The organism is Methylomonas sp. AM2-LC (assembly GCF_039904985.1).
Taxonomy (GTDB): domain Bacteria; phylum Pseudomonadota; class Gammaproteobacteria; order Methylococcales; family Methylomonadaceae; genus Methylomonas.
Genome location: NZ_CP157005.1, coordinates 4,902,987 through 4,960,657, shown reverse-complemented (window position 1 = coordinate 4,960,657; position 57,671 = coordinate 4,902,987). Strand labels below are relative to the sequence as shown.

The 57,671-nt window shown below is 42.7% G+C and carries 57 protein-coding genes and 1 tRNA gene (2 of these 58 cut by a window edge); 33 read left to right on the top strand and 25 right to left on the bottom strand.

Going from position 1 to position 57,671, the window contains the following annotated elements:
- The 14 genes from pepN to yfbR all read left to right on the top strand — a co-directional run.
- Positions 1 to 995: the 3' portion of an aminopeptidase N gene (gene pepN / locus ABH008_RS22320; RefSeq protein ID WP_347987812.1), read on the top strand. 1,648 nt of this gene lie to the left of the window's left edge; only the last 995 of its 2,643 coding nucleotides appear in the window; the start codon falls outside the window, past its left edge; it ends in the stop codon at positions 993 to 995.
- Positions 996 to 1,044: 49 nt separating this feature from the next.
- Complete coding sequence (gene hisB / locus ABH008_RS22315; RefSeq protein ID WP_347987811.1) at positions 1,045 to 1,638, top strand: imidazoleglycerol-phosphate dehydratase HisB; 594 nt, start codon at positions 1,045 to 1,047, stop codon at positions 1,636 to 1,638.
- 49 nt (positions 1,639 to 1,687) lie between these two features.
- On the top strand, positions 1,688 to 2,329 hold the full coding sequence (gene hisH, locus ABH008_RS22310) for an imidazole glycerol phosphate synthase subunit HisH (protein WP_347987810.1): 642 nt from the start codon (positions 1,688 to 1,690) through the stop codon (positions 2,327 to 2,329).
- Between the two features lie 162 nt (positions 2,330 to 2,491).
- Complete coding sequence (hisA, locus tag ABH008_RS22305; RefSeq protein WP_347987809.1) at positions 2,492 to 3,226, top strand: 1-(5-phosphoribosyl)-5-[(5-phosphoribosylamino)methylideneamino]imidazole-4-carboxamide isomerase; 735 nt, start codon at positions 2,492 to 2,494, stop codon at positions 3,224 to 3,226.
- Positions 3,227 to 3,229: 3 nt separating this feature from the next.
- Positions 3,230 to 4,003: an imidazole glycerol phosphate synthase subunit HisF gene (hisF, locus tag ABH008_RS22300; RefSeq protein WP_347987808.1), complete on the top strand. Its 774-nt coding sequence runs from the start codon at positions 3,230 to 3,232 to the stop codon at positions 4,001 to 4,003.
- Positions 4,000 to 4,386, top strand: a complete 387-nt coding sequence (gene hisI / locus ABH008_RS22295) for a phosphoribosyl-AMP cyclohydrolase (RefSeq protein WP_347987807.1) — start codon at positions 4,000 to 4,002, stop codon at positions 4,384 to 4,386. Before hisF ends, hisI begins: the two co-directional genes overlap by 4 nt.
- Positions 4,387 to 4,462, top strand: a tRNA-Thr gene (locus ABH008_RS22290).
- A gap of 135 nt (positions 4,463 to 4,597) precedes the next feature.
- The gene (locus ABH008_RS22285) at positions 4,598 to 4,849 is read left to right on the top strand and encodes a UPF0175 family protein (protein ID WP_347987806.1); all 252 of its coding nucleotides are present in this window, start codon (positions 4,598 to 4,600) and stop codon (positions 4,847 to 4,849) included.
- A complete protein-coding gene (locus ABH008_RS22280) occupies positions 4,846 to 5,319 on the top strand; it encodes a DUF3368 domain-containing protein (RefSeq protein ID WP_347987805.1) in 474 nt (157 codons plus the stop codon). The genes ABH008_RS22285 and ABH008_RS22280 overlap by 4 nt, the downstream gene beginning before the upstream one ends.
- Before the next feature lie 632 nt (positions 5,320 to 5,951).
- A complete protein-coding gene (locus tag ABH008_RS22275; protein WP_347987804.1) occupies positions 5,952 to 6,131 on the top strand; it encodes a hypothetical protein in 180 nt (59 codons plus the stop codon).
- Positions 6,124 to 6,354: a hypothetical protein gene (locus tag ABH008_RS22270; protein WP_347987803.1), complete on the top strand. Its 231-nt coding sequence runs from the start codon at positions 6,124 to 6,126 to the stop codon at positions 6,352 to 6,354. Before ABH008_RS22275 ends, ABH008_RS22270 begins: the two co-directional genes overlap by 8 nt.
- A gap of 137 nt (positions 6,355 to 6,491) precedes the next feature.
- The gene (locus tag ABH008_RS22265) at positions 6,492 to 6,728 is read left to right on the top strand and encodes a hypothetical protein (RefSeq protein WP_347987802.1); all 237 of its coding nucleotides are present in this window, start codon (positions 6,492 to 6,494) and stop codon (positions 6,726 to 6,728) included.
- A gap of 489 nt (positions 6,729 to 7,217) precedes the next feature.
- Complete coding sequence (locus tag ABH008_RS22260; protein WP_347987801.1) at positions 7,218 to 8,030, top strand: class III extradiol ring-cleavage dioxygenase; 813 nt, start codon at positions 7,218 to 7,220, stop codon at positions 8,028 to 8,030.
- Positions 8,031 to 8,170: 140 nt separating this feature from the next.
- Positions 8,171 to 8,776: a 5'-deoxynucleotidase gene (gene yfbR, locus ABH008_RS22255; RefSeq protein ID WP_347987800.1), complete on the top strand. Its 606-nt coding sequence runs from the start codon at positions 8,171 to 8,173 to the stop codon at positions 8,774 to 8,776.
- A 39-nt stretch (positions 8,777 to 8,815) separates the two neighbouring features.
- Here the strand turns inward: yfbR and ABH008_RS22250 are convergent, their stop codons facing one another.
- The 3 genes from ABH008_RS22250 to ABH008_RS22240 form a co-directional block, all read right to left on the bottom strand.
- Entirely contained in the window at positions 8,816 to 9,043 is a 228-nt protein-coding gene (locus ABH008_RS22250) for a sulfurtransferase TusA family protein (protein WP_347987799.1), read from the bottom strand.
- Entirely contained in the window at positions 9,040 to 10,083 is a 1,044-nt protein-coding gene (locus ABH008_RS22245; protein ID WP_347987798.1) for a tRNA (5-methylaminomethyl-2-thiouridylate)-methyltransferase, read from the bottom strand. Before ABH008_RS22245 ends, ABH008_RS22250 begins: the two co-directional genes overlap by 4 nt.
- Positions 10,084 to 10,236: 153 nt before the next feature.
- Positions 10,237 to 10,872 (bottom strand): LysE family translocator, encoded by a 636-nt coding sequence (locus ABH008_RS22240; protein ID WP_347987797.1) that lies wholly within the window; start codon positions 10,870 to 10,872, stop codon positions 10,237 to 10,239.
- Between the two features lie 243 nt (positions 10,873 to 11,115).
- Here ABH008_RS22240 and ubiD point away from each other — a divergent pair, with 243 nt between their 5' ends.
- Both ubiD and ABH008_RS22230 read left to right on the top strand, forming a co-directional pair.
- Positions 11,116 to 12,576 carry a 4-hydroxy-3-polyprenylbenzoate decarboxylase gene (ubiD, locus tag ABH008_RS22235; protein ID WP_347987796.1) on the top strand — a complete coding sequence of 487 codons (1,461 nt, stop codon included), beginning with the start codon at positions 11,116 to 11,118 and terminating at the stop codon, positions 12,574 to 12,576.
- A 38-nt stretch (positions 12,577 to 12,614) separates the two neighbouring features.
- Positions 12,615 to 13,592 (top strand): GGDEF domain-containing protein, encoded by a 978-nt coding sequence (locus ABH008_RS22230; protein ID WP_347987795.1) that lies wholly within the window; start codon positions 12,615 to 12,617, stop codon positions 13,590 to 13,592.
- A 13-nt stretch (positions 13,593 to 13,605) separates the two neighbouring features.
- Here the strand turns inward: ABH008_RS22230 and ABH008_RS22225 are convergent, their stop codons facing one another.
- From ABH008_RS22225 to ABH008_RS22175, 11 genes are all read right to left on the bottom strand, one after another.
- Positions 13,606 to 14,838, bottom strand: coding sequence for a heme biosynthesis HemY N-terminal domain-containing protein (locus ABH008_RS22225; protein ID WP_347987794.1), 1,233 nt, complete (start codon positions 14,836 to 14,838; stop codon positions 13,606 to 13,608).
- 12 nt (positions 14,839 to 14,850) lie between these two features.
- Positions 14,851 to 16,026, bottom strand: coding sequence for a uroporphyrinogen-III C-methyltransferase (locus ABH008_RS22220; protein WP_347987793.1), 1,176 nt, complete (start codon positions 16,024 to 16,026; stop codon positions 14,851 to 14,853).
- The gene (locus ABH008_RS22215) at positions 16,010 to 16,792 is read right to left on the bottom strand and encodes a uroporphyrinogen-III synthase (protein ID WP_347987792.1); all 783 of its coding nucleotides are present in this window, start codon (positions 16,790 to 16,792) and stop codon (positions 16,010 to 16,012) included. Before ABH008_RS22215 ends, ABH008_RS22220 begins: the two co-directional genes overlap by 17 nt.
- Positions 16,789 to 17,715, bottom strand: coding sequence for a hydroxymethylbilane synthase (gene hemC / locus ABH008_RS22210; protein ID WP_347990008.1), 927 nt, complete (start codon positions 17,713 to 17,715; stop codon positions 16,789 to 16,791). Before hemC ends, ABH008_RS22215 begins: the two co-directional genes overlap by 4 nt.
- A 140-nt stretch (positions 17,716 to 17,855) precedes the next feature.
- On the bottom strand, positions 17,856 to 18,128 hold the full coding sequence (locus ABH008_RS22205; protein WP_347987791.1) for an acylphosphatase: 273 nt from the start codon (positions 18,126 to 18,128) through the stop codon (positions 17,856 to 17,858).
- Positions 18,125 to 20,320 (bottom strand): bifunctional 23S rRNA (guanine(2069)-N(7))-methyltransferase RlmK/23S rRNA (guanine(2445)-N(2))-methyltransferase RlmL, encoded by a 2,196-nt coding sequence (rlmKL, locus tag ABH008_RS22200; RefSeq protein WP_347987790.1) that lies wholly within the window; start codon positions 20,318 to 20,320, stop codon positions 18,125 to 18,127. Before rlmKL ends, ABH008_RS22205 begins: the two co-directional genes overlap by 4 nt.
- Before the next feature lie 238 nt (positions 20,321 to 20,558).
- Complete coding sequence (locus ABH008_RS22195) at positions 20,559 to 21,050, bottom strand: hypothetical protein (protein ID WP_347987789.1); 492 nt, start codon at positions 21,048 to 21,050, stop codon at positions 20,559 to 20,561.
- A gap of 281 nt (positions 21,051 to 21,331) precedes the next feature.
- Complete coding sequence (locus ABH008_RS22190; RefSeq protein ID WP_347987788.1) at positions 21,332 to 23,704, bottom strand: hypothetical protein; 2,373 nt, start codon at positions 23,702 to 23,704, stop codon at positions 21,332 to 21,334.
- 50 nt (positions 23,705 to 23,754) lie between these two features.
- Positions 23,755 to 24,501, bottom strand: a complete 747-nt coding sequence (locus tag ABH008_RS22185; RefSeq protein WP_347987787.1) for an ABC transporter permease — start codon at positions 24,499 to 24,501, stop codon at positions 23,755 to 23,757.
- Positions 24,502 to 24,508: 7 nt separating this feature from the next.
- Positions 24,509 to 25,504 carry an ABC transporter substrate-binding protein gene (locus ABH008_RS22180; protein WP_347987786.1) on the bottom strand — a complete coding sequence of 332 codons (996 nt, stop codon included), beginning with the start codon at positions 25,502 to 25,504 and terminating at the stop codon, positions 24,509 to 24,511.
- A gap of 35 nt (positions 25,505 to 25,539) precedes the next feature.
- The gene (locus ABH008_RS22175) at positions 25,540 to 26,334 is read right to left on the bottom strand and encodes an ABC transporter ATP-binding protein (protein ID WP_347987785.1); all 795 of its coding nucleotides are present in this window, start codon (positions 26,332 to 26,334) and stop codon (positions 25,540 to 25,542) included.
- A 182-nt stretch (positions 26,335 to 26,516) separates the two neighbouring features.
- Here ABH008_RS22175 and ABH008_RS22170 point away from each other — a divergent pair, with 182 nt between their 5' ends.
- Positions 26,517 to 27,248 carry a GntR family transcriptional regulator gene (locus tag ABH008_RS22170; RefSeq protein WP_347987784.1) on the top strand — a complete coding sequence of 244 codons (732 nt, stop codon included), beginning with the start codon at positions 26,517 to 26,519 and terminating at the stop codon, positions 27,246 to 27,248.
- A 275-nt stretch (positions 27,249 to 27,523) separates the two neighbouring features.
- On the top strand, positions 27,524 to 30,025 hold the full coding sequence (locus ABH008_RS22165; protein ID WP_347987783.1) for a glycogen/starch/alpha-glucan phosphorylase: 2,502 nt from the start codon (positions 27,524 to 27,526) through the stop codon (positions 30,023 to 30,025).
- 86 nt (positions 30,026 to 30,111) lie between these two features.
- Here ABH008_RS22165 and ABH008_RS22160 read toward each other — a convergent pair whose 3' ends face one another.
- Entirely contained in the window at positions 30,112 to 30,819 is a 708-nt protein-coding gene (locus tag ABH008_RS22160) for a hypothetical protein (RefSeq protein WP_347987782.1), read from the bottom strand.
- Positions 30,820 to 31,413: 594 nt separating this feature from the next.
- On the opposite strand from ABH008_RS22160, the gene ABH008_RS22155 reads away from it, so the two are divergent.
- The 9 genes from ABH008_RS22155 (at position 31,414) to ABH008_RS22115 (ending at position 42,518) form a co-directional block, all read left to right on the top strand.
- Entirely contained in the window at positions 31,414 to 32,028 is a 615-nt protein-coding gene (locus tag ABH008_RS22155) for a hypothetical protein (protein WP_347987781.1), read from the top strand.
- A 22-nt stretch (positions 32,029 to 32,050) separates the two neighbouring features.
- Positions 32,051 to 34,204 carry a hypothetical protein gene (locus ABH008_RS22150; RefSeq protein ID WP_347987780.1) on the top strand — a complete coding sequence of 718 codons (2,154 nt, stop codon included), beginning with the start codon at positions 32,051 to 32,053 and terminating at the stop codon, positions 34,202 to 34,204.
- Positions 34,205 to 34,426: 222 nt separating this feature from the next.
- Positions 34,427 to 35,824 carry a leucine-rich repeat-containing protein kinase family protein gene (locus ABH008_RS22145; RefSeq protein WP_347987779.1) on the top strand — a complete coding sequence of 466 codons (1,398 nt, stop codon included), beginning with the start codon at positions 34,427 to 34,429 and terminating at the stop codon, positions 35,822 to 35,824.
- 355 nt (positions 35,825 to 36,179) lie between these two features.
- Positions 36,180 to 36,752 carry a hypothetical protein gene (locus ABH008_RS22140; protein ID WP_347987778.1) on the top strand — a complete coding sequence of 191 codons (573 nt, stop codon included), beginning with the start codon at positions 36,180 to 36,182 and terminating at the stop codon, positions 36,750 to 36,752.
- 59 nt (positions 36,753 to 36,811) lie between these two features.
- Positions 36,812 to 38,707 (top strand): arylsulfatase, encoded by a 1,896-nt coding sequence (locus ABH008_RS22135; RefSeq protein ID WP_347987777.1) that lies wholly within the window; start codon positions 36,812 to 36,814, stop codon positions 38,705 to 38,707.
- 10 nt (positions 38,708 to 38,717) lie between these two features.
- A complete protein-coding gene (locus tag ABH008_RS22130; protein WP_347987776.1) occupies positions 38,718 to 39,761 on the top strand; it encodes a formylglycine-generating enzyme family protein in 1,044 nt (347 codons plus the stop codon).
- Positions 39,762 to 39,864: 103 nt separating this feature from the next.
- Positions 39,865 to 40,773: a hypothetical protein gene (locus ABH008_RS22125; RefSeq protein ID WP_347987775.1), complete on the top strand. Its 909-nt coding sequence runs from the start codon at positions 39,865 to 39,867 to the stop codon at positions 40,771 to 40,773.
- A gap of 274 nt (positions 40,774 to 41,047) precedes the next feature.
- A complete protein-coding gene (locus ABH008_RS22120) occupies positions 41,048 to 41,980 on the top strand; it encodes a kelch repeat-containing protein (RefSeq protein ID WP_347987774.1) in 933 nt (310 codons plus the stop codon).
- Between the two features lie 91 nt (positions 41,981 to 42,071).
- Positions 42,072 to 42,518 carry a hypothetical protein gene (locus tag ABH008_RS22115; protein ID WP_347987773.1) on the top strand — a complete coding sequence of 149 codons (447 nt, stop codon included), beginning with the start codon at positions 42,072 to 42,074 and terminating at the stop codon, positions 42,516 to 42,518.
- Between the two features lie 353 nt (positions 42,519 to 42,871).
- Here the strand turns inward: ABH008_RS22115 and ABH008_RS22110 are convergent, their stop codons facing one another.
- Entirely contained in the window at positions 42,872 to 44,467 is a 1,596-nt protein-coding gene (locus ABH008_RS22110; protein ID WP_347987772.1) for a SagB/ThcOx family dehydrogenase, read from the bottom strand.
- A gap of 68 nt (positions 44,468 to 44,535) precedes the next feature.
- Positions 44,536 to 44,799 (bottom strand): nitrogen fixation protein NifZ, encoded by a 264-nt coding sequence (locus tag ABH008_RS22105; RefSeq protein ID WP_347987771.1) that lies wholly within the window; start codon positions 44,797 to 44,799, stop codon positions 44,536 to 44,538.
- A gap of 195 nt (positions 44,800 to 44,994) precedes the next feature.
- Between ABH008_RS22105 and ABH008_RS22100 the strand changes: the two genes are divergently transcribed.
- The 5 genes from ABH008_RS22100 to ABH008_RS22080 all read left to right on the top strand — a co-directional run bounded on the left by ABH008_RS22100 (position 44,995) and on the right by ABH008_RS22080 (position 50,662).
- Positions 44,995 to 45,351, top strand: a complete 357-nt coding sequence (locus ABH008_RS22100; RefSeq protein ID WP_347987770.1) for an iron-sulfur cluster assembly accessory protein — start codon at positions 44,995 to 44,997, stop codon at positions 45,349 to 45,351.
- Positions 45,352 to 45,371: 20 nt separating this feature from the next.
- Positions 45,372 to 46,280 carry a Fe-S cluster assembly protein NifU gene (gene nifU, locus ABH008_RS22095; protein WP_347987769.1) on the top strand — a complete coding sequence of 303 codons (909 nt, stop codon included), beginning with the start codon at positions 45,372 to 45,374 and terminating at the stop codon, positions 46,278 to 46,280.
- Positions 46,273 to 47,481 carry a cysteine desulfurase NifS gene (gene nifS, locus ABH008_RS22090; RefSeq protein WP_347987768.1) on the top strand — a complete coding sequence of 403 codons (1,209 nt, stop codon included), beginning with the start codon at positions 46,273 to 46,275 and terminating at the stop codon, positions 47,479 to 47,481. The genes nifU and nifS overlap by 8 nt, the downstream gene beginning before the upstream one ends.
- 515 nt (positions 47,482 to 47,996) lie before the next feature.
- Positions 47,997 to 49,688 (top strand): transglycosylase SLT domain-containing protein, encoded by a 1,692-nt coding sequence (locus tag ABH008_RS22085; RefSeq protein WP_347987767.1) that lies wholly within the window; start codon positions 47,997 to 47,999, stop codon positions 49,686 to 49,688.
- A 545-nt stretch (positions 49,689 to 50,233) separates the two neighbouring features.
- On the top strand, positions 50,234 to 50,662 hold the full coding sequence (locus ABH008_RS22080) for a TOBE domain-containing protein (RefSeq protein WP_347987766.1): 429 nt from the start codon (positions 50,234 to 50,236) through the stop codon (positions 50,660 to 50,662).
- A 227-nt stretch (positions 50,663 to 50,889) separates the two neighbouring features.
- Here ABH008_RS22080 and ABH008_RS22075 read toward each other — a convergent pair whose 3' ends face one another.
- Positions 50,890 to 51,678 carry a hypothetical protein gene (locus tag ABH008_RS22075; RefSeq protein WP_347987765.1) on the bottom strand — a complete coding sequence of 263 codons (789 nt, stop codon included), beginning with the start codon at positions 51,676 to 51,678 and terminating at the stop codon, positions 50,890 to 50,892.
- A 64-nt stretch (positions 51,679 to 51,742) separates the two neighbouring features.
- Positions 51,743 to 52,396, bottom strand: coding sequence for a hypothetical protein (locus ABH008_RS22070; RefSeq protein ID WP_347987764.1), 654 nt, complete (start codon positions 52,394 to 52,396; stop codon positions 51,743 to 51,745).
- A gap of 1,163 nt (positions 52,397 to 53,559) precedes the next feature.
- On the opposite strand from ABH008_RS22070, the gene ABH008_RS22065 reads away from it, so the two are divergent.
- Positions 53,560 to 53,889 (top strand): hypothetical protein, encoded by a 330-nt coding sequence (locus ABH008_RS22065; RefSeq protein WP_347987763.1) that lies wholly within the window; start codon positions 53,560 to 53,562, stop codon positions 53,887 to 53,889.
- Positions 53,890 to 54,017: 128 nt separating this feature from the next.
- Here ABH008_RS22065 and ABH008_RS22060 read toward each other — a convergent pair whose 3' ends face one another.
- The 6 genes in view from ABH008_RS22060 to cbiE are tightly spaced (each overlapping or abutting the next) and all read right to left on the bottom strand, a layout consistent with a single transcriptional unit that may run on beyond the window.
- Positions 54,018 to 54,401: a (2Fe-2S) ferredoxin domain-containing protein gene (locus ABH008_RS22060; protein WP_347987762.1), complete on the bottom strand. Its 384-nt coding sequence runs from the start codon at positions 54,399 to 54,401 to the stop codon at positions 54,018 to 54,020.
- Positions 54,394 to 55,755, bottom strand: a complete 1,362-nt coding sequence (cobJ, locus tag ABH008_RS22055; protein ID WP_347987761.1) for a precorrin-3B C(17)-methyltransferase — start codon at positions 55,753 to 55,755, stop codon at positions 54,394 to 54,396. The genes ABH008_RS22060 and cobJ overlap by 8 nt, the downstream gene beginning before the upstream one ends.
- The gene (locus tag ABH008_RS22050) at positions 55,752 to 56,144 is read right to left on the bottom strand and encodes a cobalamin biosynthesis protein (RefSeq protein ID WP_347987760.1); all 393 of its coding nucleotides are present in this window, start codon (positions 56,142 to 56,144) and stop codon (positions 55,752 to 55,754) included. Before ABH008_RS22050 ends, cobJ begins: the two co-directional genes overlap by 4 nt.
- Entirely contained in the window at positions 56,141 to 56,878 is a 738-nt protein-coding gene (locus tag ABH008_RS22045) for a cobalamin biosynthesis central domain-containing protein (RefSeq protein WP_347987759.1), read from the bottom strand. Before ABH008_RS22045 ends, ABH008_RS22050 begins: the two co-directional genes overlap by 4 nt.
- A complete protein-coding gene (cobI, locus tag ABH008_RS22040; protein ID WP_347987758.1) occupies positions 56,871 to 57,650 on the bottom strand; it encodes a precorrin-2 C(20)-methyltransferase in 780 nt (259 codons plus the stop codon). The genes ABH008_RS22045 and cobI overlap by 8 nt, the downstream gene beginning before the upstream one ends.
- Positions 57,637 to 57,671, bottom strand: the 3' portion of a protein-coding gene (gene cbiE, locus ABH008_RS22035) for a precorrin-6y C5,15-methyltransferase (decarboxylating) subunit CbiE (RefSeq protein ID WP_347987757.1). The gene runs 1,294 nt beyond the window's last position; only the last 35 of its 1,329 coding nucleotides appear in the window; its start codon lies beyond the right edge, outside the window — the gene reads right to left on this strand; its stop codon occupies positions 57,637 to 57,639. Before cbiE ends, cobI begins: the two co-directional genes overlap by 14 nt.

Sequence of the window (57,671 nt, the reverse complement as noted above, 5' to 3'; positions counted from 1 at the left end):
CATTAAAAATGCAACGCAGTTGCGAGGAACTGGCATTTTTGCTTAAGCATGACAGCGATAGTTTTAATCGTTGGGAAGCCGGTCAACAACTAGCAGTACAACTAATTTTTGGTTTGATAGACGACGTACAAAATAAACGTCCTCTGCAGATGAATGCGGTTATTCTAAAAGCTTGGCAGAATATTTTGACCAATGCCATGGACGATTTATCCTATCAGGCGGTATTACTAACCTTACCCGAAGAAAGTTATCTGGCGGGTCAAATGCAGGTAATTGATGTTGATGCAATTCATCAGGCACGTGAATTTGTCAGAAAATCGTTAGCAGATCAGTTAAATAGCGAGTTCCAGCGGTTGTATGTACTGCACCATCGTGATGATGCCGGTCATTTTGATGCTAAAGCGGTGGGAAGACGCCGTCTGAAAAATACCTGTCTTAACTACCTGATTACTCAAGAGTCTGATCCTGTTTATCAGTTGGCCGAGCAGCAATTCTATAGCTCTGGCACTATGACTGATCAAATTGCTGCCTTAGCAGCCATTGTGAATAGTAAGCATCCTGGTAAAGCGCGCAGTTTGGACAGTTTTTATCATCAATGGCGCAAAGAAGCGTTAGTGATAGATAAATGGTTTAGCCTGCAAGCCACTAGTTGCATGCCCAATGCTTTTGAAACTGTACAGAATTTGTTGCGTCATCCAGCCTTTGATATGAAAACACCTAATCGGGTACGCTCATTGGTGGGTGCTTTCAGTCAAGCTAATCCGGTACATTTTCACGCTAAAAATGGGGAAGGCTATGCGTTCCTAACCGATCAGGTTTTAACGCTGAATGCACTCAATCCGCAAATTGCATCGCGCATGGTAACCGGGTTTGCGCAATGGCGACGCTTTGATGAAGAGCGGCAATTCTTGATTAAACAGCAATTACAGCGTATTGTTAACACTGAGCATCTTTCCAAGGATGTCTACGAAATTGCCAGCAAGAGTTTGGCGTAGAGTTAACAATCACGTAAACTAGCCGGTAACTAACACACACTGACCAGGTATGAATCCACGCATTGCTCAGGTAGAGCGTAATACGCTCGAAACCCGTATAAAAATTGAAATTAATCTGGATGGAAACGGTGCCGCATCGTTTGCCACTGGCTTACCGTTTCTTGATCACATGTTGGATCAGGTTGCTCGACATGGTTTGATCGATATAAATATCGTTTCTGTGGGTGATTTGCATATTGATGCCCATCATAGTGTTGAGGATATAGGCATTACCTTGGGGCAGGCTTTTAGTCTGGCCTTAGGGAATAAAAAAGGCATTTATCGGTATGGGCATGCTTATGTGCCATTAGATGAATCGTTATCCAGAGTGGTGGTAGACTTTTCAGGGCGTCCCAGCCTGTTTTATCAGGTGGAGTATCCGCGTGCCTTGATAGGCAATTTTGATGTTGATCTGCTGCGTGAGTTTTTTCAGGGTTTTGTTAATCATGCTGGGGTCACTTTGCATATCGATAACCTAAAAGCGGGTAATGCTCATCATATTGCCGAAACAGTTTTTAAAGCCTTTGGCCGTGCAATACGTATGGCGATAAGCCATGATCAGCGTATGGCCGAAATTATACCGTCTACTAAAGGCAGTCTATAATACACTGCCTTTCAGTTTAGTAACCTTGATCCCTATCCTCTAAAGTTTTATGTCATCAGTTGTCGTTATCGATTACGGAATGGGTAATTTACATTCCATTGCCAAAGCCCTGCAGCATGCAGATGCTAATGTCACTGTGCAAGTGAGTGCCGAAGCAAAAACTATATTAGCTGCTGATCGCGTGGTATTTCCCGGTGTGGGGGCCATACGTGATTGTATGCAGGCCCTGCATGATACCGGGCTGGCAGAAATTATTGTTCAGGTGGCTAAAACCAAACCTATGTTAGGTATTTGTCTAGGCATGCAAGCCTTATTGACAGACAGTGAAGAAGGCGGAAAAACTCAGGGATTAAATTTATTTTCTGGTCATGTACGTCGCTTTGCAAACAAGTTAACTGATGCTGAAGGCAATCGATTAAAAATTCCACATATGGGGTGGAATCAGGTTAACCAGCATGCACATCCATTGTGGGAGAATATTCCGCAAAGTAGCCGCTTTTATTTTGTACATAGTTATTATGCTGTACCAGATAATAGTGAAGACACCATTGCCACTAGCGACTATCCACAAGCTTTTACTTGTGCGTTGGCCAAAGAAAATTTGTTTGCCGTGCAATTCCATCCTGAAAAAAGTCAAACGGTTGGCATGCAATTGTTAAATAACTTTTTACATTGGAATGGAACAGTGTAATCAGGCGTAAAGCCTTATATACACATAAATTAATACAGCCCCAATTAGAAAAAATATTTGTATGGCAAATGCCGCAAATAAGGTTCGATTTTTGGTGTATCTTTAGCCAGTAATCGCGTGATTATTTTTTTAGATGTAGTGATTAACCATTGAGATTTAGATATGTTGCTGATACCTGCAATTGATTTGAAAGAAGGGAAATGTGTACGCTTGCGTCAAGGCCGTATGGAGGATGATACGGTGTTTTCTGATGATCCGGTAGCTGTTGCCGGGCGTTGGGTAGATGCAGGTGCCAAGCGCTTACACTTAGTGGATTTGGATGGTGCTTTTGCGGGTAAACCTAAAAATGCTGATGTCATTAATGCCATTGTTAAAGCGTATCCGCATATTCCAGTGCAAATTGGTGGCGGTATCCGTGATGAAGAGACCATAGAGGCCTATTTGGAAGCGGGTGTAGAATATGTCATTATTGGTACCAAAGCCGTCAGCGAACCGCATTTTGTAAGGGATGTGGCTATCGAATTCCCTGGCCATATTATTATTGGTCTGGATGCACGAGATGGCAAAGTTGCTATAGATGGCTGGTCAAAATTATCCCGGCACGATGTTATAGATTTGGCTAAAAAATTTGAAGCCAATGGCGTATCCGCTATCATCTATACGGATATATCCCGTGATGGCATGATGCAAGGCGTTAACGTGGAAGCCACTGCAAAATTAGCGCAGGCCGTTAAAATCCCCATTATTGCTTCTGGCGGTATTACTAATATGGACGATATCCGTGCTTTAGGTGCCGTTGCGCAAGAAGGTATTATGGGAGCCATTACCGGTAGAGCCATATACGAAGGTACTCTGGATTTTGCCGAAGCAGAAAAGCTGGCAGAATCGTTTGGATAAGCTATGAGTCTGGCTAAACGTATTATACCTTGTCTGGATGTCGATAACGGTCGTGTCGTTAAAGGTGTTAAATTTGTCGATATTCGCGATGCTGGCGATCCGGTCGAAATTGCCCGCCGCTATGATCGGGAAGGTGCCGACGAAATTACCTTTCTGGATATAACCGCCACCCACGATAACCGCGAAACCATTGTGCATGTGGTTGAGCAAGTAGCCAGCGAAGTGTTTATTCCGTTGACTGTTGGCGGGGGTATTCGTAATTTGGACGATATTAGGCGCATGCTGAATGCCGGTGCCGATAAGGTAGGTATTAATAGCGCCGCAGTTTTTAATCCAGAGTTTGTTAAACAAGCCGCTGAAAAATTTGGTTCGCAATGTATTGTCGTAGCAATTGATGCTAAAAAAGTGAGTGGGGCGGATGAAGAAAACCGTTGGGAAATCTTTACCCATGGCGGACGCAAAGCCACGGGCATTGATGCGGTAGCCTGGGCTGAAAAAATGCAAGCCTATGGTGCGGGCGAAATATTGTTAACCAGCATGGATAGAGACGGTACCAAATCCGGTTTTGATTTGGCGTTAACCCGTGCAATTAGCGATGCACTGAGTATTCCGGTTATTGCCTCTGGTGGTGTCGGCACTTTAGACCATTTGGCCGATGGCATCATTACAGGTAAAGCCGATGCGGTACTGGCCGCCAGTATTTTTCACTTTGCAGAATACAGTATAGAGCAAGCTAAACTGCATATGCAGAGTAAAGGCATAGAGGTACGTTTGTGAGCGAGGCGTGGCTGGACGAGGTTAACTGGACCGAAGACGGCCTGTTGCCAGTTATTGCCCAACAGCACGACACGGGGCGGGTAGTGATGTTTGCCTGGATGAACCGCGAAGCGCTTGCGCTTAGTGTCAACGAAGGTTTTGCGGTATACTGGTCACGATCTAGGCAACGCCTATGGCGTAAAGGCGAAGAGTCCGGCCACAGACAAAAAATTATCGATATGCAAATCGATTGCGATGCAGATGTACTTTTGCTTAAAATAGTACAAGAAGGTGGCATAGCCTGTCATACTGGTCGCGAAAGCTGTTTCTATCGTAGTTTACAGCAGGGTACCTGGCAGACTATTGAGCCAGTACTAAAAGACCCCAAAACCATCTACAAATAAGCCGGTGTAGCTCAGTAGGTAGAGCAGCGCACTCGTAACGCGAAGGTCGTAGGTTCGATTCCTATCTCCGGCACCATGTAGGTTGTTGAATTGATAGAGTTGTCAATGAGATTTGCCCATAGAGTTGAGTCAATATAGCCTCAACAAGGCGCAATTATAGGTTAGTCCATTTCAGTTGAAACCATCTTTACCTTGTCACTAAGGAAACCTCATGCAAATCGCAGTTAATTTACCTAATGACTTTGTTGCCTTCCAATCTGTTGCGGAAATCGAGAAAGATATGCGTATCAGTTATGCACTTTGGTTATTTAAAAATGCACGGGTCACGCTTGCTAAGGCAGCTGAGCTTGCTGATATGGATATTTATGATTTTATGTCCACCTGCAAACAAAATGATGTGGCTGTCATTGATATTAGCAAAGAAGAATTACTTGAAGAATTAGCAGGCATGCGTAGAGTATGATTCTTGTGGCGGACTCTTCCGCTCTTATCGCATTATCGGCTTGTAACAGTTTGAGTTTGTTAGAAAAGTTATTTGAGACTGTTTTGGTGCCTGAAACGGTTTACTTTGAAACCACTCGGTCGAATAAAAAAGAAGCTCAGGCTCTAAAAGTTTTTCTACAAGATAAAGTTCGTAAAGTTGACTTGCGTGAGTATGTGTTTTTGGATGCATATGCTGATGCGGGTGAAACCGAAGCGATGTTATTGTATAAACAAATCTCAGCCGATAAATTATTAATCGATGATCAACGTGGTCGTAAAGTTGCCAAGATAAATCAGATCAGCATTATTGGTTCGCTGGGAGTTCTGTTGGCTGCAAAAGAAAAAGGTTTGGTTGATAGACTTTCTCCTTTACTGTTACAAATTGAACAATCAGAAATATTTTTAAGCACTCAATTAATTGCTACTGTTTTAGAATTAGCCGGGGAATGATTGAAAAATGAGATTACTACCCTGCTCAGTTGAATATGGGCGACTATATTGCTTATTTTCTAGCCAAGTTACTTTATAACAAACAGAAATTAACACATGAGAATCATCACTCAAAAAATACTTGAAGATATGGAAATTTGCCACTAGAAATGCAATTCGAAACATTGGATTTTGTGCGTTTCCTGAAGACCAAGATGGCTAAAAGCGAAAACGTTATGAAACGACAAGAATTCAACGGTAGTGAAGTTGTTAAGATTATGATAGACATTGCTGCTGCTGGACAGTAAATTTTTATCTATACCGTACTACCGAAATATGTGCCGTTACGACAATGGATTATGCAACAACAAGGGGTAGGCGCGTCCTAAAAAGGGGTCTAAAAAAGGGGTCAGGTTGAATTAGTTTCTATATTCTGTTTTCATGCTAGTTTGGAGACTGATAAAAGACTATATTAGGACTTGTTTCGAGCCGACGGAGTTTCCCTTATGCATTATTCCTAGCAAGTTAAATCCATTAGTTATTTATAAAGGCCAACGCAGCTGAGGTTTTGTTGCAATTAACGCAACAGAGTGAGCCGATAGTCATCACTCAAAATGGTGAGGCTAAGGTGGTTATCCAAGATGTAATTTCTTATGAAGAAACCCAAGATACTTTACGCTCAAGCTTTGAAATACGTGTGGGAATTGCCAGAATCCAAGCGGAAAATCTATGTTGACAGGTTTTTGGATGTTTGTAACAAAAGTGAAAATGTTGGTTGGGGTGTTAGGGACGATATGGTTATGCTACTGGCCGAATATGGATTAAATGATTAATCCATATTCTTTGGTTGAGCTCCAGGCCGAAAATGCACGCCTTATTGCATTACTGGAAAATCATGGAATTGAGTGGCGATTGCCGCCCGAGTTACCAGCGCCGGTGTCTGTTTCAATTGAGCTAGAGATATCAGCGCTTTCAACTGCTGAGAAAGTGGCCTTGTTTCGGAGTTTGTTTCGTGGTCGTACCGATGTCTATCCTTTACAATCATCTTTACGGTGAGCAGGCAATAGGCGTTTATCCCTTGCTAGCCGATAATAGCTGTAATTTTATGGCCGTTGATTTTGACGAAGAAGACTGGAAAGAAGATCCACTGGCTTTTGTTCAGTCATGTTTTGAACTAGGCGTGCCAGCGGCTCTTGAAATTTCGCGGTCCGCCATTAGATACACTGGTATTGGCTATGCCAATATCCTGGAAAGGAACGCTACAACAGTATGCCGGTCGATTACACCGTAAACACGCCACTAAAATCGATGTGCGAATTATCGATTTCGTCGATGCAGGACATCCGGCATTGTTGCGCATGTGGGATAAACGTCAGCGCGGATATCGGGCAATGGGTTACAGAATGGCTGACCTATCCTCAATGAACTAAGTCTTAAAGATAAGAGCAGTGAAAGTAGAATGCCTAAAAGTCAAAAAAATTAGGCGCATAAGTAAAACGATATCGACCCTGTTAACTGCGATCTGAAATAGCTGCTTGTGCTATTTTAGTTTTTGCACAAAATCTAAAAAATAGAGTGAGATTGTTTTAGTTTTTGGGAAGTTCGCGACGATGAAAAACTTTAAGGTTGGAAAAATCGTCCAGCAATCAGATTATAAGAGCTTCTAGCCTAACACCATCAATCGTATCTGGCGAATTAAACTATTGTTTCACGTTGCTTTAAATCGTCCGGATAGCACTCGTAACGCAAAAGTTGTAGGTTCATTCCTATCTCCGGCACCAGGTAGGTTTTTTAATTGAAAGAGTTGTCAATGAGATTTTCTCGTAGAGTTGAGCCAACATAACCTCAACAAGGCGAAATATAGGTTTTCTCAGTGGATCCTATGCTATCTTTATAAGCTAATAAGGAATAACGACACCATGCCTAAACAATCTCTAGCACAATCAGGAAACTCTGTGGTCTTCATTCCACACGGTGCAGGTCCTTTACCACTATTAGGGGATAAATCCCATCAAAATTTGCATGATTTCCTGCAAACTTTACCCGATATTTTGATAAAACCCTCGGCCATACTGGTCATTAGTGCTCACTGGGAAGCTGATAGAGTGACTGTTAGTAGCACAATGCCACCTAAACTGCTCTACGATTATTACGGCTTTCCTGATGCGGCGTATCAGATAAGCTATTCAGCACCGGGAGAAGCAGTGCTTGCCGAAAGAGTGTTGGATTTATTAAAAGCTAACGGCATACCAAGCAGCTTGGATAATCAGCGCGGGTTTGATCATGGTTTGTTCGTACCACTTAAAATAATGTATCCTGACGCGAAAATACCCTGTATACAGCTATCATTACTAAATAATATGGATGCTGCTGCGCATATTCGCATAGGTAAAGCCTTAACAGCTTTAAAAAACGAAAATGTGCTTATCATTGGGTCAGGTTTTTCTTTTCATAATATGCAAGCCTTCTTTTCTGATAATGCCGAAAATGAAACTAAAAATCAGGTTTTTACTAATTGGCTCATAGAAACCTGTACGCTTGAATCTGTTTCTGAACAAGAGCGCGAATCAAGATTGACCCGATGGAATGAGGCCAGTTTCGCTCGTTTTTGTCATCCAAGAGAGGAACATTTATTGCCACTTCATGTTTGTTATGGAATTGCCCAAATAGCTGCAAAATTGGTGTTTCATCAACAGGTGGCTGGAAAATCGGCCTGCGCGTTTGTTTGGTAAGTTTATATTTAAAATTACAACATTGATCCATATTTCGGTTTTAAGTTATAAAAAACCAGCCAACAAAAACAGACCACTATATTAACGTATCAATCACTTGCATAAGCTCTGATCAGATAATAAAAATCAACAGGCAATTTATGTCTTTAAAACCAATTACCAGTAGCTTTTACGCTTATCTGTCGCGTTTAAGATGGATTAAACGTTGGGGCTTAAAACGTAATGCGCACGAAGAAAATGTGATGGAGCATAGCTGGGAGGTAGCAGTGATTGCCCATACCTTGGCTCTAATCAAAAACCGTTATTTCTCTGGCAGCGTTGATGCTAATGCCGTTGCAACTGCCGCGCTATACCATGATATTACCGAAGTAATTACTGGCGACTTACCTACGCCGATTAAATATTATTCCCCCGCCATTCTCGGAGCCTATAAACAAATAGAACAACAAGCCGAGACAGAATTGCTAAAACTTTTGCCAGATGCTTTACAGGCTGATTTTAGAACTTTGCTATTGCATGACGAAATACCCGCGCAACATTTGCAGATTATCAAAGCGGCCGATAAGATTTCCGCATACCTAAAATGTCAGTCTGAATTAAAAGCCGGAAACTCTGAATTTGAAATGGCTGCAGAACAATTAGCAAAAAACATTCTGGAATTACAGCAACCCGAAGTCGTTTTTTTTATGCAGGCATTTGTTCCTAGTTGCGGCCTTACTCTAGATGGATTGATGCAAACCCATTAATGGTTACAGTACCGTGCATTAATGAACTGAAACGGGCAACTAACATCCAACTTGCAAGATAATTATATACTCGCCATCGTCAGCGTGTGTTTCTAAAACCTGATGGCCGTTAATACGACACCAGGCGGGTATGTCCTGCATCACCCCAGGATCAGTGCACTCTACTGTCAGTACGTCACCTGCTTGCATGGTTTTTACCTTATCTTGAGTACGTATCACGGGTAAAGGACAAAGCAATCGACGCACATTCAGGATTTCAGTACTCATACAAACCACTCTTCGCGCATTTGCTCAGCCATCAACGGTTTAACTACGATATTACGTTCTGCGCCTTGAGTATCACGAATAGTCACTTCCACTTGCTCTGCTTCTCTACCTTGTCCGTAACGCGCAGCTATTTGCCCGGCCAATAACAGATCATCTTCGTTGGCAGTACCGTCTATCAATACCAGTGGGCCACGATGACTGGCGCAATGCATGCTAATGAAATCATTCTTGTAACCCGACATAAAGCGCGACTCACCATCTTCCCGCGCCACAATCAGCTTATAATGTGGACGCGGACGAATATGCCGTCCCACTTTAAGTAACATAACATCATCCAATTCGTAATCACGTTCGCCACGCGCTTGCCATAGATCGACCAGTTTTTTCGAATAATTGGCATCCGTCAAGAAACAACAACCTCCAGCAGGTTGTGCATAATCACTAAATCCAAAGTCTTTAGCCAGAGCCATCTGGGGTTTACGTGATCGGCCGGAAAAATCAAACAGTTTAGCTCTATCTAACCAACCATTTCGTTCTGGTAAAGTTGCTGGTAAATTTTGTGCGCACAAAGGGCGTACCAATAAATCATCAGCTCCCGATTCAACGGCAACAATCGGCATGGTACGCTTACGTTGCGACATGGGTCGCTGGCCAATGACCTCGCCAGTAATGATAAAGTCAAAACCCTGTTCAAGCATCCATTGCTTGGCTTTATTAACCATAAAAATCTTGCAGTCCAAGCAGGGATTAAGGTTCGCCCCATAGCCATGCTTAGGGTTAAGCAATACCTGCTTATACTCTTCAATAATATCAATGATATGTAGTTTAATGCCTAGTTGCTCTGCAACCCATAAAGAATTATTGCGTTTTGGTTTTTCCGTGTCTTTTTTTCGGATGGCATGGGTGTGGCCCTCCACACAAAATCCGGTGAAAAAATTAATTCCTTCCACATGAATACCCTGCTCCATCACTGCTTTAGCAGCCAGCATAGAATCAAGTCCACCGGAAATTAAAGCGACTGCTTTTCTTGGTTGAGTCATTTTTGCAAAAATTCAAAATACGAAATAGCTCAACATTATACTTGAAAAATTCCACTCAGCCCTAATCTGAAAACACGGATAGGCTATTAATTTTACTCAACAATCAAGTACTTTTAGTGCGGAATTACATCAAAAAGCAAGCTTGAGAATAAACTATTCAATAGTATTGGTTGAGTAACCGAGTTTTAAACCCAGCAGAATAAATACCAAGCCTACTAAGCGGCTTAACCAGATTTTACCCGGTAACGGCCCTGTTTTGTGCCGGAAATAAGCTGTAAAACCGGCCAGTATTAAACACCAAAGCGTAGCATTTATATTGAAAATGACCCCTAAAAATAAAAAGGCCAAAAATTTATCGTTTGCACCGGCTTCAATAAATTGGGGTACAAAGGCTAAAAAAAACAATGCCATTTTTGGATTCAATGCATCGGTTAGAAAACCCTGAAGTACTATTTTTTTTAACGATAATGGCGTATCCGCAGGCAATTGCTTCGAAATTTTGCTATGTCTAAACAACATCCCTAAACCCAAATATAACAGATAAGCCGCTCCCAGCAGTTTAATTCCCACAAATGCACTACTAGATGTAGCAAGTAACGCCGACAAGCCTAATGCTGCAGCAAAAATATGTACATAACAACCCAAACTAATGCCAAAAGCTGCAGCAACCCCGGCTCGCCAGCCTTTATTAGCCGCACAGGTGATAACGTATAGCGTATCAGCGCCGGGTGTTATATTAAGTAATAAGCCGGAAAGAATAAAAACAGGCAGGTCATGTGTAGCAAACATACAGAATCACTGAAAAGTTAAAATAGCGTTTTTGTCTTATCATTACATGTGAATAGTTGTTCAGCAACACATATGGACAGCCATCTATTTATTTTTAGTTAACAGAGTACCGATTATTGAATCAATGCTGCCATTAATTGCAAATAAATTAACTCACATATTACTAACCAGCCACAGAGCTGGTTTGCAGTTATAATGCTATTATTATTAATGGTGTTTTTCCAGATAGCAAATACAAAACCTATGAAATATAAAGATTTAAGAGATTTTATTGCACAGTTGGAAAAACAGGGCGAACTAAAACGCATAAAAGCTGAAGTCGATCCCCATCTGGAAATGACAGAAATTTGTCAGCGTGTGTTAAAGCAGGGCGGGCCAGCACTGTTATTCGAAAACCCAAAGGGTTCTAATATCGCCGTCCTTGGTAATCTGTTTGGCACTGCCAAGCGGGTAGCTATGGGGATGGGTGCTAATGATGTATCCGAATTACGAGGCATCGGCGAATTATTGGCCTATTTAAAAGAGCCAGAACCACCCAAAGGTATTAAAGATGCCATGGAAAAACTACCTGTGTTTAAACAGGTATTAAATATGGCCCCCAAACTAGTTAGTTCTCCACCTTGTCAAGAAATTATCCGCATCGGTGATGAAATCGATTTGGCCGATTACCCCATTCAAACCTGTTGGCCAGAAGATGCCGCTCCTCTAATTACTTGGCCATTGGTTATCACAAAAGGTCCAAATAAGGATAGGCAAAATCTTGGTATTTATCGTCAGCAAGTGATTGGTAAAAACAAAGTCATTATGCGCTGGTTAGCCCATCGCGGCGGCGCTTTAGATTTTAAAGAATGGCAAGAAACGCATCCCAATCAACCGTTTCCTGTATCGGTTGCGTTAGGTGCCGATCCTGCGACTATTTTAGCGGCAGTTACTCCGGTGCCGGACTCCTTGTCTGAATATGCTTTTGCTGGCTTATTACGTGGCAGTAAAACCGAACTAGCCCAGTGTATAAGCAATAATCTGCAAGTACCGGCCAGTGCGGAAATTGTGTTGGAAGGTTTTATTTACCCTGGTGAAACTGCTGCTGAAGGTCCTTATGGTGATCACACAGGTTATTATAACGAGGTAGATGAATTTCCGGTTTTTACTATTGAGCGCATCACGCAACGTCAAGTTCCCATTTATCATAGTACTTACACAGGTAGACCTCCCGATGAGCCAGCCATTCTCGGCTTAGCGCTAAATGAAGTATTTGTTCCCATTCTGCAAAAACAATTTCCAGAAATTGTAGATTTTTATCTGCCGCCAGAAGGCTGTTCATACCGTATGGCTGTCATCAGTATGAAAAAACAATATCCCGGACATGCCAAACGTGTGATGTTTGGTACTTGGTCTTATCTGCGTCAATTTATGTATACCAAGTTTGTAATCGTTGTTGACGATGATGTCGATGCTCGCAATTGGCAAGATGTGATCTGGGCCATTACCACCCGTATGGACCCGGCCCGAGATATTTGCTTACTGGAAAATACACCCATTGATTATCTGGATTTTGCTTCACCAGTTTCCGGCCTCGGATCAAAAGCGGGGTTCGATGCTACCAATAAATGGCCCGGAGAGACGCAACGCGAGTGGGGTAAACCGATAGTAATGGATCCCGATGTAATTAAAAAGGTCGACAAACTCTGGGATTCTTTGTTTTAATCACTGGCATTTTAATCCTATCAATATTTATTATTACCATGAGTCCTGAAATCAATTACCAAGAAGCATTTACTTTGGCAATCAAGCTGAGTGAACAAATTGATTACCAGTCACTTACCCATGACTTCCTTTATTCTCTGGAGAAATTTTCATTTGTATCGCATGCGGCTGCCTATGAAATTTATGGTGAACGTCGGCAACGAACGGGTCAAGCAAGTTGTGCTAGCGAGCAATTAATAAGACGCTTTCCGTTAGACTTAACAGATGAAGAACCCAATGAAGCGTTTGATTTACTCGAAGAAATAAATACAGTGATAGGCTTTAAGCCCAGTAAACCTAATGCAGCAGGTTTATTTACGCAGATATTGGCTTCTATTCGAGATGTCAGTGGTCCTGATAGGGTCGTATTGATACAGGGTGAGTTTGATAACGACGCGCTGGAACTCATTAGCAGTGTCATTGCTTTATATCGAAATCAAGTAGCATTACATGATAACAAAGAGCGCGATTTACTAACGAAATTACCCAATCGACAAACTTTTGATGCGCGTATTCTTCAAGTCTGCGAACATTTTCGGCTTCGACCGCTGGTCGACAGAGTGTTAGATAAAAGCTCCTGGATAGCCATGGCTGACATTGATCATTTCAAACAAGTAAACGACACCTATGGCCATCAATGTGGCGATGAAGTGCTATTAGTTTTTAGTCGCTTGCTGGAGAAATATTTTCGTTACAATGACTTTTTATTCCGTTTCGGTGGCGAAGAGTTCGTGATTATACTTAATTTAGTGGCCGAAGCCGATGCATTAGCCACTTTTGAACGTTTTCGTAAAGCCATTGCCGATTACCAATTTGAGACAGTTGGCAAAATAACTGTTAGCATCGGTGTCGCTCATATTTATGCGAGCAGTGTTCCAACTATTCTTCTGGATCGTGCAGATAAGGCGCTTTACTACGGTAAAACCAATGGCAGGAACCAACTCAATTTGTATGAAAACCTATACGAAGAATGTTGAAACCCTATTGATTTTAGCTTGATATACTTTCAGCACGAATAATTACTTGGCTGGAAGCGAGTTCCAATGCTTGTTTAAAGTAATCACAAGCCTTATCTTTGTCGCCTTTAAGCATAAAAACATCGCCTAAATACTGATAAGCATCCACTGAAGCATCAATATGTATGCATTTCAGTAAATATTGTTCGGCTTTTTCAAGTTGCTGGGCTTTGAGTGCCAGTTTTCCTAATACGCACTGTAAAACAGCATCATTAGCGTAAACAGCCAGCCATTTTTCAGTTTCATGTAATTGTTTTTCGGCATCAGGAAAGTCAATACTTGCATACAATAGTAGAGAGGTATCGTCCCAATGCTTGGCTAACTGTGCATTAATGGCTGCTTCCACTAACAAACCGCCGCCATTGGCAATCATGGCAGCAAAATAGATGTTGGCAATCCCAGGTAAGCTTTTAATATGCTCAGGTACTTCAGACCAACATGCTTGAATAGCCGCTACATCTTTTGACTCCGCAGCTTGTTTTAATAATCGACTGAAAGTCTGAGTTTCCAATAATTTTACTTCGCCTTCCAACAATATTTTATTTTTCTGTAAAGAAGGCAGCAGCTTACTTAGGCTTTCCCAATCGCCCATGTGTTGATAAGCCTGATGCATCATCTTTAATACTCTGGCATGACTGGGATCCATGGAATGTAATTTACTCAAAGTTTCCAGTGCTTGTTCAAATTGTTGTTCAGATAAATGCAACTCCGCCTGTGTTAAGCCCACCGTCATATTGGTATCTGATGATTCAGAAGCGGCTTTTTTTAGGTACTCATCACGTTTATCCAAAGCGCCGCGCGATTGGGCCGCTCTGGCCGCTGTCAAATAGTGTAATAGAGGCGCACCACTATGTGATGCATGTTTAATTAGAACGTGTTCCGCTCGCTCCCAATTACCATCTGCCGCATCAAATAATCCAGAAATTAACGCTTCCTGAGAACGATTAAATCGAATAGTGTGTCTATTTTTCGCCAGTTTTCCAGGTAAACGTATTAGTACACCCAACAAGCGAAAAAAATAATATAACAAGAAAAACCCGATCACTAAGGCAGCAACCACCACAACGGGTGTCGTTTCCAGTGACTCGTGCTCGAAACCTATTAAAACATAGCCGGGATCATCCTGGCCCGCCAACAAACCATGCAGATAAAATATCACGGCAACAACAGCAAGCAGTGAAGCCAGAAAATACATTAAATTTTTCATAACACCACCTGCTTATTGCTGACTATTTGTCGAATTGGGCGTTACCGCATGTTCGGATGCAGATGCTGGCGAATTATTTAACATCACCTTATCCGACTCGATACGAAGTTTACTAATATCCTTTAACATTTTTAATGACGTACTAACGTCTGGATATTGGCTGTGAATTTGAATGCTACCCAACTTTTCGAGCTCGGCAATAAATTGTTGAGTTTGCTGATTTTCCGCAAAATTTTTCTTCAGCCATTGTTTTGCATCGGTAATGCTGCTGATGAACAAGGTTTCGTTTTGCTGCACCAAAGCAATTTCGATCATTTCCAGCCTGACTTTCAACTGTTGTTTAATAAAGTGTGCTTCTTCGGGAGTGAGGATGGCATTGACTGACAGATCGGTATGGCGAATGACCACATAACCACCCAAATGTTTGGCCAACGAGTTCAACAGTCCTGTGTTTTGTTCTGACGATTCAGGATTTTCTGCTGGAGCTTCTGCGGATTTTCCTGCATGCGGTAAAAATACCGACAAACCCTCCACAGCATCCTGCAAGTTTTGTATACTGGCATAAATGCCAACAATGTCAGGGACTGCAACCCCATTTAGCAAGGCAATTTCTTTAGCAATTTGTTCGCGAACTTTAAATACCGCAGCATCACCACTTTCTCTAAGTCTTTGGTCAGCGGCTTCCAATGCTTCGCGAGTTGTCCCCACATCACCTACCAAATGCAATCGCTGATTCGCAACCGTCAATAAATATTCAGCATCGGCCAACAACCAGTCGCCACGTGTTTTACCTAACTGGCGCTGCAAAACCAATATAGAGTTTTCCAATTCTTTGCGGGTATTATCTAACCGTTCTTCGTGCAGCTTGGAAAAATCAGCCAGTGTTTGGGTAAAATGATTATCCTTTCCTGTTAATTCGGCATTAACGCTGGCAATTTGAGTTTGTACTGAAGATAACTGCGCCTGTAAGCCATTCATCGCTTTATCAATTTCCAACAACTTTTGACTGTCCTGACTGTTTTCACTATCCTGACTTATACGCAATTGTTGTAAGAAATAAAAGCCACCCACTGCCAGAATGATGGTTAACAAAATAGCTAATATGCCTATCCATAATCCGACTCCCGATTTTCTAACTTCCACAATGGGCGCTGGTTTTTCTTGTTGTTTTTCAATTATTTCGTCCACTGTTTTCCCCGTTTAATAACGTTGTCAAGGTCTCTAAAATTGCTGCATCCGTGGGTTTTTTACTCACTGTAATGTGTGTAAATCCCATCTGTTCGGCTACTTGTCTGATTCTATCGCTTACCACAACCAGAGGTAGCGATATCAGCAAGGTTCGCAATGGTTCTGTGACCATTACGCTTAAATTTTGTAAAGCTTCGATACTGGTAACCGTTACTGCATGTAGTTGGTTTGTACACAAACTATCAGTCAACTCTGTGCTATCGACCTTAGGTTGCAGACGTTTATATACTTCCAAATATGCAACTTTGGCACCACGGGCGGTTAATACTTCCGCCAATTTCTCGCGGCCACCAACGCCACGCACTATTACACAACTACTGCCTGCAAGCATTTGTAATTGTGGCTCCGCCAACAAACCCTCGCTACTAAACTCAGAAGCTGGCACACAATCAACTCGCCAACCCGCTGCTTGTAAAGCACTGGCTGTTGCTTCACCTACCGCAGCTATCTGCGTGGTGTTTAAAACTGGCATTTTGCCATTGAAAACCTTGATAGCAAAATCTACCGCATTTCTGCTGGTAAAAATCAACCAATCACTGGCCGTCGCGGCTTGTAATGCTTGCGGTTCAGGCGATGAGGCACAAATTTCCAAAGTGGGAAAACGCAGTGCTTTTCCGCCCTGTCTAGCCAGCAAATCACACAAATTTTGAGCTTGCGCAACAGGGCGAGTAACCAACACTGTTGCGCCATGCAAGCTGTTGATCACTGATACAACTCGCGTAAAATCTTATCCGCTCCTTGCGCTAACAATTGCTCAGCCACACTTTTTCCTAATTGCTCGGCATTTTCCAGAGTCGCTTCGCCCTCTGCTCTATATAACAACGAACCATCGGGATGGCCTACTAAACCACGCAAAAACAAACGCTCACCCTGAATTTCGGCAAAACCTGCAATGGGTACCTGACAACCGCCATTTAAAGCGGCATTTAAGGCACGTTCAGCGTGAATACGAATACTGGTTTCTTCATGGTGTAAAACTTGAAGAAAGCCAAGCACCTCGTCATCATCCTGGCGACATTCAATACCAATAGCCCCTTGACCGATAGCAGGCAAACTGACCGAGGCTGGCAGGGTCTCGGTAATACTATCTGCCATACCGAGTCTTTTTAAACCAGCTGCCGCAAGAATAATGGCGTCATACTCTCCTGCGTCCAATTTAGCCAAGCGAGTATTCACATTTCCACGTAAGCTTAGAATTTTCGCCTCTGGAAATTTAGCCATAATTTGGCATTGGCGACGCAAACTTGAGGTACCAATGCGGGCATTTTTCGGCAAATCATGGAGACTTTGGTATTGTTTGGAAACAAAGGCATCACAGGGATCTTCCCTCTCCAAGATTACTGCCAAACGCAATCCTGTTGGAAACTCTACCGGCACATCTTTCATCGAATGCACAGCTATATCCGCATTCCCCTCCAACATGCCTTGTTCCAGTTCTTTGACAAACAACCCTTTGCCGCCCACTTTAGCCAGTGGTGCATCCAGAATTTTGTCGCCACGGGTAAGCATTTTTACCAGTTCGGTTTTCAAATGCGGAAAAGCTTGCTTAAGCCTTGTAGCGACATGCTCAGCCTGCCACAATGCCAACGGACTTTGCCGTGTTGCGATTCGAATAATTTTTTCTGCCAAAATAGTTCCTGCCAGTTTTGACTCAAACACAATTGTTTGTTGCCAAACGTCTTAACAATAAATTCCTACTATTGTAATCTTATTTGGCATGGAAATTCTTCATAACTTAGTTTTAGCTTGCTGATGTGGTTATCATCAGGCTAGAGTATCTCAAAATCTTGATATATATCAGGCTCATTATAATCGTTAACCAATACCTGTTTAACCTCTGCTAGCATGGGTCCCTGCCGACACCAGGTTACCAATTGTTGCACTTCAATATGATTACCTTGTGCCACAATTTCCACTTCACCACTGGCAAGATTTTTAACATACCCCATCACACCTAATTGTTTAGCCTGTTTTTGGGTGTGCGCTCGAAAAGCCACACCTTGCACTCGACCTTGCACTTTGATAAGTAAGCTGATTTTCATCGCATGATTCGCCAGCAATAATGTATTTTGGCATCACGGGAAAAATCCTCACCTATTGTGGACGCACTGATATTTTCAATTTTCCATTCTGCCAGTGCTTCAACATCTAATTTAAACCGTCTAAAATTAGTAGAGAAATACAATACGCCGCCATCTGTTAATAAGCTTGCCGCGTTTTTCAGTAACTGCACATGGTCGGTCTGTATATCAAAAGCTTCTTCCATTTTCTTGGAGTTGGAAAACGTAGGTGGATCAAGAAAAATAATATCAAATTGAGCTTTTACTGGCATGCTTGCCTGTTCAGCTAACCATTGCAGGCAATTGGCGCGTAGCAATTTATGATCACCACTGATGGCATTCAAATCAAAATTTCGTTTAGCCCAATCCAAATAGGTATTGGACATATCAACTGTTAAGCTGGAAATTGCCCCACCTTTAACCGCATGAACACTGGCTGTACCCGTATAAGCAAACAAATTGAGGAAGCGTTTTCCTTGCGATTGCTGTTGAATAAGCAGTCGAATGGGGCGATGATCTAAAAACAATCCGGTATCTAGATAGTCTTCAAAATTAACCCAGAATCGACACCCGCCTTCAGTAACAACATGAAAATGCCCGGTTTCGGCTTGTTTTTCGTATTGGTCGGTATTTTTCTGTTTACGCCGAATTTTTAAAAACACTTGTGAACTGGCAATATCCAGTACTTTGGGTATTTCCACCATTACAGCTGTTAAACGTTGATTGGCTTTTAGAGGATCGATGGTTTTGGGTGATTCGTACTCTTGTACATTCACCCAAGTTTGATCGCCATGATACACATCAACAGCTACCGCATATTCGGGTAAATCTGCATCATAGAGCCGATAACAATCAACTTGATTTTGTTTGGCCCATTTCGCCAGCTTTTTAATATTTTTACGCAAGCGATTAGCAAACATTTCTGCCTGTACTTCTGTTTCAGTTTCTTGACTACGGCGGCTTATCTGCTCGATACGTTCTTGTTGTGATTTGGCTTTAGGTTCAAAAAAGGCTTTTTCCTGAATATCAAAGCGTAATAATTTGCACTCTAGGGCACCATTAAATAAGGTGATTGGCTTCTGGGATCTCACTCCCAAGCGAAAACCCAATTCTGGATTGCTGATAATCATCGCTGCTTGCCAACCGACAAAACGCTGTTTTAAGGTTTCCCCAAAACGGCGATACAAATCAGCGGTTTCGGCTTCATCTCCCAGACGTTCGCCATAAGGTGGATTACACACCAATAAACCCTTAGCCCAACTTTCTGCGGGAGCACTCGCGGCTATTTCCCGCTTTTCCACATGAATTTTGCCTTGCAAGCCTGCATTTGCAATATGTTGTAAAGCAACTGCAACACTGGCTCTATCTTGATCAAAACCAACGATCACTGGCATTTTTTGTATACCAATTTCGCGACGTTGCTGTGCGTTGGCCACTATTGCCAGCCAAACATCCGGTTGATGTTGCTTCCAGCCCAGAAAGCCAAAATACTCGCGTAACAGACCTGGCGCAAAATCGGCCGCCAACATAGCACCTTCCAGCAGTAAGGTACCGGAACCACACATGGGATCGAGTAGAGTGGCACCTTGCTCAGCCAGTTTCGGCCATCCGCAGCGGAGTAAAATGGCAGCAGCCAGATTTTCTTTAATGGGCGCAGCAATACTCACTTCGCGCATGCCACGTTTATGTAAACTCTCGCCGGATAAATCCAAACTCAATTGTGCAGTTTCATTGTGCAGATATACATTGACACGTATGCTGGGGCGCTCGGTATCGATATTAGGACGTTTATCAAACTTTGCCCGCAGTTGATCGACTATGGCATCTTTAACCTTTAAAGCACCAAAATGCGTATTATTAATGGCTGGATTATTTTTGGAACTAAACGATACTGCCAGACTGCCATCGGGGTCTAAATGTTCAGACCAGTCAATTTTTTGCACGCCATCATATAAATCCTGCTGGGATGTCACCGTAAAACTATTCAGCAACAAAAGAATACGATTGGCTGTTCGCGACCACAAACAAGCCCGATAAGCCATTTCCAAATCGCCTTGAAAGGCCACACCAGCCATTTTCTGTTGCACATTTTGCCCACCGAGGGCTTCTATCTCTGCGGCAAGTATGCCTTCCATAGCTTTGGGCGTAGTGGCAAACAACTGATAAAGTGTCATGAGGTTAATGGTATGATTTTTGGGGATGTAAGCATACCCGAACAGACAGATTGTTGTCGTTTTTTTGCGTCAACAAAAAAATGGGTTAGCTATAATCCTGTTAAGACTAAATCTTGCCCGTATTTTGTGCAGATTTATTTAGCTGGGTTTTGATATTGGTGAAAATTATCGTGAACACTGTTAATTTTAAAAAAGCCACCTATTTTGATGGCTTTGTAATACTGTATTCAATAGCGTATCAATTAACTGGTACCAAATGTCCAAAAACGCCGACGATTAATCCACCACTGGTAGAATCGGACAAAATTGCGATAGTAACGGTAGAGCCTGGATCTGCAAAGATCTTTACTGGACTGCTCACCGCTAAAACGGTCTGGCCTAATAATTGTCCAACTGTTGTCATCGGTAGATGAGCCTCAACTTCATGTCCACCCACTATTGTTGCAACATCAAACAAAACACTTTTGGAAGTAGAGCTTATACCTGCATCGGCGGATATATAGTCTATAACGAGTCGTTGCCCGGCCGGTACCGAAAAAGTTGAAGAGGAAAATCCTGAGTTAATAACCATATCTAAACGGATGGCAAACGGATTTTGATCTTCGCTATTTGCAACCAACACTGGTTTTGGGGCTGGGGTAGCTCCTATTGCACTTCCAGTTCCAAACGAAAACGCAACGATACTTAAAGTAGTGGCTTTTATAAAGTTAATAAGATTGAATTTGTTCATACGATTGTCTCCAAATAAAACGTTAAATAAGAATTGATATTGACTCAAGTAATAGAGTAATCTCTAATCTTTAGAAAAACAATAAAAACTAAAAATGAGATCAATATCACAATTATTTACAACAAAAGATACCGTACAAACAAAAGTTTCAGAATTTTAAGTTTTGCAATTGTTTTGCCTAAAATGCTTACTCAATGCACTTTCTTTGCGGACTTATCCAAAAAATTAAACTGACTACTGGTTCTTCAATAACTGGTAACTGAAGTCACATGATTATTGCCTTAAACGTTTAAAAACAATGCAGAGGTCCAGATTCTTGCTTGATCACGCTGACGGGCACTGAGAAATAATGGATGTTCTCGCCCACTTTCTAGACCGAGAGCGGCCAGGTCAATCTGTCCAGTTAACTCGCGAGGTAAATCGCTTGCAGGAAGTCGCTCAAGCGATATCTTAAGCTCAGCCCCCGGCAATTCCCTGACAAAACGCGATTGAGCAAGCAAGGTATCACCTGATAAAGTAAAAGCCGCTTCGGGTGCATGCACATAAGACTGCGGCTCGCGGGGATCGCCAACTTTAATATAACTGTCGATGCGCGTGTATACTTGGATTTCGGCTCCCGCCAAGCTCGATAGATCGATCTCAAGGCTGTCAATGTCACCGCTGGTTTCAGTGCGTAAAGCCAAGGTAGTCGCATTCTTACGCCAAACGGTCTGTTCAGGATGGTCGAACCCATAAGCACGAAAACCTTGAATGACTGCACCGATGATACGAATTTCACTGTTCCAATAAGCACCGCGGTAGCGATCTTTGATTCGCGCCCCACCCAGACGCAGACGAATCTTGCCTTCTGCAAAGCCGAGTTCCTGATGTAAATCACGCGACCAAATCAGTCGCTCGCCGTCGTAAAGTTCGACTTGTTCCCAGCCAGCATCGCCTAGCAGCCGATATTCCAATGGCAGTTCCAGATCAGCGCTAAACACATCTCCCATTAAATGATTACCCTGGCTAAGGCTGGCAAATGTCCGTTCGCCCGTGGTTGCAAAAGTGTGTCGAGCACGTAAGGCGCGACCGACACCGGCACGATCAAAACTCTCGGCAAGTACGCCTGTTAATCCGCCCCGCGAGCCAAATACTGCGGTGGCGGGCACCCCACCACCACAACGACCTTGATGCTCATCGCTGTTCGCCGCTGCACCGACCCTATAACCGCGTTGCAAGGCTTCTGCGTAGACCCAATGGAACTGCCCCCAAGCTGAACTAACTTCGACGAGACGTTCGAGTTCGGGATGATGCCAGTCTAAATTACAGCGACGACCGCCCACATGTGGCATCATCAGATGACCATCGGGGTCGTTCGCGTAGGCAGCATAAAGTTCGTCCACCGGCCAAGTGCCGGGCTTGATAGTGCCTGCAGTAAACTCGTTCCATTCGAAAGAGCGAACCATACGCCCCTGATTATCAAAAGGAAATTGAGGCTTTTCATCGCGTAGAAAAATCACGTTACGATCGCCACCGGCGCAGGAGTTGCCACACCATTCGGTGCCTGGATAACAAACGAAACGATCCGGTTCGTTGAGTTGATTAATCAATTCGACAGCTTTTTCCCAGCGAGATTCGGTGATATTGAAGTCATTGGCAGTGTAGCCCAGCACGTCAAGTCCAGCCACATCTCGGCCGTAGCTTAAATTGTAGAGTGTGTCGTTGGTTCCTACGGTATCATCGGAGTGTACATGCAGATCGGCATACAGCGGTCGTAACGCGCCCTTTACAGGGTCGACAGTGACAAAAGTTTGCGCCGCCCTAACAAAAGGAGCTTCGACTCGCGCAGACAACGCCCATTCGCCGATGATATCCAAACTTAGCCCTTTTATTCGTGCAATCGCCCAACCGTCGGCTGCCAGCATGGTATCCTGTGCAAAGTGTATTGTGCCTTGCGGACTATGAAGAGTCAGTAACACAAGTAGCGGATGGTTACGGCAAGTGTTACCCCAGGCATCGTCTATGCGCACTAAAACATCAAAGGGCTCTTGATCAGTAACCAACCGAGGAGCAATAATCTGTAGCGTAGATGGCAGGCCAGGCTCTATGTTCAGCAATACATCACCCGGCACTTCGGCGAACTTGGAACTACCCAGCGGATCAATGAACAAGCGAAAGCGAAAATCCCTTTCAACAAAAGTTTGTATCCGCGTACCTTTGCCACCTTGGCGGCGATCACCGAGGCGCAGAATGATGCGATCGCCTGGGTTCAAGTAACCGTCGATAATATCAACAATAATGGCTTTCTGGAACGGCCGTTCATGGCCTTTCTGATCAAAGCGTACCTTAAGATGCTGCACGGTGGCTGCGCTTTGGCCTGGAACCAAATCGCCAGCTTGGTATTCGGCACTGACGAAATTTGCTCCGGTCGGGTCCGTTGTCTGGAACAGCGCCCAGTCCGAATAGAACTTAAAGGCCAGTTTCAACCAAGCACCATCAGCCAGACCGCTAGCGCCCACTTCGTAGACCAACGATATTTCTGTCCATTCTCCGGCAATCAGTTCGCGTCGGTAACAGTTGATACTACCAAGAAACGGTCGGGCCTTGTTGCGCTCGTAGAGTCCTTGGGGTGCTATGTAGTAACCTGCATCGCGTGGGTCGAAAATATTATTCAAAATATACCTCTTTAACGGTTGTCCGCTGAAAATACTAATTCTGAGCGAGATCAAACTCGCCATTTTTGGTAGTGTTGCTCAAGGTGGCGAAACACAAGGCTTTCCATCAGCCAGGCAATCAAGCCGATCAGAACAATACCCAGCAGCACCTGGCTGCTGTTACCGATCTGCCCTCCCATGGATACCATCCAGCCGATACCTTGAGTAGCGCCGATCATTTCGGCTGCAACCAAGGCTCGCCAAGCCTGACTGAAACCTATACGTAGCGCAGCAGTAACGAAAGGTAGGGATGCCGGTAAGTAAACATACGCCAAAAGCTGGTGTTGATTAGCGCCGAGGGTTCGAGCGGTATGGACTTCTCCGCCACGAATACCCTGCACACCCTCTTGGATCGTAACGGCCATTGGAAACATTGCCGCGATGAAGATAACCAGCATGATGGAGAAATAACCCAAACCAAAAATGATCATCGTTAATGGTGCCCAAGCTATTGGCGGTATTGCCATGAATAGGCTGTTAAGCGGAGCGGTAAAATCACGAAAGCGGCTAGAGAGACCACCAGCAGTTCCAGCTAGCAAGGCGACGACAACCGCTGTCACGAAGCCACCCAACTCTTCCATCAGACTAACCTTGAATTGTTTCCAAAGAGAGCCATTGCGCAGCCAATGCCATGCTTCATGCGCCACATCCCAAGGTTGCGGCAGGATGTAGCTTGGATACCGACTGGCAAGCGCAATCCATAGCAATAGTAAAAAAGGCAGGGAGGCCCATCCCCAATTGGGTTTTGGTACATTCATAATTAGCCTAACGCGCTGCCTTTTCCAGGTAAGAGGTATCCACTAGCTGCTCTAGACTGGGCGAGCTATTCATGAAACCAAGGTCTCTAGAGTAGTCCATTAAACGTTGTATAAACTGGAGATCCGATTCCTGTAATTCTGCAGACCAACCCAGGCGCTTACGTGCTTCAGCGACAATTTGCTCAGGTAAAATGCTTTTACCATCCGCTGATTGCAGTGCTTGAAGTTGGAATGCCTCAGCTATAATGCGATTAGATTCTTCAGGATGCTCATTGAGAAAGGCGATAGCTTTGCGATGCGCACGCAACAGTTTTACAACATCCTCTGGCCGCTCTTTCAATATTTTAGGCAAAGCGGTGATTACATACCACGGATAGTTGGGCATTACCTGGTTTACATCCAGCACTAGCTTGCTTGTACCACGCAATACCGACTGACTAACGAAAGGTTCCCAGGTAAACGCAGCATCCACGATGTTGCGCTCTAGCGCGGCATCCATGTTACCTGGCGGCATATCAATAATTGACAAATCCTGCTCTGGATCAAGCTGCGCATGTTCTTTCAACACAAAACCGCGCAAAAGAACATCCATACCACTGCCTTTTTTAACACCTGCTAGCTTCTTGCCTTTAAGATCGGTAACCTTATTTATTAGACCATTCGCATTGGCAATCACTGCTGCTTGACCATAATTAACTTTGGCTAAAATACGGCTTTCCAATCCACGCGAGTACCACTGATAAACAGGAGGCGTACCGACATAGGCGATATCGAGTTCGCCAGCAGCAACTGCTTGTTGAATGATCGGTCCATCGCCGAGCGCCTTGATATCGACATTCAGACCTTCCTGTTTATAGAAGCCTTGTTTATCGGCAATCAAGGCGGGTGCGTTCGCCATAGCAAAAACATAACCAATACGCAAAGGTTGTTCTGCAGCCTGGCAATGGATACTGGCCAGAGCGGTTAACGACAATGAAATAGTAGCGATACAACGCTTAAGCATGATGTAACTCCGGTTAGTTATAAAAATTATGTCAATCAATCGGCCTGTATGACATCAGATATGCGCCGCATTAGTTCATTTCGGTATTCCAAAAAGTGCGGTAACTGGCGGGTTTCCAGGTTACTACGCGGACGCGGCAGGTCTATTTCGAGCTGGCTATGGATGCCGCTGGGCGCGAGATTTAGAACAATAACGCGGTCAGCCAGAAAAACGGCTTCGTCGATATCGTGAGTGATGAACAACACTGTCTGTCCCAATGCCGACCAAAGTCGCAAAATTTCTTCGTTCATCGCGTTACGGGTGATCGCATCCAATGCGGCGAATGGTTCATCCATCAGCAATAAGCTAGGCTCTAAAACCAGGGTTCGTGCCAAAGAAATACGTTGCTGCATGCCTCCTGACAGCTGATAGGGGAGTTTTTCGGCAGCATCTTCCAAACCAACTAGTTTCAGATAACAATGCGCCTTATCGCGTTGCTCTCTAACACTCAGCCGTTTTTCCATACGCAAACCGAAACGGACATTTTCTAATGCCGTTAACCACGGAAAGAGTTGCGGCGACTGGAACACATAACCTAGCTCTGGCTGTTCGGGGCTGACCTGCTTATTGTTAATGTGTATTTCGCCATGGATCGGTTTCTGAAAACCAGACAATAAATTAAGTAGTGTGGTTTTACCGCAGCCAGATGGACCAAGTAGAGCAATGAACTCACCCGGATTGGCGTCCAAAGCAAAGTTTTTGAAAACAGCATGTCCATTTGGATAGCTAAAGTCGATGCAATTGGCCACTAGCCGTGCTGCGGGGCGCTGGAGTTTTAATTGTTGAGGCATCACAGATATTATCAAAACGGCCAAAATATTGAGTTGTTTTAATAATACAAGTTAATACAAGTATATCAAAACAACATATTCAGATAAGTTTATCGAACATTGGCATAGGCGCAGTGAAATCTGTACCCGCTTTGCTGTGTTAAAATTTGCTAAGCCTTATCATTTATGTAGAAAAATCATCCATGTCTCTGGTTCGCGAAAGCATCACCTCTCTTTATGAACAGATAGCTAGTCGATTGCGGGAAGAAATCAGATTAGGTTATTACGATTCATCCGGTAAATTACCCTCAGAAACCGAATTGGGAATTCGTTATGCAGTTAGCAGGGTAACTGTGCGACTCGCGTTATCCAAACTAACCGAGGAAGGTGTTGTTGAACGAAAACAGGGCAAGGGCACTTACATAGCCGGAAAACAGATTAGGCACGGACTAGATACCTTTCGAAGCTTCCATGAGGCTCTTAAATTGCAGGGTTTGCAACCAACTATGCAGTTTATTGACGGCAAATTACTAAGCTTGCCGAAAGCATTGCATGATGTATTTGTTGGAGCGGAGAACTGCTTTGTACTACAAAGACTACATTTAGTGGATAACGAACCAGTGGCATTAGGTCATAGCTATCTGCCCGCTGAATTAGAAATAGTCGACTGGAAAGCAGAAGAGCAACGCCCTGCGTATGCAGTCCTGGAATCGATTACAGGACTCAGAGTTGCTCGTGCAAACTTAGGAATTCGTGCCCAACAAGCCAACAAGGTATTGGCCGAGACATTGGGGGTTAAACGAGGTGCAGCGCTGTTAGTATTGGAACGAAGCTCTTACTTTTCCACAGGAGCATGCTGTGATCGCTCGACTTTCTATATTCGGCCTGAGCGCTATACGTTTGTGTTGAGTGGCATATTTGGAAAAGATGCATAACTGAACTGTTATGTAAGGCAGAAATGGATCGATCTGTTTAGCTTAGTCAATATAAAAATCTTGTTCTGTTGTACTGTCATAAAACTTTAATGTCGAGGGTATAGGTTGTACATGCTGAACGATAAACAGTTTTAGCTTTAACCCCTGTGTAGACCAAATCTAACAGATGACTGATATTTTTTAAACAAATATGCAGAAAAACATAAGGCTTTGTTTTTAATTGAGTTTGTTATCTAACGGTTTTCCATAAAAAACAATCCAAAGAGATAATATTTATGTTTGATAACGCAGAACAAGCACTGAGCATTCGTATCGCACGATCTGTAGATGCAATCCAACGTTCCTTCTTAGACAATCTATTTTATGTGGTTGGCAGAACCCTTGAGGATGCCTCACCTGTAGATCATTATACCGCCTTGGCCTACACTATTCGTGATCGGCTATTGGCTAGATTTGTCTCGTCAACCGAGCGTTATCGGCAATCAAATGCTAGAACCGTGGCTTACTTATCAGCAGAGTTTTTATTGGGGCCCCATTTAGGTAACAACATTCTTAATTTGGATGCCTGGGGAAATACCATGGATCATACTCGAGAGGCACTGCTAAATCTTGGGTTGGATTTGGATATCATCTTAGAATCCGAATTGGAACCAGGTTTGGGTAATGGTGGGCTAGGACGTTTAGCTGCTTGCTACATGGATTCACTAGCGACTCTTGAGATTCCTGCTATAGGTTATGGTATCCGTTACGAATATGGCATCTTCGATCAGGAAATTCGTGATGGCTGGCAAATTGAAATTGCAGATGCTTGGCTACGTAATGGCAATCCCTGGGAACTCCCAAATCGACAAATCCGCTATCCTGTCAAAATGGATGGCTATCTCGAATCCAACACCGATGAGACAAATCAATCACAAGTTCGCTGGAATCCTTCAACTTGTATTTATGGTCTAGCTTACGATACGCCTATTCTGGGTTATGGTGTTTCCAATGCAAACCTGCTTAGACTCTGGAAATCCGAAGCGCGAGAGCCTTTCGATCTGCTTGCATTTAGCCAGGGCGACTACCAGCGGGCAGTTAGCGACAATGTCGTCGCTGAAAATATTAGCAAAGTACTCTATCCTAACGATGAACCAGAGATCGGCAAAGAGCTTCGTCTTAGGCAGCAATATTTTTTCGTTTCCTGTTCATTGCAAGACATGATTCAGATGACTTTGCGCGAACAAGGGAAAATTACCGACTTTGCAAATAAATTTGTTGCACAACTTAACGATACTCATCCTGCTATTGCCATACCAGAGCTAATGCGGCTATTGGTGGACGAACACCAAGTCGATTGGGAGTCAGCCTGGAGCTTAACTAGACGCACATTTGCTTATACAAATCATACTTTACTGCCCGAAGCTTTAGAAACTTGGTCATTACCGTTATTTCAACGCATTTTGCCTAGGCACCTAGATATTATTTACAACATCAATGCACGATTTATGGATGAAATGCGTTGGCATTTCCAGGATGACAATGAACGTCTGAGCCGTATTTCTCTAATTGATGAAACAGGTGAAAAACGCGTTCGCATGGCTAATCTGGCTTGTGTTGGCAGTTTTGCAATCAACGGTGTTGCTGCATTACACACAGACCTGTTGAAAAAAACAGTGCTTCAGGACTTTTATAAAGTATGGCCAGAAAAGTTCAACAACAAAACCAATGGTGTTACCCCGCGTCGCTTTATTGCCTTGGCCAACCCCTCTCTCACGCATTTAATTAATTCAAGCATAGGTCCTGGCTGGCTGCGGGATCTGGAGCAATTACGCAACTTGGAGCCTCACTCTGACGATGCCAGCTTTCGCTTGAGCTGGCGAAAAGTCAAACGAGCAGCCAAAGCCAATCTATCAGATTATATTTTACAAATTACCGGAATTGCAGTCGATCCCGATAGTCTTTTTGATGTACAAGCAAAACGCATCCACGAATACAAGCGTCAACACCTTAACGTGCTGCAGATTATTAATCTCTATAATCAGCTCAAGCAAAATCCACACATGGAAATGGCTCCGCGTACATTTATCTTTAGCGGTAAAGCTGCGCCAAGCTATCATATGGCCAAGTTGATCATTAAATTAATCAATTCAGTCGCGGAAGTGATTAATCGAGATCCACAGATAAATGAGCGACTTAAAGTAGTATTTGTGCCAAATATGAATGTTAAATTGGGACAGCGACTATATCCTGCTGCGGATCTGTCTGAGCAAATATCAACTGCAGGCATGGAAGCCTCTGGCACTGGTAATATGAAGTTTGCCATGAATGGCGCACTCACTATTGGCACACTCGACGGAGCTAATGTGGAGATTAGAGAAGCTGTTGGCGCTGAAAACTTTTTTCTGTTTGGTCTCAGTGTTGATCAAGTGCAGGCTTTACTAGCAAATGGTTACCGAAGTAGAGATCTTATCGAACAGACACCCTCTCTTCGTGAAGCACTTTATCTATTGTCGTCGGGTCTGTTTTCGCATGGCGATAAGGATTTGTTTGCCCCATTTCTGAATAATATCTGGAATCACGATCCCTACTTAATCTGTGCTGATTTTGTCAGCTATGCTTCCTGTCAGCAAAATGTTAATTTGAAGTTTACCGACTGTGAAGACTGGAGTCGCATGTCTATCCTTAATGTAGCAAGGATGGGAAAATTTTCTTCAGATCGGGCTATCAGAGAATATTGCGAAGACATTTGGAAAACAGCTCCTATCAGCATGAGCCAAAAATCCCATCGTGTTTAGTTTTTATCAAAACTGATCATTAGTTGCCCAATCTAAACAACCATCTGGACTAAACAAACTTACCCAGTGCCATCATGACTGGTTAACTAATCTACTCTATTCGCTTGTATCGTAAACGCCAATACCAGTTCTTCACCCCTAATCAGTGTTAAAGGCGTCGGCAAACCGTCATCAGTGGGTTGGTTTCCAATAACCGGTTCTATGCAAATATACTCATGTTTTTTATCACTCCATACACCAAATACAATACAGAGATTTTCAGAGATTGGTGAAATATCGCAATTTACGGTTACGGTATAAAGAGCTGTTGTGAGTTTGGCTGCTTCCGATAAAGAGGTGGCGCTATAACTTTGCATGCTATCATGAGGCAATGTTGCTACATCTATCCGCTGTGTACCAATATCAATAAAACTATTTTCCGTAATCGAAAAATAGGGATGAAATCCTGGACGAACCAATGCCACCTCTGATTTAGCACGAATGGTTGTAGTTACTTTAAGTATTTTGCTATTTAGTTCTTCAATTTCTTCCCAATCGGTAATAACATCAACACTTCCCCAGTTATTTTCTGCAGACGCTGAAAGGCTTTTTTGGTGTGGCAGCTTATTATCGCAAGCAGTTATCCTATATTCACCGTGTTTAATACTAAAGGGTGGAGTTAACGCCTCAAAATTGGGTATACAAAGATAGACACCGCCACGTGAGCCACCATCTTCTTTGCCATGCAGTGGCTCGACGATATTAATATCATCTAATTGCCAATTTATTAGGGTACCTGTATCGTTGAATTTCATATTAGGAAGTTAGTCGTCTTAATCGGATAAAGTAATCGAGAACACCACACAGGCGATCAACGATTTTTAAATATTTTTTTCATTTATTCCTTAGCCAAAATATTAGGGTTAAATTTTACAATATTACCCTAGGTAGACAGCTCTTCATACTATTATCGCTGTAAAAAAGGATTTTTATCTAATATTTATGAGGCCGTCATTTCAACGAAATTGATATTTAATTCCTTGGTTATTCGTAAACCACCCAGTCTATCCGCAGGGATGAGTGCTATTTTTTGTTCTTAACAAGAACGGATTCCAAATCAAAAATACAGTTTTAACGGCCCTGTAACCTCTCCGAGCGAAATCTGTAACAAATTTCAGCTATTTTAACTGTGCCTTACGTCACATTTTATTAAGGCTTACTACGCACGATCTGTTTTGCGATTGAAAATCCGGCCTTGACTTTGGGGAATAAACCAATAGGCGGCACTGCACTGAATAGAGACTGGTTTCTGTTGCCTTACCGCTAGCCCCTCATGCTCTCGCACGTTTTTGTGATACAAAACAAGTGCGCATTTTTTCGATATTAGAATTAAAAAACGGAGATTTGCAATGCAACAGTTTCAAAGACCACGTGCTTCAATGAAGCGAACCGTTATAGGCTTCTCATTGCTACTGCTCTCGGGTGTGACACAAGCGTCCATCATTAGCGGTAACATTAATACCCTTTTAAGTTCTAGCAACCAATCGACCGATGGCTTGAGTTATTTCAATGCACCTACCAGCGCGCCTTTCTCGTTGGTGACAATTGGCGAATACGACTTAAACCTAACCAGCAATCAAATGATTAGCGCTGGTACATTTAGCGGAAACTTTGGTAGTAATATAATTGGTAGCAGCACTGCGCCGGTAAATCTGTTTATCGATGGTATTGCCGTTGCCACTTGCGATGCAACTTGCGCAGCCAATTCCGCATCAAACGATGTTTCTTGGTCGTATACATTAAGCACGACTGATCTGACCGCATTAGCCAGCAATACAGATTGGACGCAAGGTAAAGTTATTCTCACTGCATTGCAAACCGATGTTTCACAAATTGCTTTGGATCCAACATCTTTTACGCTGACTAGGGCTGTTCCAGTTCCTGGTGCAGCTCTGTTATTTAGCTCTGCACTGGCTTTCTTTCTGAGCTTTAGCAGCCGCAAGAACACACTTACCCGTGCCTAATTCCTTTTTGGAGATACTTTGCATGAACAAATATAGTTCTATTCTCAAAGCCGCAATCGCTTCCGCTGTTTTAAGCATAATCACATCGCATGCTAACGCAGCCTGTAATTTGGGCGGTAACGTTAAACACGTCGTCTATATCCAATTTGATAACGTACATCTGGAACGTGACAGACCCAATATTCCTTCCGATCTGGAACAAATGCCGAATTTATTGAACTTTCTGCAAAATCAAGGGACTTTGCTGGCCAACCACCATACACCATTGATTTCTCATACTGCTAACAACATTATCACCAGTTTGACCGGCATCTATGGTGACAAACACGGCCAACCGATTTCAAACTCTTACGGCTATTTCAAAACCAACGGCTCAATTGGGTTTTCAAGCTCATTTTCTTACTGGACAGACCCGAGTGCAGAACCAAATAGTTCGCCCATCATGGTCGGCCAAAACGGCAAAGTTGCTCCAGCTCCTTGGGTACCTTTTACCCGCGCTGGCTGTGATGTAGGTCAAGTATCGGTTGCCAATACCATTTTGGAAAACACCACTTCGGATATTACCACCGTATTTGGTGCCACATCGCCAGAAGCCATTGAGGCAGCCAGTAATAGTGCATTAGCACAAGCTGACTTTGTAGGTATCGGTGTTCACTGCGGATTCAACAGTGCTTTATGTAACAATACTAATGCAAAAGCCGACAAACTGCGTTCCGAAATGGATGGTTATGCTGGTTATAAAGCGTTGTTTGGTCATAAATATGTTGCTGCAACCATTTCGCCTTCCTCACCGTTACTGAATTTGGACGGTGTTGCTATCAATGATGGTAAGGGTAACAACGGTTTTCCTGGTTTCGACGGTATGAGCGCTTCAAATACTTTGGGCTACGTTGCCAAAATGCTGGAAAGCGGCATTCCTGTGGTTTATTCTTACATTTCCGATGCGCATGACAATCATGTAGCTGGCAGCGCTCCTTGTAACGTGATCAGCTCAACGGCAACCTGTGCTTACGGCACTGGAGAAGCTGGCTATGTTGCGGCTCTAAAAACCAATGACACTGCATTCGGTAAGTTTTTTTCCCGATTGGCAGCAGACGGTATTGATGCAAGCAATACCTTGTTTATCGTAACAACCGATGAGCAGGATCATGTTGCCGAAACTCTTACCCCAAGCCCAGCAGGTTGTGACGGTATAACTACACCTTGCGTGTATAACCACACTCCAAACAGTGCGACAACCCGTAATGTAGCCACTGTAGGCGAAGTCAATGTCAATTTAAGCCGTTTGCTCAACACCGAAAAAGGCAATACCACCCCATTCTCGGTTCACAGTGATTTGGCTCCTACTTTCTATCTTACAAACAATCCTGCACAAAACGCCGCATCCACACGCCAATTGGAACGCGATGTAGCTGACCTAACAACGTATAACCCTTACAAGGGTATTACAGAGAATATGGTTGATTATATTGCTGACCAAGCTGGAATGAGCATGATCCACATGATTACCTCGGATAGTGCTAGAACGCCTAACTTTGTAACTTTCCTGAAAGGTGATTATTTCGCGTCTGCCTCAGGTACAGCAGTTTGTACCGAAAGCAACTATACAGATTGCGTCAATATTCAATCTGGATTTGCCTACAACCACGGTGGCTACCAACCAGAGATAACCACTACTTGGCTAGGCTTGGTAGGTCCGGGCGTAAATATTAGCAACGGTGTGCGTGACACTACAACCTGGACCGACCATACCGACATCCGTCCTACACTACTTAACTTGGTAGGTTTGACTGATACATATCAGCACGATGGTCGAGTAATGATAGAAATCCTGAATGATAGTGTTTTACCTTCATCTTTAGCGTCTACAAACCGTAATGCGTTTACTCAGCTTGCGCAAGCCTATAAACAAATCAATGCACCCGTTGGTAGTCTGGGCCTAAAAACTCTAGCGGCATCAACAGTGGCACTAAAAGGCCACGACGCCAGCGATACAACTTATAGCAGTTGTGAAGCAAAAATCAGTACTTGGGTACAAACCCGTAACAATCTGGCTTCTCAGATGATTTCCGCATTGGAAAACGCAGAATTCTTCGGAATACCTGTCGATTCAACAGTTGCAACTTCATTGGTTAATCAAGCCAACAATTTGATAGCGAACGCTAACTGTCCTTAATTCCGTCCATTTGGTCGGCAATCGCGGGCGGCAACATCAATTAATTGGGTTGCTGCCCGTTTTTAATCTGCCAAGTAAAGTGATTAAGTTTGCAAGGCTATTTTTCAGCGAAAGTATGCAAACACTATAATCAGAATAGTGTCCATTCCTTATTTGCTTCTGCTGTTATTATTGATGTAAGCTTAGATACATTGATACAAACCATTTTCGTAAGCCTATATCATGCAAACAATCGACCAGCTTCGCTCCGGTCAGCTAGCCGGCATTCAGCGTCTTACTCTATGCTGTGGCTTGAAAAGTTTTCCAGAAGAGATTTTCGATCTAGCAGCTACACTGGAAATTCTCGATCTATCTGGCAACTCTCTTTCAAACCTACCTGAGGACATTGCTAAACTTAGCAAACTGCGCGTCATCTTTTGCTCTAACAACGAGTTTACAGAGTTACCTGAAGTATTGGGTCGCTGTCCAGAATTGAGTATGGTTGGCTTCAAAGCCAACCGCATTTGTAAGGTATCGGCCAAGGCACTACCTAAAAAACTACGCTGGTTAATCCTGACAGATAACGAGATAGAAGAACTGCCTGCCGAAATTGGACACCGTAACCAATTGCAAAAACTGATGCTGGCAGGTAATAAACTTCAGACATTACCAGAGTCATTGGCTAATTGTAAACGTCTTGAATTACTGCGCATCGCAGCAAATCAACTCACCGAATTACCCACCTGGTTATTTTCTCTACCTCGATTATCATGGCTGGCTTATTCTGGAAATCCATTGGGTGCAGCATTGGAAAGCAGAGCCTTAACAGCAACTTCAATCGACGATATTGGTTGGAACACTCTAGAACTTGAAAATATATTAGGTGAAGGAGCGTCTGGCACCATTTATCGTGCAAACTATCGTTATTACCACCAAGATCATTACCCCGTTGCAGTTAAGTTATTTAAAGGTGCGGTGACTAGCGATGGCCTGCCCTATTGTGAAATGGCTGCCTCTATTAGTGCTGGAAAACATCCGAATCTAATTAATGTTATTGGAAAAGTGAGCGACCACCCCTCAGGAACCAGCGGTTTGGTGATGGAATTGATCGAATCAGAATTTAAAAATTTGGCTGGACCGCCTAGTTTAGATTCTTGTACTAGAGATATTTACCCCTTGGATACCTGCTTTGATTTACCGACGCTACTACTGATAGCACGAAACATTTCTTCAGTCGCGCGGCACTTGCATAACCTAGGCATCATGCATGGGGATCTCTACGGCCATAATATTCTGCACTGCGATCAGGGCAGGGCGCTGATTGGCGATTTTGGCGCAGCCTCATTTTACACCACAGACTCTAGTGGTATAGCCAATGGGCTCCAGCGGATGGAAGTAAGAGCTTTTGGCTGCCTGTTGGAGGAGCTAATGGATCGGTGCAGTTTCCACCCTGAAGATTACGATGTGTTTTCCTTGCTAAACGAATTGAAAACAGCTTGCTTATGCGAAGAAAGTGAACAACGACCCTTCTTTGCTGCTATCGATAGTCTTTTAAGCGATGTTCTAAGACGTGTAAATTCAAGGGAAATGCATGAACGATTAGAGATCGTAGAGACCAAATTAATTCCCATGCAAGACTAAACTTGATGCACTAGCAAAAGTCAAAGCTTGACCCTACGTTTCAGGCTAACCGCCACGGGCAAACTAGCCTGCTAATATCTTCAGAGTCTCAATCGCAGGCTGCTTCAAAATAAACAGTTGTTCAACAGAATGTGTTTATACGCCAACATGTTTCGACCAGCTTTGCTTGGCACCCTCCGTCATTCAACAAAGCAAAATTGGCTTGATAATTGCCTAATATCAAAATTGTGCATCATCGTTTTTTTTTATGCGTTGAATATTGAGTTGCGCATTAACTTATCTTGACTAGATTTACTGGCAATTATTTTCAGGTATTTGTCAGATTAAAACCTCTAATTATATTAAAAGGAATATTATGAATATAAAAACAGCTTTGGTCGGTTCGATTTCATTACTGGCTTTAGTCCTATCTGGTAGCGCCTCAGCAGACTTCAGCGGCAATTTTGCAGCCTCTAATTGGGTATTGAATGATAATGCTGGCGGGTCCGTCGATCTTAGCAATGCTCCTCTTTCTATCACGTTGACTAGCGGTAATTCTGGCATACAGGGCGATACCTTGTTAACAACCACCGCTAGTGTAGCCGAAACCGTTTCATTCAACTGGTCTTATGTCACCAATGATTTATGGGGTCAATCAGGTACCGATGCCTTTGGATATATAGTCAACGGTGTGTTTACCCAATTAATCGACCCCAATCAAGATCCGTCTATTCCTGCTCAGTCAGGTATAGCTTCTTTTAATGTCAATGCCGGAGATGTATTTGGTTTTGATGCCAATACCTTTGATGGATTGTATGGATCATCAATCACTGTGGTCTCAAATTTCAGTGCTGTACCGTTGCCTGGGGCATTCTGGTTGTTTGGCTCTGCATTGGTTGGTGTAGGTGCTACGGTGCGTCGCAACAAGTTCCAGTTGACTAGCTGTTAAATACTGCCACAAGTTTTTCCAATCCGGACCACAAATCAAAAATTAATAGGTATCAATCCATGTTCAAACTTAACGCAAACCTGCATGGCGGGCATTCACCCTTTAGGAAAACTCTACTTTCCGCCACTGTCGCTATCGCTACTTTAAGTGTTTCTACCACCCCGCACATCGCTCAGGCTAATACGCCGAGTGTTTCTAAGCCCAATATTCTATATATTGTCGCCGACGATCTAGGTTATTCTGACCTGAGCGCTTTCGGTGGTGAAATTCGTACCCCGAATATTGATAGCTTGGTAAAAACAGGCCGTATACTGACCAATCATCATGTATCGACGGTATGTGCTATTACTCGTTCCATGCTGTATTCAGGTACTGATCATCATCTGGTAGGTGAAGGTACTATGGGCGCGCCCAATGATGAACGTAGAGGTCTACCAGGGTATGAAGGTTATTTAAACAATCATGCCTTAAGTATTGCCGAATTGCTTAGGGACGGGGGATATCATACTTATATTTCCGGCAAATGGCACTTAGGTTCTTTAGTCAATTCATCTGTCAACAAGACGGCAGACCAATGGGGTTTTGAGAAATCTTTTAATTTGTTGGGTGGAGCGGCTGGCAATCATTTCGGTCATGATACTGCTGCGCAGAAAACCTATACAGAAAATGGCAGTTACGTTAGTTTACCCGCCACCGATGCCAATGGTCAGCCTTGGTATGATACCAATGTCTATACTCAAAAATTGATTAGCTATATCGATAGTAATATTACAGACGGCAAACCGTTTGCAGCTTTTGCCACCTATACTTCGCCGCATTGGCCCTTACAAGTTCCGGAACCTTGGCTAAGTCAGTATTCAGGATGGTATAGCGCTGGCTATGATGCTGTACGTAACCGCCGCTTGTTACGGCAAAAGCAGTTAGGATTGGTTCCGAATGATTACACGGTAGCCAGCCAGACTTTGCCAAACGCTCTCACAGCTTCACCTGCTTCATTAAACAATGGTACTTCTAATGCCAGTTATATCAATGCCAATACCGAGTTTAATGGTGCCGCAAATGTTGACTATGGTCCTGGTAATGTCGATCCAGTTTGGAATAGCCTAACCCCTGCCCAAAAGCAAACTCAGGCCAGATACATGGAAATCTATGCTGGGATGATCTCCAACCTGGATTACAATGTTGGTTTATTGATTCAGCATCTAAAAGATATTGGTCAATACGACAATACCTTTATTGTGTTTCATTCCGATAACGGTGCCGAAGGTTGGCCGATTACTGCTGCGCAAGACACCATAAATTACAATAATTATCAGTATTTAGGAAAAGACCAGGCTCTAAATCCTGTAGGTTCAGGTAATACCAATATCCATTATGGCTTACGTTGGGCAGAGGTTAGTGCCACGCCGTTCAGATTAACCAAAGGTTATACTGCGGAAGGCGGCACTTCTTCACCCACTATCGCGCATTTGCCAGGCCAAACCACACAAGCGCCTACTTTGCGGGACTTCATTCATATTAGAGATGCTGCGCCCACTTTGTTGGAAGTGGCCGGAATACCACAACCAAGTACCCCATCCACCAATGTGGGTGTGAATAATCTACCCTTGGTGGTCTACAATAATCGTGATGTATATCCGATCACGGGTAAATCCTATTTGAGTGAATTAGTAGGCTCCAGCACAGGTCCTCTTCATACCGAACCTGTTGGTGAAGAAACGTATGGACGCGCTTATATTCGTAGCGGACAGTGGAAAGCGTTATGGATAGAACCAGGTTTCGCAGGCCCATTAGATGGTCATTGGCAGTTGTTTAATATTGTCACCGACCGAGCGGAAACCAATGATGTTTCAGCAAGCAATCCGATTGTTGTCAATCAACTTTATCAGGACTGGACCCAGTATCTGCACAATACTGGGGGTGTTGAACCCCTTAGACCTCAGGGCTATTATTAAAGGATAGCTGATGGCAACGGGAGCTAAATCCTGGGGCGATGCGAACTTGGTCCGCGTCGTCCTTGTCTGCGAGATACTGATCGGAGTGCTGTTGTATTCCATTACAGGATCTTCGGCAATCTCTCCGCCATTATTGGGTACCCCGGAACAATGCACGCATTACTCCGGGTTACCGAATGATTGGGGTACTCATCCGCGCGCCGGTATGGTGTATATAAACGGAGGTGTATTTACCTTGGGTACCACTTTGGGTTATCCAGAGGAACGTAACGAGATTAAAACGAGCGTAAAGGGTTTCTGGATAGATCAAACCGAGGTGACAGTGGCTCAATTCTTAGCTTTTGTGAAAGCCACCGGCTATATAACGGAGGCAGAACGGGATGGTGGTGGGGTGGTATTCCATAATCCAGATACTGATGAATTGAATCAACGTTCTTATGCTTGGTGGAAGTTTCGGCAAGGTGCCGATTGGCGGCATCCAGCTGAAAATGACATTTCTCCGGACCCTAATCAGCCGGTAACTCTGGTCACTTTAAATGATGCTTTAGCCTATTCAAAATGGTTGGGTAGAGATTTGCCCACTGAAGCAGAATGGGAATACGCTGCCAAAGCCGGTCTGCATGGCGCAAATTTAGAAAAAGAGCCGAGAGATGCTAAAGGCAAACCGCTTGCCAATTTTTGGCAAGGTAGTTTTCCTACCCTCAATAACCGGGAAGATGGCTACAAAGGGTTGGCACCAGTCGGTTGTTTTTCTGCAAATGAGTTTAAGCTTTACGATATGATCGGCAATGCATGGGAACAAACTAAAGATATTTACACAGAATCTCATCAGTCTCGAACAGAAACTAATTTATCGCAATCTAGGGAGGTACCTAATCAGGCTATGGTTGTTAAAGGAGGCTCACATTTATGCGGTAGAGATTTTTGCGTGCGCTACAGGCCATCGGCGCGAGAAGCTCATGAGGCTAATTTACCGATTTCCCATATAGGCTTTCGTACTGTGCTGAGAGAACCGCCTTCTGACCATTCGCTTTTGGATATTAATGCCTGGTAACCTCAATTTGATTGCAAATTCACTTAAACAAAACAGCAATAACCTAGAGACTATCTCATTCAAATGCACAGTATGCGGCAAATGTTGTAACAGTGCGCCACTTATGACTGTCCCTGAACTTTTTCACCATGAAAATCTGTTTGTAGGGAGTTTGGCTGTTCGCCGGATTAGACGGCATAAAGTCGGAGAAACCCTAGGTGCAGCAAATTTGCAACACTCAATCTCGATTGAGGAGGGCGCTCAATTAGCCAGGTTGGCTGAGCGGCAGTTATATCAGCTCAGTTTAGACCATAATCAACCGGATTATGATCTTTCAATCATGACTCAAGCTATGGATTACGAGTCTATCAATAAATGCCCAGCATTGACTTCAGATTACCATTGCTCTATACAGAATGACCGCAAACCGATAGTGTGCAGTATGGTGCCTTTCGACTCCCTTTACCCAGATAGTTTACAAAATATCGTCCTGATGAATCGGGGATATAGGGAAAATTGTATTTCCAACCAACAACGAGATGATTTAAATATTGTCATCAATAATCGTAAACTGGTTGACTGGCAATATCAGGCTGCGCTAAAGCAGCGCCGTGATGATCTTGCTATGGAAAAACAACTGTGGGGAGCTGGTGTTTTTGCTCAACTGCAAAACGAATTTTTTTACCATCCGGCTATTACAAATAAAATACCCATCGATAATGGCATACTCTGCTTATCAATTATACCCGTGCTGACTATCGTCGCTGGCATTTCTGAAAACTGTCGATTGCGCTGCCTGCAATATATCGACAGCCAGCTCAAATTGATTGACAGTAAAATCAATCAAGCCATCAGCAGAAAATCTGCACAGGATAAACCGATTACATTGGAGTTTCGGGGGTTTAAGGAAAAATATTTAAAATTTCGGTCGATATTATCAGCGCATAAACCGGATGACAACCATTTTAAAGCAGATTTCTATTCAGAAAGCCAAGTCAGTACCCTAGAGACCTATTTAGGAATATCCCCATAGACTTATGGTAACTGCTTGGCATACCATCCACAGTTCTATTGCGTTATTTGCATTTTTGAATTGTTTGGATTCTGCCAATAGCCCTAACAATTATAGCCGCTATATTTGACAAATGCTTTGTATATACTACCTTTGGAATCTCTATCCTTAAAATCCTTGCAATGATTGAAATTTACAAAAATGTTGTAATGTTAGAGCGACCTAAGTTACTTGTTTAATTTCTTTAGTTAATGGAAATATCACCCACACAGACTGTTGAAAAAAAACCTGGAATATGAAAATAATAGCAATATTACTATTACTTTCAGTGGCTTTCCTATTTTCAATTAGTTCACCTTGGCAAAGATTATCTGCCATGCAAATGACTCGTACAGAAATGGCTTCAGTCGCTGTTAACGGAGAAATACTGATACTAGGTGGCTACTTACATCCTATCAGCCTTTCCTCTGTTGAAAAATATTCTCCCATTAAGGATGCTTGGGTCAGTTTGAAAGATATGCCCACATCGCTAGATCACTCTGCGGCAGTGAGTTTGGGTACAGATGTTTATGTTATTGGTGGATTAGAACGAGCTGAAACAGGTATTACCAGTAATGAGGTATTTAAATTCTCTCTTACACAGAATAAGTGGGAGCGTGTTTCATCCTTGCCAGAATCTTTAGGTGCTGTAAGTGCTGTTGTTATAGGCCATACCATCCATGTATTTGGAGGTTTAAATACAAATGGACCTAGCGCATCGCACTATCTATACAACATTGATCGAGATGAGTGGAGTAAAGCTGAAAATATGCCTACTCCAAATCATCATATGGCTATTGCTACCGATGGAGTAAGAATCTTTTTAACAGGAGGAAGTGAAAAATTTCCAGATTCATTACTTTCTCGGGTGCTTGTCTTCGATACTAAGACAAAAAAATGGCAAGAAGGACCTAAGCTTCCCACCCCAAGAGGTGATGCACAAGGCACCATCATTGGCAAATATTTTATTGTCGCAGGCGGTGAGAATGCTAATGGAGAAGTATTCGATGTGATTGAGGCGCTTGATATGGATTTAATGACATGGAAAACCTTACCCAGTTTACGCTTGGCTCGTCATGGACATGCATCCGTTTCGATTGGTAATTCTTTGTACATTATAGGCGGTCGAGATAAAAATCATAATTGGGGTTACACTGATTTAAATGAAAGGCTGGAAATAAAAAACTGACGGCAATTGTCTGTATAACGTTATGTTTTGTAAATAAATTTCACGGAAATAGCAAAAAATAATCAATAATAACTAATCTGGGGGGAAACCAATGTCCATTACTAAATATTCTCTACCATTGGCTTGTGCGTATATTTTTACTAGTTTTGTGGTCTTAGCTAACGGGGTGCCGAATCCGGTTCCGGTGACTGAAACTGTTATTGGTATACCGACAACAAAGGATGTTGATAATGGTTATGCAGGATTGAAATGGGCTTTGGGTGACAACCTGGTGCCTGATATTGTGGTTGGTTTTCGGCATGCAAATGTAAGTACAAATGGCGATACATACGGCGGCGATGTTTCTTTCTCATTCAAAGTTTATGGCGGGCTGAAGCCGGGCAAGATACGACTAAAATATTTCAATGGTGCAGATTACATGCAAGGAGAAGTAGGTGGTGGTTATGATTTTACAAAGGGGTTTTTTGCCGGTATTGGGTTAACGCCCCCTTTTCTAACTTGGGTGTCGATTATCACTTTACTGATAGCGTCCCTTTAGAGCCGTACTTTATGTTGGACACACTAGGGCAATATAATAAACCATTAGCTAGAAAAATCACGATACTTAACTGCCCTAATGGTTCTCATCCGGTAAATGGTTTTTGTATTCTTGATACCCCTGGCTAGATTATAAAGTGATTCGAAATGGACTTCGTGCATCAATAATTAGTGACGGTGCTATTGATAATTGTAATGGCTCGGTAAGCCCCGACACTTTTCTATAGAATTCAGAATACTGCGAAAAAAAACGTGATATCCCAGTAATTTCCCTTACAAATCATATTTTCATCAACTTCATTGATTTTAGCTGTGTTTACGATACTCTCTACTGACGTACATACATTAGGTCTATCAGTTAGATAATAAATGCGTATAGGCAGGTAAGGTCTGCAATCTGTTGTCATCTTTTGGTGTACCTACTGTAAAGTGATATAAACTTTGCCAATCATCGTCTTTTAAGCCTAATACACCATGCACTGCATCATCAAAAAAACAACCTATACCAGTACCTCTGAGACCGACAGCTTCAGCTTCCAGATACAGGATCTGACCTAGAAGGCCACATTCCCAAAACAAACGCCGATAATTCCAGGCTGCAGTGCTGATAGTATCCGCAAAGCGGGCTAGCATACCTAAACTGAAAGCACTGTCGCTGGCAATAGCTTGATGACAGGAGAGGGTTTGGGCAGCTTGTCTAACGTTTCCTGGGGTAAGTAAGTAAAATGAGCAGGGAGCTGGCACCGTTTGCCAAACAAAATCAGCAGAAAATGCGGCTTGTAAACTGGGAATGTCGGTAGTGTTACGCGGTAAAAAATAGAGGCCCGGTGCAAGATTTTCAACCCGATGCACAAATATAAATATATGGACAGCAGGTGACCAATTCCATGCGCTAAAAGGGGGCTTTTGATTCGGCAACAAAGAACAAAGCATGCGTTGAAAATCGGCAAGTGGTATGGGATCAGCTTTGCCGTTAAAATTTTGCGCACTTCGGCGCTGGCGAATTAACTTACTGGCAGTCAGATTGTATTTGGGTATAGCCAAGTAAACTGGTTCTGGTTGCCAGTGTTCGATGGGCGTTGCAGGTTTTTCTGCTTGTTTAGAAACATCGTCAATAATAGGCCAGCGATAAAAATGTCGGCCACTCAGTTGTTCGGCTGTGCCAAACCATTGTGTTGAAGCGAACAATGACGATAAACAAACCGGATTAAAGTGGTTGCTCGGAGATGATGGAGTGATTATTCGACATAATATATCGGCTGATTCATGTTCAGACGCTATAAAATCAGTAGCTTGGTTTAGCCCTAACCCAGCGGCAATTTCACTATCAGCTACAGAACTACATAATTCAATTGACCAGCCTAAACAGGCAGCCGCGTAACTTAAAGCCGCTAGAGCATGACCAATATCATGCTGACAATAACGAAATGCCCTTTCGCCATATTTCCATGCTTCGCGCCAATGAATGGAAGATAAAGCAATAAAAATCTCAGAATTTACAGGGTTAACCTTAAATTGACCACGGCGCTCAAGATGGTGGTCGTGGCTAACATAGTGATAAACGCCAGGAATTAATAGTGTTGCATCACTACAAAGTACATAAGCCTCAGTGGGATGTAAATTACCACTGGAGGGATTACAGCGTAATGCCCATCTATCCGGACCAAATTGTTTCCATGCTGAAAGGCCGAATGATAATTCAAGTAACAAACCTAAGCTTTGCAAGTCCAAGGCTTGAGAGCTGATCCGTTCGGGGTTGTCTAGTTCGGCAAATAAAGCATCGAGATCAGAACCGGGTGTAGGTAATGTTACAATTTCGCAACCACTAAAACGTCGAAACGGATTTGGTTGATCATCCCAATCCAGCGATGCCGGGCCAGCCGCATAAGCATTAATCTGGTGTTTGGTGCGTTGATGATAATGGCGTATGAAATCAGTGGCATCGGACATAGTGATTCCCGTAAGGGTAAATAGTTAAGCTGGTAAATGTCATTAAACCACAAAGGCTTAGGATGAGTTTATCCTAACTCAGGCACTTCTACTTCCAAGTCACTGGTCCAGCAACCGATGAGGGGGCCCAAATTCATGTCATTGTCTTCAAACCTAACTAAAAAAACATTCAAAGTTGGATCTTCTTCTACATGACCTTTCATTACAATCACGCCACGCGTACCAGCTGAGGCCAATAGTTCGCCTTCTTTACTATCTGGCATACTGCCATCATCAAATATGCTATGCGCAGCATAAACCACATCACCTAAATCTAATTCGTCTACTTTCATGGCATTTTTCCTGTGAGTATTTTGTAGTAAACCTAACAAATATAGTTGGATTGTTGTTGAACAAGCCAAATGTATATCAGTGTGTTATTTGCAGTATTCAATTAAATCAATTGGTTAATTAAAATTTTAACGTATGGCACACTGGTTGCTTTACTTGTTACAAGATCAATGCCAAACCGTTCAGGAGATTAAAAAATGATCACATTAACCGAAAACGCAATAAATGCCGTAGGTAGATTCATTAGCAGTTCAGATAAACCAACTGGCGGGCTACGGATTGAAGTGACCGATGGCGGTTGTTCAGGGCTTTCCTATGGCTTACGCTTGGAGTCCTCTGAAAATACTGATGATACCGTTATTGATTGTGGTGAAGTAAAAGTATTTGTCGATCCGCTGAGTTTGCCAAAACTGGATGGTATGTCTATTGATTTTGTTGATAGTTTGGATGGTTCGGGTTTTAAATTTACAAATCCAAATGCGGTAAAAAGTTGTGCTTGTGGTTCGTCGTTTACCACTAGCGATAACGGCGCACCCACCAAAACCTGTTCTTAACGCTTACCGAGGAATTAGTGATGTGGGATTATTCAGATAAAGTAAAAGAACATTTTTTTAACCCTAAAAATGCTGGCGCTGTAGCGGGTGCAAATGCAATTGGGGAAGTTGGTTCGATTAGTTGTGGCGATGCTTTACGCCTGACGTTGAAAGTAAATGATAAAACTGAAGTGATTGAAGAAGCTGGTTTCCAAACTTTTGGTTGTGGTTCAGCTATTGCATCGTCTTCTGTATTGACAGAAATTATCAAAGGTTTAACTTTGGATGAAGCACTGCAAGTCACCAATCAGGATATTGCCAAAGAACTGGATGGATTGCCTCCAGAAAAAATGCATTGTTCAGTAATGGGCCGTGAAGCATTACAAGCAGCCGTGGCAAATTATCGCGGCGAAGAATGGAAAGATGATCACGAAGAAGGGGCGCTTATTTGCAAATGTTTTGCCATAGATGCCGTTATGATAGAAGAAATGGTGTGGGCAAATAAGTTGCGTACCGTTGAGGATGTAACAAATTACACGAAGGCTGGTGGTGGTTGTGCTGCATGTCATGAAGATATTGAAGCGATTTTAGAGCGCGTACTTAAAGAGCGCGGCGAATCTTTCGATCCGCTTGCTGCACCGGTAGAAAAACCGGTAGTTGCTGAAAAGAAACCGCTTACCAATTTGCAACGCATCAAAAAAATTGAGGAAGTTCTAAATGCTCTTCGTCCACAATTGATGGCTGATGGTGGTGATGTGGAATTGGTCGAAGTTGTCGACAACATTGCATATGTGAATATGACAGGAGCCTGTAACGGCTGTCAAATGGCTTCTATGACTATTTCTGGTATTCAACAACGCTTACTGGAAGTGCTGGGAGAATTTATTCGTGTCGTACCTGCCTCGCAAATGCCGAAGCTGGTGTCAATTATGGAGGCAGGACATGCCTGATATTTATCTGGATAATAATGCCACTACGAAAGTGGATAGTGCCGTTGTTGATGCAATGATCCCTTTTTTTACTGAGCAGTTCGGTAATCCTTCATCAATTCATCGATTTGCCGATGGTGTTGCTCGTGCCATTAAAAAAGCCCGTGGACAAGTACAGGAGCTTATAGGTGCGGAGCATGATTCTGAAATTATTTTTACCTCTTGCGGCACAGAATCTGATTCAACCGCAATTTTATCGGCTATTAAGGCCCAACCTAATCGTAAAGAAATAATTACCACCGCAGTAGAGCATCCTGCGATTTTAAATTTATGTGAAAATCTGGAAAAAGAAGGCTATACCATCCACCGTTTACCCGTGGATAAATGTGGACGATTAAATCTGGAATCCTATAAAAACATGTTGTCTGACCAAGTGGCTATTGTCTCTGTTATGTGGGCAAATAACGAAACCGGTACCATTTTTCCTGTCATAGAAATGGCAGATATGGCGAGTAATGCCGGTGTAATGTTTCATACCGATGCGGTACAAGCCGTTGGAAAAATACCAATGATGTTGCAAGATACTAAAATTGATATGTTATCCATTTCTGGGCATAAGCTGCATGCGCCTAAAGGTATTGGAGTATTGTATTTGCGTAGAGGTACTCGTTATCGGCCATTACTTCGAGGCGGGCATCAGGAGCGTGGTCGACGGGCTGGTACAGAAAATAGCGCCTCTATTGTTGGTTTGGGTAAAGCCTGCGAAATGGCTATGGAGCATATGGAGTATGAAAATATTCAGGTAAAAGCTATGCGAGACCGATTAGAGCAGGGAATTATTGAACAAATTCCACATTGTTTTATTACGGGTGATCTGAATAACCGATTACCTAATACCACCGATATTGCCTTTGAATATATCGAAGGCGAAGCAATTTTGATGTTGTTGAATAAAGCAGGTATTGCTGCATCTAGTGGTTCGGCGTGTACTTCCGGTTCTCTGGAGCCTTCGCATGTGATGCGTGCAATGCAAATTCCTTATACTGCGGCGCATGGCACCATTCGTTTTTCATTTTCCCGCTACAACACTATGAGTGAAGTTGATGAGGTTCTGAAAGTGATGCCGGGTATTGTGGCTAATTTACGTAAACTATCACCCTATTGGGAAGGGGATGGTCCGGTGGCTAATCCAGAACAGGCCTTTCAGCCAACTTATGCATAAATATTGGAACAAAAGTCCTTTTTATCGTTGATTTCGACTTTGCAGGATGTCCAGTGCATTTGGCAATGGACATCTTGTATTGGCCTAGTGTTTAAAGCTATCTTAGCATTAAGTATTCTTAACTTGCCCATGAATCCAAAAGACTTAGGGAGGAAGATTCTCTTTGAGTCCACTTGTTGCTACTCGTCTGGCTGCGAGTGGTAAGCAAATCCACTTTGCGGATTTTTAATTTTTCTGATAGAACCGATCTTTATCAAGTTAGCACGCTATGGGTTAGCAAGCCCTTGATAATAGGTTGGCGAATTTTTGTTTCGTTCGTGTTTAAAAACGTCTACTATAAGTTGTGTTGGGCTAAAACTTCGCTATGTATCAGACTGATTTTATAGTTTCTGCTCAACAAAAATCTTAACTTCTAGCATATGTAATGTCTATAGTTTGGTGTGGAGTGTTTTGCAGCATATAGACAATTTTGCTGGTTCACTGATTTTAAACACAGAAAAAATCAACCCTGCACAATGAATGATGATAAAACAATACTGGTACGTGCTAATCCTCAACAGCAACAGCCAGTTGATACAGAGAAAACGGTCTTAAATCAGGCGCAAACATTACAAGTCAATTTGTTTGATGCCGCAGGTAATCGTATTGCCAGTTATTCTTTTGCGGATCGTTTTAATGTCGGACGGGCTGCCGATAATGCCATTAGTATTGAAAATATTTTGGTTAGTCGACATCATATGGAGGTAAAGTGGGAGTTGGGGTGTTATTGGTTATACAACTTAAAAAGTACGCATGGTGTTTTTCTAAATGATGCCTTAGTTCAGGAAAAAATTAAACTTAATTTGCCCACGACTGTAGTATTGGGAGGGTCTGGTTATTTGTTAGAAATTCAGGCCGCCAAACAAGTTACGCAAATACTTCATCACAAGCCAACTCCCTCTGCTAACTCTTTCTCAGTTGCAGCATCTTTGCCAGCTCAACAAATTATTAAGGCCAAGCCAGCTTTATCAGCAGAAGAAGTAAGAAACAGGCTATTGAACGAAGCAGAAACCGATGATATGGGCGAGCATACTATTATGGTACGAAGGCTGATTCGTGAGGATAGGGCAGTTAGGAGTAAGAGTTATAAAAAGGTGATATGGCTGTTAGGCGTATTATTTGTATTGTCAGCAACGCTTGTGACTTACCAGCATTTTGCGCTTGCCAACGCACGTTTGATTGCCATAAATATGTTTTATGACATTAAAACCTTAGAAGTCAATTTATCTCAGGCTGATGTAAGGTTGGAAAGTAGCGCAAAAGCGTTGTCACAAACTATGCAGGAGATCAGTGGCGAACGATTGAAAGCTGAGCAAGAGCGAGCCAGAGAAGAGCAACAAAAAATACTCGAGGAAAAGCAACGCTTGGCGCAGGAAAGAGAAAAGCTAAAAGCGATGAAAGCCAAATATGAAAGCTATTTAAACGAGATCAATTTTCTGCGGATCAGTTTTCCTAGCGATGAGCGATATGAAAAAGAATTAATAACTCGTGTGGCTAGAGGGTTTGGTGAAAGTGAATTGGAAGTGCCAGATGACTTTGTTGCTGAAGTGCAAAAGTACATCAAACTTTGGCAAAGTTCCGGCAGAATGCAAATGGCTATGAAAAGACTGGAAGAAAACCATTATGCGCCAGTGATTGTCGATGCTTTGGAAAAACAGGGGTTGCCAACTTATTTTATTTATTTACCGCTTCAAGAAAGTAATTTCGATCCATTGGCAATTGGGCCTGAAACCCGCTTTGGCGTAGCCAAAGGTGCTTGGCAATTTTTGGCGACAACAGGAAGTGAATATGGGTTGGCGAGTGGGCCGTTGGCAAATAGCCGAGAATTTGATGCACAAGACTCACGTTTTGATTTTGCTCAGGCAACACAGGCTGGAGCCAAATATCTTAAATATATTTATAGTACACAGGCACAGGCATCCGGTTTGTTGGTGATGGCAAGTTATAATTATGGGCATAATAAAGTTAAAAGTATGATTGCAGAAATGCCCGATAATCCAAGAGATAAGAATTTTTGGAAATTTATACAACAGTATGAGATTCCAAAAGAAACTTATGATTATGTGTTTTATATTTTTTCGGCGGCAGTGATTGGTGAAGATCCGAAACATTTTGGTTTCGACTTTACACCACCCACGTTGTATCTTTCTAAGCAAACTAAAGTTTAAGAGTTTTTGAGAAAATACCATTCAATAAATCAATGTCACTGGCTTTCTATAAGCCACTGACAAAAACGCAGTATGTTCTACATATCGGTTAGTCCGTTCTTGGTGAGCTTAGTCGAACCATGAACGGACTAACCGATCCGACGTATAAAATACATACTGATTTATTGCTAAGTGCTTATTAATAATTTGCGCATTTATTGACTAATAGTATTGGTCGTGTAAACATTGGATTAGTATAAAAAACAATTATCTGCATTAGATCGTTTAATGCAATGGAAATGTCTGTTTCAACGGTTTTTTATTAGTAAATAATTGTTTTAATACATGTTATATGTATTAAAATACAAGATAATATAATGTTTTCGCGTTATAGTGATATTAACTCACTATAGGTTTTGGTAATATCGGAAAATGTACTTTTAAAAGCAGGTTAGCGTTTTTTGTAAATTAATAATTTATCCTTGTATGCAAGTTTTGTCGATGCCTTAAAGTTTGTCTTTCGAATTTTCCTTATCAATTAATTTCAGCTCAAATATAGGTATTATATGAAAACAAGTGCGCGTAATCATTTTAATGGCATTGTTAAAGACGTCATTGTGGGTGCTGTAAATGCCGAAGTTCATGTTAGTTTAAAAGGTGGTGATTCCATTGTTGCTTCGATTACTAAAAATTCAGTTGAAGCGTTGGGCATTAAGTCAGGAATATCCATACTTGCCTTAATTAAAGCGCCACAAATTATTTTGGTTTCTGATTTTGGTGGATATAAAATTTCGGCACGTAATCAACTAGCTGGGTCAATACTTGAGATAAAGCGCGGGCCAGTCAATGCTGAAGTGGATATTGAGTTGAAAGGAGGAGAAAAAGTCGCCGCTACAGTGACCAATGATAGTGTTGAGGGCTTGGGTTTACAAAAAGGTCAACCAGTGACTGCCGTGTTTAAAGCCAGTGCAGTATTGCTAGCGGTATCGAGTTAAATAAGGATTCGCTAGTTGATTAGAGTTGGTCAGATAAAAAGACTGTTCTGAAAACTCGCTTTATTCAGTGAGTATTCGACGGAGTACTGATCCTTTGATGTATAAAGACACACCACACTGTATATTGAAAGCATATACAGTGGGTGCAAGTTTAAGAGCTTACACTTACATATTCTAGATCTTTAGCAAAACAAGCATCCATGTAGTTTAGGATGCTTAACTTACACTTAAGCTTTTCTGTTTGAACGACGGCTTAAGCCCAACAAGGCTGTTAAACCAGTGCCAAACAACACGCCGCTAAATGGCACTGGTAATGAGGCAATTGTGTTTATATTATTAATTGTTGTGGTTGGTGCAAATCCTAAGTTTTTTGCATCAAATGCGCTGATTATACTTGCTAATTCATTGGATGAGTTTGCTGTGCCGTCTGAATTCAGACCAAGTGGATCGTACAAATATACGGCTTGACCCTTTGAGCTGCCTATAATGTTGGGTTGCTGAGTAGTCCAGCCACCAGTAAACAGAGTGCTAAAACCTAAAGTATCTTGAGCAGTGTTATACCCGAAGCCTGTTAAATTTGCCTGCAGCAAATTGGTTCCAGAAGTTGAGGTAGGTGCTATCGCGCCTGTATCTGCTGTAATTTGGGCTGCAGTGGTATCGTTGAAATAGCCTGTAATTTTTAAGTAATCACTTCCAGCGGCGTTTGCAATAAAGTTACCTGATTTGTCAAAGGTAGCGGATAGGCTGTATTCATTAGCATTGCCAATGTAACTTTGAGCGAATAGTTGGTTGAATACAGAAAAAGTGCCTGTACTGGTTGCATTTAATGTGTAGTCGCCTGTAACTGCACTGTAAGTTAAACTAACTGACTGATTATTAATCCAATAGTTCCAATCCCCAATAGGCGCACTGTAAGGAACTACCGGGGTTAGCGTTGGTAATATATCCAGCGCCTGCGCGGACCCAGAAATGGCCATTAATGCTATTGACATACTAAGTAATTTTTTACATCTCATATCGAATACTCCGTCCATAAAATTTTGAGATTACTATGAATAAAAGCTTAATAGTGATTAGTTATCAAGCTGTTTTTTGCTTATATCGTACTGCTAAGCTCATTAATGGCAATCCTAATAGCATCATTATCAATACTTCAGCCTCAGGAACTGGTGCTGCTGCAATAGAAAGATTTGAAATGCTTAGGGCCGAATTGTAGCTGTCATAGCCTTCGTGACTGATAACAAAAGAAACTGTGCCGCTGAAGTTTGGTGCTAAAGCAATTGATGCTGTTTCTAAACCACTGTCTTTGGCGTTATGTAATTTAATGATACTCTCTAGTTGATATTGGGTGCCACCTATATCTACTAAGGCAAAATCATTGTATGGTGTTCCACTTTGAGTTGTGAACTCCCAGTTGAAAGTCAGAATTTGATTGCCGGTGACACTAAAAGAGGTATCGCTAAGAATTGCACCCACTAAGCCAAGATTGCCTATGCTGGAGTTTGCGCCATCTGTAAAAGATGCTGTTGAGCTTTTTGAGTCGTAAGCATAGGTACTCTGCCCAAGGCCATCTCCAGTATTTAGCGTAGCTGTGCCGTTTGAAAAAGTGACCAAGTTAGATTGTGATGCAGTCCATGTTGTCAGGTCTGTGTTCGACGCGTAAACATTGCCAACAGACAATCCCATGATCAGAGTTGCTAGTGTCTTGAGTTTAAATGCAGATTTAATTTTCATAAATATTATCTCAAATTAAGTAAAGTGGAGGCTAGGGATATTTTTACTAACCTTGCTATATTTTTAAACTTATAACTGCGATCAAGCAAATGGCAAAACGGTGTACGAAAAAAAATCAGTAGCCAAAAATAACCTTTGTATGATTCTATCATGCAATTAATGGCATGCCAAAAAATAATTATGAATAATCATAAGCTTGGTCAAAAAATCAGTTTGCAAATGCATTCGAAATATCCGTTTTCTTGTGTGTTAATCCTTGTTAATTTAGGCTATAGAGAAATCAAGTTACGGCCCAACGTTGTGGTCCATTATGCACAAACAAAATGAAAATTTGATGACAATTTTGTTACAGTTTTCATATCTGTAATCGCATTAATATAAAAGCAAATTTTAAGCCATTAATCTGGATTGCTAATATGTGGTTGGCTGAATTTTTTAAGCTATTGATACTTATAATTTATTTTATTTGTCTGTTGCGAATCATGAAGATAAATTTGCCCAACTAGAGTACATGAAATTAATTAAACTGTGTTATATGACACACATTTAGAGCTAAATTGTGGCCTTTGTGTATATTTTTACCGATAAAATAATGTGTAGTTAGTCAAATTACGTTGTTATCAGTCAATTGTTCACGATTATTTATCAAGTTGTGATTTATCTAGTCTTTAGACTTATTCAACTGTTGGTATTTAAGCAGTAGATGTTGAAATTTAGTCAGCCATTGTTGAAATTTCAGCACCCGTCTGATGAATGCTTGAATTATATTGTGCAAAGCGGTGTTTAATGTAAAAAAATGGCCCTAGTCTTCAATTAATAATGAGTTGAAGTCAGCATTTAAGGGGGTCTGTTACAGTGGCAAAGTATTAGTTTTGATGAAACGTAAGTATTTACGTAAATGAATCCCCTGTTGTTACAGTAAATCAGCTATGATGTTCGTCGAAAGGCTATAGTCTTTCAAAATCCAATAGTAATAATTTATATCGATAATCAGCAAGGATTTGCTTTAGGCTGTCCGGAGTTTTACTCTGGTTTGTTGTACTCCAGTTCGCAGGGATGGTGTCTTATCAATCCTATCTGGTGCCAGCAGTCTTATTTCCAAGTTGGCCCGGCATATCTTTAAGTCATTGGTTCTTCAGGCAGTTATATAACATTCTAACCTTATGAAAACATTTAAAAAATCAGCATTAATACTGTTTATGGCCCTCACTTTGGGTTTAGCTAGTTTTGTAGCCCAAGCAGCAGAACAGGCGAGTCCAGGTGAGATTATTTCGCATATTGAAAAAGCTTTAATCGAAATTAAAAACAGCGACTTTTCAGCTGCGCAGGTACAATTAAAGTCAGCACGCTTTGCCTCTGATACGTTGTCAGGTGATGCCGCCAAACGTGCGCATGCGGCACTGATACAAGGCCAGATACAAGCCAAAAAAGGCGATATTAATAAAGCAACTGATGAATTAAACCAAGCGATAGTTTTATTTAAATCGCTTTAAGTTAAAAACAGTATAGTCAGTGTCGATTGTTGCCTTGATAAGCAGTTTGTCAAATTTTCAATCGACACGGTTGCTGATCGTTGTAAAGCAAAAAGAAAAGCTGGTTAATTAATTGAGCTTCGATGCAGTTATTGCTCGCTAGGATGACAGCTTGTTTCACTCGATTTTGGGCCTTGATGGTAAATTAGCTCTGCAACGGGATTACCTCCCACAAAATGTTCATCAATAATACGCTGCAAGTTCACTTCATTGACGTTGTAATACCAGACACCATCAGGCTGTACGCACATGATAGGTCCAGATTTACAAGTTGCAAAACATTGAGTACGGGTTCGCTTTACGCGTAATTCACCCTTGTCTATGCCCGCCGCTTTGAATTTTTCACCGAGTAGATTGAATAATAATTCAGCTTCGCCATTTTCAGTACAACGCGGGCCAGTGCAAACCAGTAGGTGGCGTTTGTAATCCTGCAATTTGGGTTTTTCCAAGTCGATCAACGCTATTTCATTCATGTATATAAGACTCCTGGATAGTAGATTGGGTTAATTTAGCTTGGTCATCGTGATAATGATGTAGCGCAGTTTCATCGAAATCACTACCCTCCTTGACCAGCCACAGATTTAGTAACGATTCGCCTTCGGGATCAGTAATTTGGATGCCATAGGCTTCCGCGCTCCGACTCAAAAACCAGATTTTATGGGCTTTTTGCCAATCCACATGCAAATGAAAATGTTCATTAACAAGGCTAAGCCAATTGTTTTTAAGCTGTAAATTCTGGCCTTGAATTAATAGTTCAGCTATTGCCCCGCCAGCACTACGCACTACGGCACGTAACTTGCCCCAGTTTGGCAATTTATCAAGTAGTATGTCGTAATGTTTAGAATCAACTAACTTTGCCGTAAATAACCCAGCAAAATCCTCTGTTGTGGCAGCGGATACAGCCTCAAGAATTTCTGCCAAGGGTCTGCCGAAATAGTTGCTTGTCTCTTGCAATGTTGTTTTACCGCTATCGCGCACATACTTGCGAACACAAGCTTGCCAACCATTTAATCCCATGCTCAATGAACGTCCGGCTTGTTCACCTGCTAGCGTTTCACCAGTCAGTGCATCATATTTATTGGCATAGCCACGGGGTGTCACCATTAAACCAGATTTAACGAAAGTACTGCTATTACCTACTAAGACTGTGGTTAACATACCAATGTCACACTCAGCCATTTCCGCCAATCTTACCATCTGAATGTTTTGCAAGCTTCGATAACCTGATTTGACAATGGCTACCGGTGTATCCGGGCTACGATGACGTAACAAAATAGTTTGCGCCTCAATAATATGTTGAGTGCGGCGTCCGCTTTTGGGATTGTACAAAGCGACTACAAAGTCGCCTCGTGCTGCGTTTTCCAAACGTCTGGCAATTACTGGCCACGGCGTTAATAGGTCGGATAGGGAAATTGAGCAAAAATCATGAGTTAAAGGCGCACCGACTAGCGATGCACAACTAGATAAAGCTGTGCAGCCAGGAATTACTTCAACTTGAATCTGGCTATCGGGTGTCCAGCCGCTTTCCAGCAGTAACTCATAGGTCGGACCGGCCATGCCGTAAACGCCAATATCACCCGAAGAAACCATGGCCACAGTTTTTCCCATTTTGGCATGTTCGAATGCTTCGATACTTCTATCCAGCTCTTCGGTCATACCTTTTTTGATGACTTCCTTACCATCCAACAAGTCTTTCACCAGCTTAATATAAGTGCTATAGCCTATCACCACATCTGCTTCAGCTATAGCCTCTTTGGCACGGAAAGTCATGTGTTCGTGAGAACCTGGGCCGATACCGACTAATAAAATTTTGCCTGCTTTTGTCATGTCATTCTCGCTATGGAAACTGTGGCGTTCTTGCCGTTAGCGCCCAAATATTTATATTTTTCGACTAATAAATTCTGTATATCGGTATTGGCTGCCTGTAAAGCGGCGGCTTCTGCCACTGCGGGTGTCCCCATATATTTCATTACCACTTCTGAGGGGTTAGGTACCTGAATCTTCGCCAGAACTTCAGCTGGATAAAAATACAGAGGCCAACCCTGCACTGCAGCCAATTGCAATATGGCCTGCTCATCGTTCTTTTTATCAATACTAGCCAAGCCTACAACCGCTGATACGTCCAATCCACCTTGTTTTAATGCCTGCATTAACGCATCTTGCAAGGTCTGTAAACTGGTACCGCGATCACAGCCGATGCCCACCATCACTTTCATGTTGGGTCAAGTGGGGGGCGATATACCACCAGACGCTCTGCAAACTCTTGCCAAATATTTGCATCAATATCGCGTCGTGTCACCCATAGAATAGAACGATATTGATGTGTATCAACATCTTCAAAACGCTGAAATAAATGAATATTGGTTGGCAGCGGCGTGCTGCGCGTCCACCAGGCAAGGCTGCCCGCTTCTTGCACAAAAGCGATGGGCTGCTGGTTAACCACATCTGCTGAAACGCGGGTAATATTGATCTTCGGCGCTTCTACTTGCCATCCCAGTTCTCGGCCTAATATATCCACCGGGATAGTTTTGCCTACATCCGACGCCGTGGTGATTACAGGCGTTGCCTTTAAAAAGTCGGCAATTTTTTCGGCATAGGCATTTGCACCGCCCACATGACCAGATAATACCGGTATTACAAATTCGGCGGCATCATCAATGACTAATACCCCAGGGTCTTCATCTTTGGACTTAAGATGCGGAGCAATAAGCCGTACTACTGCACCCAGTGAAACCAAAAATATAATCTGATCGTAAGCCTCAAAAAAGCTAGCGATTTGCGTACTCAATGCACCTTGATATACGCTATGGCGATTTTTGAATTCGCCCAGATGCATTGCCTGCTTTTCGGATACCACCACCACAGATTCAGGGATCAAGGTGGCCAAGCGGCTTGCAATGGCTGCGCCATGTTTGGTTATGGCGATAATGGCCACGCGGGTCTCAGTCATGAGTGTCTTCCTTTTTCTTACGGCAGCCGCGCTGCATTTCCGAACGTTGGCGTCCGGGGTTTTTGATAATTATTAACGATAGATAGTTAACTTTTTGACCTTCCAAGCTGGCTATATCGACAATCATTCGTTCTTCAGGCGCACCGGCCTTTTCAATAAACCGACTTTGCGTCAGTAAATCGCGGCGACGCAATAAAGCTATAATGTCATCCAGTAACGGTTTAACCTTGAGTAGTACTAATGTGTCGAAATCGTTGAGCATGGCTTCGATCTGAGTGATGCCATATCCGGCTGGTACGATGGCAATGGTGTCATCCACATCCGCCAGTGGCTCTCCGCAACGCGCGGCGGCTGCATGAAACGAAGACACGCCAGGCACTACATCCACAGTGACTTCTGGTTGAAGTGTCCGAACGGTTTGCTGTAAATGCCCGAAAGTGGAATAGGTTGAGGCGTCGCCTTCTACCAGAAACAATACATCCTCGCCGCCATTTAAACGAGCCAACACAGTTTGCGCCGCTTCCAACCAATATCGTGCCAAAATTGCGCTATCGTGCGTCATCGGAAACAACAGTGGTGTATGGGTTTTCGGTAAAGAAAAGCCTCCTCGTAAGGCAATATCCAAGGCATAGCTATCACTGTTTTTTTTTCGTATCGGATACGTCCAATGCCCATTCCCCGATAGTAATTGCCAGGCGCGGCGGGTGATTAAGCCTGGATCGCCGGGGCCGAGTGAGACGCCATAGAGAGTGCCGAGTTTAGTTTGTGCCATAGCCAGTGGGGTTATTAGTAA

What these genes read in the sequence shown, in the direction of transcription:
- hisH (WP_347987810.1), top strand. Translation starts at nt 1,688, where the DNA reads ATGTCATCAGTTGTCGTTATCGATTACGGAATGGGTAATTTACATTCC.
- ABH008_RS22110 (WP_347987772.1), bottom strand. Translation starts at nt 44,467, where the DNA reads ATGTCCGATGCCACTGATTTCATACGCCATTATCATCAACGCACCAAA.
- ABH008_RS22155 (WP_347987781.1), top strand. Translation starts at nt 31,414, where the DNA reads ATGCAACAGTTTCAAAGACCACGTGCTTCAATGAAGCGAACCGTTATA.
- ABH008_RS22195 (WP_347987789.1), bottom strand. Translation starts at nt 21,050, where the DNA reads ATGAACAAATTCAATCTTATTAACTTTATAAAAGCCACTACTTTAAGT.
- ABH008_RS22225 (WP_347987794.1), bottom strand. Translation starts at nt 14,838, where the DNA reads ATGAAAAATTTAATGTATTTTCTGGCTTCACTGCTTGCTGTTGTTGCC.
- ABH008_RS22120 (WP_347987774.1), top strand. Translation starts at nt 41,048, where the DNA reads ATGAAAATAATAGCAATATTACTATTACTTTCAGTGGCTTTCCTATTT.
- ABH008_RS22250 (WP_347987799.1), bottom strand. Translation starts at nt 9,043, where the DNA reads ATGAGTACTGAAATCCTGAATGTGCGTCGATTGCTTTGTCCTTTACCC.
- ABH008_RS22165 (WP_347987783.1), top strand. Translation starts at nt 27,524, where the DNA reads ATGTTTGATAACGCAGAACAAGCACTGAGCATTCGTATCGCACGATCT.
- ABH008_RS22160 (WP_347987782.1), bottom strand. Translation starts at nt 30,819, where the DNA reads ATGAAATTCAACGATACAGGTACCCTAATAAATTGGCAATTAGATGAT.
- ubiD (WP_347987796.1), top strand. Translation starts at nt 11,116, where the DNA reads ATGAAATATAAAGATTTAAGAGATTTTATTGCACAGTTGGAAAAACAG.
- ABH008_RS22045 (WP_347987759.1), bottom strand. Translation starts at nt 56,878, where the DNA reads ATGACTGAGACCCGCGTGGCCATTATCGCCATAACCAAACATGGCGCA.
- ABH008_RS22105 (WP_347987771.1), bottom strand. Translation starts at nt 44,799, where the DNA reads ATGAAAGTAGACGAATTAGATTTAGGTGATGTGGTTTATGCTGCGCAT.
- ABH008_RS22080 (WP_347987766.1), top strand. Translation starts at nt 50,234, where the DNA reads ATGAAAACAAGTGCGCGTAATCATTTTAATGGCATTGTTAAAGACGTC.
- ABH008_RS22085 (WP_347987767.1), top strand. Translation starts at nt 47,997, where the DNA reads ATGAATGATGATAAAACAATACTGGTACGTGCTAATCCTCAACAGCAA.
- ABH008_RS22065 (WP_347987763.1), top strand. Translation starts at nt 53,560, where the DNA reads ATGAAAACATTTAAAAAATCAGCATTAATACTGTTTATGGCCCTCACT.
- ABH008_RS22075 (WP_347987765.1), bottom strand. Translation starts at nt 51,678, where the DNA reads ATGAGATGTAAAAAATTACTTAGTATGTCAATAGCATTAATGGCCATT.
- ABH008_RS22150 (WP_347987780.1), top strand. Translation starts at nt 32,051, where the DNA reads ATGAACAAATATAGTTCTATTCTCAAAGCCGCAATCGCTTCCGCTGTT.
- ABH008_RS22240 (WP_347987797.1), bottom strand. Translation starts at nt 10,872, where the DNA reads ATGTTTGCTACACATGACCTGCCTGTTTTTATTCTTTCCGGCTTATTA.
- ABH008_RS22205 (WP_347987791.1), bottom strand. Translation starts at nt 18,128, where the DNA reads ATGAAAATCAGCTTACTTATCAAAGTGCAAGGTCGAGTGCAAGGTGTG.
- ABH008_RS22140 (WP_347987778.1), top strand. Translation starts at nt 36,180, where the DNA reads ATGAATATAAAAACAGCTTTGGTCGGTTCGATTTCATTACTGGCTTTA.
- hisA (WP_347987809.1), top strand. Translation starts at nt 2,492, where the DNA reads ATGTTGCTGATACCTGCAATTGATTTGAAAGAAGGGAAATGTGTACGC.
- hisF (WP_347987808.1), top strand. Translation starts at nt 3,230, where the DNA reads ATGAGTCTGGCTAAACGTATTATACCTTGTCTGGATGTCGATAACGGT.
- cobJ (WP_347987761.1), bottom strand. Translation starts at nt 55,755, where the DNA reads ATGACAAAAGCAGGCAAAATTTTATTAGTCGGTATCGGCCCAGGTTCT.
- ABH008_RS22275 (WP_347987804.1), top strand. Translation starts at nt 5,952, where the DNA reads ATGAAGAAACCCAAGATACTTTACGCTCAAGCTTTGAAATACGTGTGG.
- ABH008_RS22280 (WP_347987805.1), top strand. Translation starts at nt 4,846, where the DNA reads ATGATTCTTGTGGCGGACTCTTCCGCTCTTATCGCATTATCGGCTTGT.
- hisB (WP_347987811.1), top strand. Translation starts at nt 1,045, where the DNA reads ATGAATCCACGCATTGCTCAGGTAGAGCGTAATACGCTCGAAACCCGT.
- ABH008_RS22180 (WP_347987786.1), bottom strand. Translation starts at nt 25,504, where the DNA reads ATGCTTAAGCGTTGTATCGCTACTATTTCATTGTCGTTAACCGCTCTG.
- ABH008_RS22070 (WP_347987764.1), bottom strand. Translation starts at nt 52,396, where the DNA reads ATGAAAATTAAATCTGCATTTAAACTCAAGACACTAGCAACTCTGATC.
- yfbR (WP_347987800.1), top strand. Translation starts at nt 8,171, where the DNA reads ATGTCTTTAAAACCAATTACCAGTAGCTTTTACGCTTATCTGTCGCGT.
- ABH008_RS22270 (WP_347987803.1), top strand. Translation starts at nt 6,124, where the DNA reads ATGATTAATCCATATTCTTTGGTTGAGCTCCAGGCCGAAAATGCACGC.
- ABH008_RS22185 (WP_347987787.1), bottom strand. Translation starts at nt 24,501, where the DNA reads ATGAATGTACCAAAACCCAATTGGGGATGGGCCTCCCTGCCTTTTTTA.
- ABH008_RS22245 (WP_347987798.1), bottom strand. Translation starts at nt 10,083, where the DNA reads ATGACTCAACCAAGAAAAGCAGTCGCTTTAATTTCCGGTGGACTTGAT.
- nifS (WP_347987768.1), top strand. Translation starts at nt 46,273, where the DNA reads ATGCCTGATATTTATCTGGATAATAATGCCACTACGAAAGTGGATAGT.
- ABH008_RS22285 (WP_347987806.1), top strand. Translation starts at nt 4,598, where the DNA reads ATGCAAATCGCAGTTAATTTACCTAATGACTTTGTTGCCTTCCAATCT.
- ABH008_RS22050 (WP_347987760.1), bottom strand. Translation starts at nt 56,144, where the DNA reads ATGAAAGTGATGGTGGGCATCGGCTGTGATCGCGGTACCAGTTTACAG.
- ABH008_RS22135 (WP_347987777.1), top strand. Translation starts at nt 36,812, where the DNA reads ATGTTCAAACTTAACGCAAACCTGCATGGCGGGCATTCACCCTTTAGG.
- ABH008_RS22100 (WP_347987770.1), top strand. Translation starts at nt 44,995, where the DNA reads ATGATCACATTAACCGAAAACGCAATAAATGCCGTAGGTAGATTCATT.
- ABH008_RS22260 (WP_347987801.1), top strand. Translation starts at nt 7,218, where the DNA reads ATGCCTAAACAATCTCTAGCACAATCAGGAAACTCTGTGGTCTTCATT.
- cobI (WP_347987758.1), bottom strand. Translation starts at nt 57,650, where the DNA reads ATGGCACAAACTAAACTCGGCACTCTCTATGGCGTCTCACTCGGCCCC.
- ABH008_RS22125 (WP_347987775.1), top strand. Translation starts at nt 39,865, where the DNA reads ATGACTGTCCCTGAACTTTTTCACCATGAAAATCTGTTTGTAGGGAGT.
- ABH008_RS22130 (WP_347987776.1), top strand. Translation starts at nt 38,718, where the DNA reads ATGGCAACGGGAGCTAAATCCTGGGGCGATGCGAACTTGGTCCGCGTC.
- ABH008_RS22115 (WP_347987773.1), top strand. Translation starts at nt 42,072, where the DNA reads ATGTCCATTACTAAATATTCTCTACCATTGGCTTGTGCGTATATTTTT.
- rlmKL (WP_347987790.1), bottom strand. Translation starts at nt 20,320, where the DNA reads ATGACACTTTATCAGTTGTTTGCCACTACGCCCAAAGCTATGGAAGGC.
- ABH008_RS22170 (WP_347987784.1), top strand. Translation starts at nt 26,517, where the DNA reads ATGTCTCTGGTTCGCGAAAGCATCACCTCTCTTTATGAACAGATAGCT.
- ABH008_RS22175 (WP_347987785.1), bottom strand. Translation starts at nt 26,334, where the DNA reads ATGCCTCAACAATTAAAACTCCAGCGCCCCGCAGCACGGCTAGTGGCC.
- ABH008_RS22060 (WP_347987762.1), bottom strand. Translation starts at nt 54,401, where the DNA reads ATGAATGAAATAGCGTTGATCGACTTGGAAAAACCCAAATTGCAGGAT.
- nifU (WP_347987769.1), top strand. Translation starts at nt 45,372, where the DNA reads ATGTGGGATTATTCAGATAAAGTAAAAGAACATTTTTTTAACCCTAAA.
- ABH008_RS22230 (WP_347987795.1), top strand. Translation starts at nt 12,615, where the DNA reads ATGAGTCCTGAAATCAATTACCAAGAAGCATTTACTTTGGCAATCAAG.
- ABH008_RS22145 (WP_347987779.1), top strand. Translation starts at nt 34,427, where the DNA reads ATGCAAACAATCGACCAGCTTCGCTCCGGTCAGCTAGCCGGCATTCAG.